Source organism: Lentzea sokolovensis (assembly GCF_033949975.1).
Classification (GTDB): Bacteria; Actinomycetota; Actinomycetes; order Mycobacteriales; family Pseudonocardiaceae; genus Lentzea; species Lentzea sokolovensis.
In genome coordinates this window covers 230686-286981 of sequence record NZ_JAXAVU010000004.1, presented here as the reverse complement: position 1 = coordinate 286981, position 56296 = coordinate 230686, and the positions used below count along the sequence as shown (strand labels likewise).

Annotated in this window: 50 protein-coding genes, 3 tRNA genes and 1 pseudogene (1 of these 54 cut by a window edge); 30 read left to right on the top strand and 24 right to left on the bottom strand. The window is 71.0% G+C overall.

Annotated elements, in window-relative coordinates:
• Positions 1–38 precede the first annotated feature (38 nt).
• Positions 39–665 carry a TetR/AcrR family transcriptional regulator gene (locus tag SK854_RS06805; RefSeq protein ID WP_319974127.1) on the top strand — a complete coding sequence of 209 codons (627 nt, stop codon included), beginning with the start codon at positions 39–41 and terminating at the stop codon, positions 663–665.
• Here the strand turns inward: SK854_RS06805 and SK854_RS06800 are convergent.
• Positions 654–1568 carry an alpha/beta hydrolase gene (locus tag SK854_RS06800; RefSeq protein WP_319974126.1) on the bottom strand — a complete coding sequence of 305 codons (915 nt, stop codon included), beginning with the start codon at positions 1566–1568 and terminating at the stop codon, positions 654–656. The two genes, SK854_RS06805 and SK854_RS06800, sit on opposite strands and share 12 nt — an antisense overlap.
• A 79-nt stretch (positions 1569–1647) precedes the next feature.
• On the opposite strand from SK854_RS06800, the gene SK854_RS06795 reads away from it, so the two are divergent.
• Complete coding sequence (locus SK854_RS06795; RefSeq protein WP_319974125.1) at positions 1648–2187, top strand: helix-turn-helix domain-containing protein; 540 nt, start codon at positions 1648–1650, stop codon at positions 2185–2187.
• Here SK854_RS06795 and SK854_RS06790 read toward each other — a convergent pair.
• The gene (locus SK854_RS06790; RefSeq protein ID WP_319974124.1) at positions 2144–2641 is read right to left on the bottom strand and encodes an SRPBCC family protein; all 498 of its coding nucleotides are present in this window, start codon (positions 2639–2641) and stop codon (positions 2144–2146) included. The two genes, SK854_RS06795 and SK854_RS06790, sit on opposite strands and share 44 nt — an antisense overlap.
• 102 nt (positions 2642–2743) lie before the next feature.
• Here SK854_RS06790 and SK854_RS06785 point away from each other — a divergent pair, with 102 nt between their 5' ends.
• The 3 genes from SK854_RS06785 (at position 2744) to SK854_RS06775 (ending at position 5523) form a co-directional block, all read left to right on the top strand.
• Entirely contained in the window at positions 2744–3592 is an 849-nt protein-coding gene (locus SK854_RS06785; protein ID WP_319974123.1) for a helix-turn-helix transcriptional regulator, read from the top strand.
• A gap of 69 nt (positions 3593–3661) precedes the next feature.
• A complete protein-coding gene (locus tag SK854_RS06780) occupies positions 3662–4603 on the top strand; it encodes an SMP-30/gluconolactonase/LRE family protein (RefSeq protein ID WP_319974122.1) in 942 nt (313 codons plus the stop codon).
• A 122-nt stretch (positions 4604–4725) separates the two neighbouring features.
• Positions 4726–5523 (top strand): CPBP family intramembrane glutamic endopeptidase, encoded by a 798-nt coding sequence (locus tag SK854_RS06775; RefSeq protein WP_319974121.1) that lies wholly within the window; start codon positions 4726–4728, stop codon positions 5521–5523.
• Here the strand turns inward: SK854_RS06775 and SK854_RS06770 are convergent.
• A complete protein-coding gene (locus SK854_RS06770) occupies positions 5480–6199 on the bottom strand; it encodes a TetR/AcrR family transcriptional regulator (protein WP_319974120.1) in 720 nt (239 codons plus the stop codon). The two genes, SK854_RS06775 and SK854_RS06770, sit on opposite strands and share 44 nt — an antisense overlap.
• A gap of 86 nt (positions 6200–6285) precedes the next feature.
• On the opposite strand from SK854_RS06770, the gene SK854_RS06765 reads away from it, so the two are divergent.
• A complete protein-coding gene (locus SK854_RS06765) occupies positions 6286–7146 on the top strand; it encodes an NAD(P)H-binding protein (protein WP_319974119.1) in 861 nt (286 codons plus the stop codon).
• Positions 7147–7149: 3 nt separating this feature from the next.
• Here SK854_RS06765 and SK854_RS06760 read toward each other — a convergent pair whose 3' ends face one another.
• A complete protein-coding gene (locus SK854_RS06760; protein WP_319974118.1) occupies positions 7150–7737 on the bottom strand; it encodes a TetR/AcrR family transcriptional regulator in 588 nt (195 codons plus the stop codon).
• Positions 7738–7797: 60 nt separating this feature from the next.
• Here SK854_RS06760 and SK854_RS06755 point away from each other — a divergent pair, with 60 nt between their 5' ends.
• Positions 7798–8058, top strand: a complete 261-nt coding sequence (locus tag SK854_RS06755; RefSeq protein WP_319974117.1) for a hypothetical protein — start codon at positions 7798–7800, stop codon at positions 8056–8058.
• A gap of 28 nt (positions 8059–8086) precedes the next feature.
• Here the strand turns inward: SK854_RS06755 and SK854_RS06750 are convergent, their stop codons facing one another.
• The 3 genes from SK854_RS06750 to SK854_RS06740 all read right to left on the bottom strand — a co-directional run bounded on the left by SK854_RS06750 (position 8087) and on the right by SK854_RS06740 (position 15854).
• Complete coding sequence (locus SK854_RS06750) at positions 8087–9100, bottom strand: S1 family peptidase (protein ID WP_319974116.1); 1014 nt, start codon at positions 9098–9100, stop codon at positions 8087–8089.
• A 197-nt stretch (positions 9101–9297) separates the two neighbouring features.
• On the bottom strand, positions 9298–12915 hold the full coding sequence (locus SK854_RS06745) for a family 78 glycoside hydrolase catalytic domain (protein ID WP_319974115.1): 3618 nt from the start codon (positions 12913–12915) through the stop codon (positions 9298–9300).
• Positions 12916–13094: 179 nt separating this feature from the next.
• Positions 13095–15854, bottom strand: coding sequence for a sensor domain-containing protein (locus SK854_RS06740; RefSeq protein WP_406601737.1), 2760 nt, complete (start codon positions 15852–15854; stop codon positions 13095–13097).
• A 202-nt stretch (positions 15855–16056) separates the two neighbouring features.
• On the opposite strand from SK854_RS06740, the gene SK854_RS06735 reads away from it, so the two are divergent.
• The 3 genes from SK854_RS06735 to SK854_RS06725 all read left to right on the top strand — a co-directional run bounded on the left by SK854_RS06735 (position 16057) and on the right by SK854_RS06725 (position 21129).
• Positions 16057–17217: a beta-ketoacyl synthase N-terminal-like domain-containing protein gene (locus SK854_RS06735; RefSeq protein ID WP_319974885.1), complete on the top strand. Its 1161-nt coding sequence runs from the start codon at positions 16057–16059 to the stop codon at positions 17215–17217.
• Between the two features lie 74 nt (positions 17218–17291).
• The gene (locus tag SK854_RS06730) at positions 17292–20408 is read left to right on the top strand and encodes a GH92 family glycosyl hydrolase (RefSeq protein WP_319974113.1); all 3117 of its coding nucleotides are present in this window, start codon (positions 17292–17294) and stop codon (positions 20406–20408) included.
• A 37-nt stretch (positions 20409–20445) separates the two neighbouring features.
• Positions 20446–21129, top strand: a complete 684-nt coding sequence (locus tag SK854_RS06725) for a DUF899 domain-containing protein (protein WP_319974112.1) — start codon at positions 20446–20448, stop codon at positions 21127–21129.
• Between the two features lie 2 nt (positions 21130–21131).
• Here SK854_RS06725 and SK854_RS06720 read toward each other — a convergent pair whose 3' ends face one another.
• A complete protein-coding gene (locus SK854_RS06720; RefSeq protein ID WP_319974111.1) occupies positions 21132–21443 on the bottom strand; it encodes a transcriptional regulator in 312 nt (103 codons plus the stop codon).
• On the bottom strand, positions 21440–22276 hold the full coding sequence (locus SK854_RS06715; protein ID WP_319974110.1) for a hypothetical protein: 837 nt from the start codon (positions 22274–22276) through the stop codon (positions 21440–21442). Before SK854_RS06715 ends, SK854_RS06720 begins: the two co-directional genes overlap by 4 nt.
• Positions 22277–22638: 362 nt before the next feature.
• On the opposite strand from SK854_RS06715, the gene SK854_RS06710 reads away from it, so the two are divergent.
• The 5 genes from SK854_RS06710 (at position 22639) to SK854_RS06690 (ending at position 26031) form a co-directional block, all read left to right on the top strand.
• Entirely contained in the window at positions 22639–23406 is a 768-nt protein-coding gene (locus tag SK854_RS06710; protein ID WP_319974109.1) for a methyltransferase, read from the top strand.
• A gap of 35 nt (positions 23407–23441) precedes the next feature.
• A tRNA-Trp gene (locus SK854_RS06705) sits at positions 23442–23515 on the top strand.
• A gap of 7 nt (positions 23516–23522) precedes the next feature.
• Positions 23523–23595: transfer RNA gene (locus SK854_RS06700), tRNA-Ala, on the top strand.
• A 4-nt stretch (positions 23596–23599) separates the two neighbouring features.
• Positions 23600–24928, top strand: coding sequence for an SDR family NAD(P)-dependent oxidoreductase (locus SK854_RS06695; protein WP_319974108.1), 1329 nt, complete (start codon positions 23600–23602; stop codon positions 24926–24928).
• The gene (locus SK854_RS06690) at positions 24922–26031 is read left to right on the top strand and encodes a leucine-rich repeat domain-containing protein (RefSeq protein ID WP_319974107.1); all 1110 of its coding nucleotides are present in this window, start codon (positions 24922–24924) and stop codon (positions 26029–26031) included. The genes SK854_RS06695 and SK854_RS06690 overlap by 7 nt, the downstream gene beginning before the upstream one ends.
• Here SK854_RS06690 and SK854_RS06685 read toward each other — a convergent pair.
• Together SK854_RS06685 and SK854_RS06680 are read right to left on the bottom strand one after the other, a co-directional pair.
• Positions 26028–27803, bottom strand: coding sequence for an AAA family ATPase (locus SK854_RS06685; RefSeq protein WP_319974106.1), 1776 nt, complete (start codon positions 27801–27803; stop codon positions 26028–26030). The genes SK854_RS06690 and SK854_RS06685 overlap by 4 nt on opposite strands.
• Positions 27800–29185, bottom strand: coding sequence for a vWA domain-containing protein (locus tag SK854_RS06680; RefSeq protein ID WP_319974105.1), 1386 nt, complete (start codon positions 29183–29185; stop codon positions 27800–27802). Before SK854_RS06680 ends, SK854_RS06685 begins: the two co-directional genes overlap by 4 nt.
• 25 nt (positions 29186–29210) lie before the next feature.
• Here SK854_RS06680 and SK854_RS06675 point away from each other — a divergent pair.
• Positions 29211–29286, top strand: a tRNA-Cys gene (locus tag SK854_RS06675).
• A gap of 2 nt (positions 29287–29288) precedes the next feature.
• Here SK854_RS06675 and SK854_RS06670 read toward each other — a convergent pair.
• Both SK854_RS06670 and SK854_RS06665 read right to left on the bottom strand, forming a co-directional pair.
• A complete protein-coding gene (locus tag SK854_RS06670; RefSeq protein ID WP_319974104.1) occupies positions 29289–30095 on the bottom strand; it encodes a hypothetical protein in 807 nt (268 codons plus the stop codon).
• 110 nt (positions 30096–30205) lie between these two features.
• On the bottom strand, positions 30206–30508 hold the full coding sequence (locus tag SK854_RS06665) for a hypothetical protein (protein WP_319974103.1): 303 nt from the start codon (positions 30506–30508) through the stop codon (positions 30206–30208).
• Positions 30509–30783: 275 nt separating this feature from the next.
• Here SK854_RS06665 and SK854_RS06660 point away from each other — a divergent pair, with 275 nt between their 5' ends.
• From SK854_RS06660 to SK854_RS06630, 7 genes are all read left to right on the top strand, one after another.
• Complete coding sequence (locus tag SK854_RS06660; protein ID WP_319974102.1) at positions 30784–32292, top strand: sugar ABC transporter ATP-binding protein; 1509 nt, start codon at positions 30784–30786, stop codon at positions 32290–32292.
• Entirely contained in the window at positions 32289–33314 is a 1026-nt protein-coding gene (locus tag SK854_RS06655) for an ABC transporter permease (RefSeq protein WP_319974101.1), read from the top strand. Before SK854_RS06660 ends, SK854_RS06655 begins: the two co-directional genes overlap by 4 nt.
• 45 nt (positions 33315–33359) lie before the next feature.
• Positions 33360–34388: a substrate-binding domain-containing protein gene (locus SK854_RS06650; RefSeq protein WP_319974100.1), complete on the top strand. Its 1029-nt coding sequence runs from the start codon at positions 33360–33362 to the stop codon at positions 34386–34388.
• A 41-nt stretch (positions 34389–34429) separates the two neighbouring features.
• Positions 34430–35569 (top strand): Gfo/Idh/MocA family protein, encoded by a 1140-nt coding sequence (locus tag SK854_RS06645; RefSeq protein ID WP_319974884.1) that lies wholly within the window; start codon positions 34430–34432, stop codon positions 35567–35569.
• Between the two features lie 15 nt (positions 35570–35584).
• On the top strand, positions 35585–36592 hold the full coding sequence (locus SK854_RS06640; protein WP_319974099.1) for a sugar phosphate isomerase/epimerase family protein: 1008 nt from the start codon (positions 35585–35587) through the stop codon (positions 36590–36592).
• A 42-nt stretch (positions 36593–36634) separates the two neighbouring features.
• Positions 36635–37837, top strand: a complete 1203-nt coding sequence (locus SK854_RS06635) for an ROK family transcriptional regulator (RefSeq protein WP_319974098.1) — start codon at positions 36635–36637, stop codon at positions 37835–37837.
• A gap of 92 nt (positions 37838–37929) precedes the next feature.
• Complete coding sequence (locus SK854_RS06630; protein WP_319974097.1) at positions 37930–38232, top strand: LuxR C-terminal-related transcriptional regulator; 303 nt, start codon at positions 37930–37932, stop codon at positions 38230–38232.
• Positions 38233–38274: 42 nt separating this feature from the next.
• Here the strand turns inward: SK854_RS06630 and SK854_RS06625 are convergent, their stop codons facing one another.
• Entirely contained in the window at positions 38275–39012 is a 738-nt protein-coding gene (locus tag SK854_RS06625) for a D-Ala-D-Ala carboxypeptidase family metallohydrolase (protein WP_319974096.1), read from the bottom strand.
• A gap of 198 nt (positions 39013–39210) precedes the next feature.
• On the opposite strand from SK854_RS06625, the pseudogene SK854_RS06620 reads away from it, so the two are divergent.
• Positions 39211–39714, top strand: a pseudogene (locus SK854_RS06620) (response regulator transcription factor); the annotation flags it as partial.
• On the opposite strand, the gene SK854_RS06615 reads toward SK854_RS06620, so the two are convergent.
• The gene (locus tag SK854_RS06615; protein WP_319974095.1) at positions 39711–40271 is read right to left on the bottom strand and encodes a TetR/AcrR family transcriptional regulator; all 561 of its coding nucleotides are present in this window, start codon (positions 40269–40271) and stop codon (positions 39711–39713) included. The pseudogene SK854_RS06620 and the gene SK854_RS06615 overlap by 4 nt on opposite strands.
• Before the next feature lie 106 nt (positions 40272–40377).
• Between SK854_RS06615 and SK854_RS06610 the strand changes: the two genes are divergently transcribed.
• Positions 40378–40806: a DUF6069 family protein gene (locus SK854_RS06610; protein ID WP_319974094.1), complete on the top strand. Its 429-nt coding sequence runs from the start codon at positions 40378–40380 to the stop codon at positions 40804–40806.
• 3 nt (positions 40807–40809) lie between these two features.
• Here the strand turns inward: SK854_RS06610 and SK854_RS06605 are convergent, their stop codons facing one another.
• Positions 40810–41622, bottom strand: coding sequence for a hypothetical protein (locus SK854_RS06605; protein WP_319974093.1), 813 nt, complete (start codon positions 41620–41622; stop codon positions 40810–40812).
• Positions 41623–41786: 164 nt separating this feature from the next.
• Between SK854_RS06605 and SK854_RS06600 the strand changes: the two genes are divergently transcribed.
• Positions 41787–43556 (top strand): serine/threonine-protein kinase, encoded by a 1770-nt coding sequence (locus SK854_RS06600; RefSeq protein WP_319974092.1) that lies wholly within the window; start codon positions 41787–41789, stop codon positions 43554–43556.
• Positions 43557–43562: 6 nt separating this feature from the next.
• Here the strand turns inward: SK854_RS06600 and SK854_RS06595 are convergent, their stop codons facing one another.
• From SK854_RS06595 to SK854_RS06575, 5 genes are all read right to left on the bottom strand, one after another.
• Positions 43563–43886 carry a hypothetical protein gene (locus SK854_RS06595; protein ID WP_319974091.1) on the bottom strand — a complete coding sequence of 108 codons (324 nt, stop codon included), beginning with the start codon at positions 43884–43886 and terminating at the stop codon, positions 43563–43565.
• On the bottom strand, positions 43886–44452 hold the full coding sequence (locus SK854_RS06590; protein WP_319974090.1) for a SigE family RNA polymerase sigma factor: 567 nt from the start codon (positions 44450–44452) through the stop codon (positions 43886–43888). Before SK854_RS06590 ends, SK854_RS06595 begins: the two co-directional genes overlap by 1 nt.
• A gap of 183 nt (positions 44453–44635) precedes the next feature.
• Positions 44636–46798 carry an ATP-binding protein gene (locus SK854_RS06585; protein ID WP_319974089.1) on the bottom strand — a complete coding sequence of 721 codons (2163 nt, stop codon included), beginning with the start codon at positions 46796–46798 and terminating at the stop codon, positions 44636–44638.
• 372 nt (positions 46799–47170) lie between these two features.
• Complete coding sequence (locus SK854_RS06580; protein ID WP_319974088.1) at positions 47171–49789, bottom strand: LuxR C-terminal-related transcriptional regulator; 2619 nt, start codon at positions 49787–49789, stop codon at positions 47171–47173.
• Between the two features lie 54 nt (positions 49790–49843).
• Complete coding sequence (locus tag SK854_RS06575; protein ID WP_319974087.1) at positions 49844–50083, bottom strand: hypothetical protein; 240 nt, start codon at positions 50081–50083, stop codon at positions 49844–49846.
• Between the two features lie 181 nt (positions 50084–50264).
• Between SK854_RS06575 and SK854_RS06570 the strand changes: the two genes are divergently transcribed.
• Together SK854_RS06570 and SK854_RS06565 are read left to right on the top strand one after the other, a co-directional pair.
• Positions 50265–51281, top strand: coding sequence for a hypothetical protein (locus SK854_RS06570; RefSeq protein ID WP_319974086.1), 1017 nt, complete (start codon positions 50265–50267; stop codon positions 51279–51281).
• On the top strand, positions 51278–51985 hold the full coding sequence (locus SK854_RS06565; protein ID WP_319974085.1) for a coiled-coil domain-containing protein: 708 nt from the start codon (positions 51278–51280) through the stop codon (positions 51983–51985). Before SK854_RS06570 ends, SK854_RS06565 begins: the two co-directional genes overlap by 4 nt.
• A gap of 123 nt (positions 51986–52108) precedes the next feature.
• On the opposite strand, the gene SK854_RS06560 is transcribed toward SK854_RS06565, so the two are convergent.
• Both SK854_RS06560 and SK854_RS06555 read right to left on the bottom strand, forming a co-directional pair.
• Positions 52109–52594, bottom strand: a complete 486-nt coding sequence (locus SK854_RS06560; RefSeq protein ID WP_319974084.1) for a DUF1269 domain-containing protein — start codon at positions 52592–52594, stop codon at positions 52109–52111.
• 35 nt (positions 52595–52629) lie between these two features.
• On the bottom strand, positions 52630–54453 hold the full coding sequence (locus SK854_RS06555; protein WP_319974083.1) for a glycoside hydrolase family 15 protein: 1824 nt from the start codon (positions 54451–54453) through the stop codon (positions 52630–52632).
• Positions 54454–54603: 150 nt separating this feature from the next.
• Between SK854_RS06555 and SK854_RS06550 the strand changes: the two genes are divergently transcribed.
• Both SK854_RS06550 and SK854_RS06545 read left to right on the top strand, forming a co-directional pair.
• The gene (locus SK854_RS06550; RefSeq protein ID WP_319974082.1) at positions 54604–55008 is read left to right on the top strand and encodes a DUF7144 family membrane protein; all 405 of its coding nucleotides are present in this window, start codon (positions 54604–54606) and stop codon (positions 55006–55008) included.
• Entirely contained in the window at positions 55008–56018 is a 1011-nt protein-coding gene (locus tag SK854_RS06545; RefSeq protein ID WP_319974081.1) for an AI-2E family transporter, read from the top strand. Before SK854_RS06550 ends, SK854_RS06545 begins: the two co-directional genes overlap by 1 nt.
• Here the strand turns inward: SK854_RS06545 and SK854_RS06540 are convergent.
• Positions 55977–56296, bottom strand: the 3' portion of a protein-coding gene (locus SK854_RS06540) for an alpha-amylase family glycosyl hydrolase (RefSeq protein ID WP_319974080.1). The gene runs 1129 nt beyond the window's last position; only the last 320 of its 1449 coding nucleotides appear in the window; its start codon lies beyond the right edge, outside the window; its stop codon occupies positions 55977–55979. The two genes, SK854_RS06545 and SK854_RS06540, sit on opposite strands and share 42 nt — an antisense overlap.

The following is a 56296-nucleotide window of genomic DNA, read 5'->3' as shown; positions in this document are numbered from 1 at the left end:
CAAAAAGTAGGATGTGGAGCACACAGGACGGAGGTGGCATGACCGGCCATCAGCAGACCCGCGCGGCGGAGCGGACCGGACGCCCGCCGCTGACCGAACGGCGCAAGGCGGAGACCAGGCTGGAGGTCGCCCGCGCGGCCGTCCGCCTCTTCCTGGCCCAGGGGGTCGCGGACACGTCCGTCGAGGAGATCGCGGCGCAGGCGGGCATCTCCGCGCGCACGCTGTGGCGTTACTTCCCGAGCAAGGAGAGCTGCGTGATGCCGCTGCTGGTCAGCGGGATCGAGCACACGGCGGCGCGGCTGCGGTCGTGGCGCGGCGACCAGGGCGTGTCGGACTTGCTCAGCACGCTCGCGCACGGCCACTCCGGGTCCCCGGAGGGCATGGCCGAGATGCTGAACCTGGTCCGGCTGACCAGGACCGACCCCGGCCTGCGCGCGGTCTGGCTGGAGGCGCACCGGGAGGCGGAACCGGCGTTCGCCGAGGCGCTCGCCCACCGCGCGGGGCTGACCGAGCCCGACCTGGCCACCGCGATCCAGGCGGCGATGATCAACGGGGCGTTGCGGGTGGCCGTGGAGCACCACGCGTTCAACGCCGAGACGCCCGCGTCCCTGGCGGCGGCGACCGCCGAGGCGTTGACGATCGCCGCGCGGGGACTACCGGCGTAGTTCGGTTTCCTCGGAGGCGAGGGTGCGGACGAGCCACGACGTCGTCGTCTCGACGAGGTCCTCGTCCACCGGCCGGCGCAACTGCCTGGGGTAGAAGAGGATCGACGGACGGCCGGGGTCGCGGCGGAGCAGATGCGTCAGATCGGGAACCCGCCGCACCTCCGCCGCGCCCTGGACGAGGGCGTCGATCCGGTGCAGGTCATCGGGATCGACCTGGATGTCCTTCTCGCCGGTCACGGCCAGCACCGGAACCTGGATGCGTGCGAGATCGGCCCTCGTGTCGTGACTCAGCATCTCGCGCGTCCAGCGGGCGTTCATCGGCTTCCCGGCGACGCGGACGACGTCCGGGCCGGGCGTCTTGAGCCGGATCACCCGCCGGACGGCCAGCCGGGCCAGAGGCCGCAGCGGTGCGGGAAGTCCACGGGCGACGGCGTCGGTCTGCCAGCGCAGGGCGTCCTCGCCGGAACGAGCGAACCCCGCCAGCAGCACCACGGCCGCGACGCCAGGGCGGGAGCCGAGCGCCATGGCGTGCAGCGCGCCTTCGCTGTGGCCGACGACGCCTATGCCGTCGCGCCGGATGTCCGGCCGCGCCGCGAGAGCGTCGAGCGCCGCGGCGGCGTCGTCCCGGTTGTCGGCGAACCCGGTCGTCAGCCAGTCGCCGGCGGAGGCCCCGACGCCGCGCCGGTCGTAGCGCAGGGTCGCGATGCCCTGCCGGGCAAGCGATTCGGCCAGCACCGGGCCCAGGTTCTGCTTCAGTCGCCCGGCGTTGCCGTCGCGGTCCAGCCGCCCGGAGCCGTGCAGCAGCAGAACGGCCGGGTGGGGGCCGGCGCCGTCGGGCACGGACAGCGTGCCCGCCAGCGGTGTGCCGTCACTCGCGATGATCGTCAGGTCCAGGTTCCGCAAAGTCCCAGCTCCGCACGTCTCTCAGGGTCACGAATATTCTCGACCCTGATAACATTACCGTATGTGAGAAGATGGGGTCATGGCGACCGCGGACCTCCTCCTGCATCCCGTGCGGATGCGCATCCTGCAGGCGTTGTTCGAGACTGATCCGCTGACCACGGCCCAGTTGAGGGAACGCCTGCCCGACATCGCGCCGGCGACCATGTACCGGCACATCGCGGTTCTGGCCGAGAGCGGCGTGCTCGAAGTGGCGGACGAACGCCGGGTGCGCGGCACGGTCGAGCGCAGTTACCGGGTGCGCAAGGAGGAGGCCACGGTCGACCCGGACGCGCGCGCCGCGATGACCCGGGAGGACCACCTGCGGTCGTACTCGACGTTCGCCGCCTCGCTGATGGGCGACTTCGACCGTTATCTCGCTCATCCCGACGCGGATCCGCACGCGGACGGTGTGGTCTACCAGCAGGCCGCGGTCTGGCTGACCGACGAGGAGTTCGCCGTGATGCTCAAGGAGATCCAGCACGCGGTCCTGTCGCGGACGGGCGGGGAGCGGGACGGCGGACGTCGGCGCAGGGTCGTCAGTCTTGTCGTGGTGCCCGACGAGCCAACGGGTTCCGCGTGACCCAGTCGGCGAGCGCGGTGAGCGTGGTCTCGGCGCTGGCCGCCATGTAGTCGCGCAGCGCTTCCACGTCCGCGCGAGTGCCGCCGAGCACCGGATCCATGCGCAGCAATCGCCACGACTGCTCTGCCGCGGTGCCGCGGTCGTGCGCCTGGAACGTCCAGCTCCACTCGACGATTCCGTCGACCACAAAGGCGAAAACGGCTCCCGGCTCGGCTTTCACCACCTGTGACCGGGTGGTCCACTCCTTGCCGTCCCTGCGGTTGCGACCGCTGAACCACGCGCCGGCCTCGGGCCCGGAACCCTCGTCGAACGCGACGTCGCTCGCGTTGGGACTCCAGCGGCTGATCCCGGCCACGTCGCTGACGAGGCCGTAGACGTCGACGGGATCGGCATCGATCCACGTACGGCGAGTGAAGGTGAAATCGGACGGGTCCAGCTCGGTGACAGTGCTCATGCGACTCACTTCAGCGGGTGCCGCGCGGGCGGACCACTCCCGGCTCTGCGTATCCCTGGCTGGGAGAGGTAACGGGCGCCGCCCCGGCCCATACTCGAATCCATGAGCGGAACGGCACAGTTCGGGGACTTCCTCCAGACGCGGCGCTCGCAGCTTCGCCCGGAGGACGTCGGCGTCCCGACCTACGGCGAACGGCGACGCGTGCGAGGTCTGCGACGGGAAGAACTCGCGCAGCTGGCCGGCGTGAGCGTGTCCTACTACACGAGGCTCGAACAGGGACACTCCCTCAGCGCCTCACCCGAGGTGCTGGACGCGCTCGCCACCGCTCTGCAGCTCGACGAGGCCGAACGCCAGCACCTGCACACGTTGGCCACGCCCGCGAAGCAGGCCCGCCGAGCGCGCCGGCCGGCTCCCGAACGCGTGCCGGAGGCGACCGTCCAGTTGCTCCACGCGCTGACGGACGTTCCCGCGATCGTGCTCGGCCGTCGCAGCGAGGTGCTGGCCTGGAACAGGCTGGGACACGCGTTGTTCGCGGGACACCTGGACTTCACCGCCGTCGACCGGGTGGCGGAACGCCCGAACATGGCCCAGCTCGTGTTCCTCGACGCGCACACCCGTGAGCTCTACGCGGACTGGCACGGCAAGGCCAAGGCGGTGGTGGGGAACCTGCGCCTGATGACGGGGCAGCATCCCGACGACGCCGCGCTGCACGAACTGGTGGGCCAGCTGAGCGCGAAGAGCACGGACTTCGCCTCGATGTGGGCCGACCACCGCGTGAAAGCGTGCGCCACGGCCGTGTACGAGATGAGGCATCCCCTCGTCGGTCCGCTGGTCGTGACACAGCAGACCCTGAGCAACGGACCGGGCCCGAGCGTCGTGGTCGCGACCGTGCCGCCCGGCTCGCCGTCGGACGCCGGGTTGTCCCTGCTCGCTCACCTGATCCGGGCGTAGAAACCCCCGCACAGCAATCACATCAGAAGGGCGCGGCGCTGCCGCATGCCCGAAAACAGTGAGGAAACCATGTCCGCGAAGCATGTCCGCAAGGCGTTCGTCGCCGCGATCCTGGCCGCGAGCACCTTCGCCGCCACGCCGGCGTACGCCGCGTTGTGCGCCCCGCACGTCGTCCAGCACTTCGACCTGGCCAAGGGGCAGACGCCCGAGAGCATCGTGCTGGCTCCCAACGGAACCGCGTACGTGACCTTCGCCAAGGCCCGGCAGATCGCCGAGATCTCGCCCGGTGGCAAGATCCGGATCCTGGCCACGCTGCCCGCGCCCGCGGACGGCGGAGCCGGCACCCCCGCGCTGGGCTTCCCGCTGACGGTCGGCATCGACCGGGCGTCCGACGGCACGCTGTACTTCCTGTACGCCACCGGCACCGCGGACCTCACCGGCGTGTGGAGCCTGCGGCCAGGAGGGACACCGCGCCGCATCGCGCCGTTGCCCGCCGGGAGCCTGCCCAACGGCCTCGCGCTGGACCAGCGCACCCGCACCCTCTACGTCGCCGATTCCACTGGTGCCGTGTGGAAGGTGCCGACGTCCGGTGGCGCGGCGGTCTGGGCGTCCGGCGAGGAGCTCAAGCCTGCGGGCTTCCTCGGCGCGAACGGTCTCAAGCTGCACGACGGGGCGGTGTGGGTGACCAACCTCGACCTGGGGACGATCCTGCGCATCCCGTTGCGCGCCAACGGAAGCGCCGGTCCTGTGCAGGTCGCCGCCACCGGGCTGACCGGCATCGACGACTTCGCGTTCACCGGCAGGGGCGACGAGATCATCGCCGCGCTGGACACCGTGAACGAGGTCGCGCTCGTCAAGTCCGACGGCACGCACGAGGTCGTCCTGACCGCCGCCGACGGTCTGCAGGGCCCGACCTCGATCGCGGTGCGCGGCCGGACCGTGTACGTGCCGAGCGCCGCCTACCTCACCGCGAAGGACCCCAACCTGCTGCTGGCCCGCCTCGGGCACTGAGGGCTCGACATCACTATCAGTTCTGATAATGTTCTCGAAACTGATAGCGATCGCATCCCGAGGAGCAGAGATGGACGACAACGCGCGGGCCGGCCGGGGGGAGTGGCCTCGTCACGTTCTTCGTGGTCACCTTCACCACCACGTGGGGGTGCTGGCTCGTCGCCATCGTGCTCGGCGAACCGCCGACGACGTTCCCGACGGTCATCCCGTTCCTGCTCGGCGGTTTCGGCCCGGTCTTCGGCGCGATCGCGGTCAGGACGCGCCGGAACCGGCTCGGCGAGCCGGTTCCCGTCCACGCCGTCCGGTTCCGGCTGAACGCCCGGCTGCTCTGGGCGTTGCCCCTGCTGGTGCTGGCGGTCGCGACGGTGGCCGGTGGCACGGTGCTCGCGCAGGCGCTCGGCGGTCCGGTGCTCAGCCTGGACGCGGGGCGGGCGCTGATCGCGACCGCCGGCGGCGCTGCGCCGTTCTTCGTCAGCATGCTCGTCGGCGGCCCGCTCGCTGAGGAGCCAGGCTGGCGCGGCACGGCTCATCCACGACTGCTGGCGCGCATGGGGCGCTTCCGCGTCGGGTTGGTTCTCGGTGCGGCGTGGGCGGTCTGGCACCTGCCGTTGTTCTTCATGACCGGAACCGTGCAGGCGGGTTTCGGGCTGGTGAGCTGGAGCGGGTTGCTGTTCACGCTCAGCGTCTTCCCGATGGCGCTGCTGACCGGCTACGCCTACGAACTCGGCGGGGTGCCCGCGGCCATCGCCGTCCACTTCGGAGTCAACGCGACGACGGCCGTGCTGAACGCCTTCTCGCCGATGACGCAGGCGGTGGTCCTCGTGGTGCAGCTTCTCGTCGCGGTGACGGCGATCGCGCTGCGCCGGACCGCGTCGGTCACCGTTGTGGACGGTCCTGGAGTTCGGCTACGGCACGGGTGAGCCACTCCGCCAGCAGGGTGCGCTCGGCCTCGCTGAGCGCCGGGAGCTCGGGCAACGCGGCCTGCAGCGCCACGGCGAGAGCGATGGGCCCGGAGTCGGGCCGGACGGACGTCGAGGTCAGGATCTCGCCGAGAACCGCGTCCAGCAGCGCGGTGGCGAGGTCCGGATCGCGACGGTCCTCGGGTTGCCCCAGCAGCGCGAACACGGCGCCGGTGCCGGCGGCGTGGATCATGTCGACCGCCCGTGCCTCGGAGACCTTCAGCAACCTCGCGGCCGCCACCCGTGCGACTCGGGCTCGCAGCACCTCGGCGCCGTCGCTGGTGGCGGAGGAGTTCCGCTGCCGCCCCGGCGCGACGAGGAGCAGGAACACGTCGGGGTTGGCCAGGTTGAACGCGATGTGGGCGCGCCAGGCGGCCCGCAGGTCCTCGACCGGGTCGCCGTTCTCCTCGGCGGCCCTGGCCGCCTTGGTGGCGACGTAGTCGGCCAGCACGTGCTCCGCGACCGCCTCCAGGAGGCCGTCCTTGTCGCCGAACAGCCGGAAGATCGTCGGCGGCGGCACGCCCGCCTCCTGGGCGACCGCGCGGGTGGTGACCGCTTTGGCGCCGCTCGTGCGGAGCAGGTGGGCCGCGGCGGCGACGATCCCGGACCGGGTGTCAGTGGTGGTCGGCTCCAACATGGATCGATGGTATCAGGAAGTTGATACCATCGATCCGGATCAGTGATATCGTGAAAACGAATCACTGGTTCACGCAGGAGGAAGCCATGATCATCGTTACCGGAGCCACCGGCAGGCTCGGTGCCCAGATCGTCGAGAAGCTGCTGGACCACGTTCCCGCCGACACCGTCGGCGCCAGCGTGCGCGATCCGGACAAGGCGGCGGCACTCGCCGCTCGCGGCGTTCGCGTGCGCGCCGGCGACTTCACCGATCCGTCCACGCTGGACCACGCCTTCGAGGGTGCGGATCAGGTGCTCGTCGTCTCGGCCTCGATCAGGGGCCCGCAGGCGGCCGGTGCGAACGTGGCCGCCATCGACGCCGCCGTGCGGGCGGGCGCGTCGCGCGTGCACTACACCAGTCATCAGGCGGCCTCGCCCGACTCGTTGTTCGACCCGGGACGGCAGCACGCGTCGACCGAGCGGCACCTCGCCGGCCAGGGCGTCGCGTTCACGGCCCTGCGCCACGGCTTCTACACGAGCACCCTGGAGCACTACGTGCCCGCCGCGCTGCAGACCGGTGAGTTCCGGCTGCCGGAGGACGGGCCGTTCTCGTGGACCGCGCACGCCGACCTCGTCGAAGCGGACGTCGTGTCGTTGACGCGCCCTGGTGCGCTCGACGGTCTGACGCCGCCGCTCACCGCGCCCGACCTGCTCGACTTCGCCGACGTGGCGCGCGTTCTCGGTGAGCTGACCGGGCGCGACGTCAAGCGGGTCGTCGTGGACGACGAGGAGTGGAAGGAGACGGTGGTCGCCCAGGGCATGCCGGCCGCGGCGGCCGAGTTCACGCTCGGCATGTTCCGCGCGGCGCGGGCCGGTCAGTTCGCGGTCACCGACCCGGCTCTGGAAGACCTGCTCGGACGTCCGGCGATCTCCGTGCGCGCTGTGCTGGAGGACGTCGCGCGCCTCTGACGGTCACCGGAAGATCGTGGCCAGGACGTGGGCGAGGATGGCGCCGGGATCGGAGGCGGGGGCGACCGTCTGCCGCAGGGCGAGTCCGATGCCCAGGGCACCCAGCATGACCACGGCCTGGTCCAGCGGCAGCGCTGGTTCGAGGTCCAGGCGGCGGGAGTGCTCGGTGAGCAGGGAGATCACCTCGTCGTCGTGCCGCCGCTGGATGGCGGCGACCAGGGTGGCGGTCTCGGGTTGCTGCGCTGTCGCGGCGAGCACCTCCGCGGCCGCCGCGCTCCACTTCGCGGCGTCCTCGTCGCTCGGGTCGGCGGGGGCGAGGGCCGCGAGCACCTGCTCACGACTGGTGGCGCGGCCGAGAGCGTCCCGCAGTCCCTGCAGGTGGGCGTCCGCGCCGGCCTCGACGATCGCCAGCCACAGCCCTTCCTTGCCGCCGAAGTGCTTGTAGACGGCGCCACGGGTGTAGCCGGCGTCGGCGGCGATCTCCTCGACCGTCGCCGCCAGGAAACCGCGCCGCAGGAACACCTGTTGCCCGGCGACGAGCAGGTGTTCGTGGGTGCGTCGCTGCTGCTCAGCCCGCGTCAGCCTGGTCATCGCCCGCCATTCAGTAACAGACCGTTTCTGGAAACACGACGTTACTGTACCGTCGGGCGCATGGAGCTTCTGGGGCCTTTGGCGGCGTTTCTCACCGTGCCGCTCGGCCTGGCCGGGTTCGTGCTGTACGCCCTGCGGGCCCGCCGCAGCGGAGGTGGCGGGTCGATGCTGTCGCCGATCGAGGAGATCTGGGACCCGATCTCGCACCGGACGAACATCGAGATCCAGGTCGAGGGCGAACGGAGCCCGGAGACCCCGTCGCCCGGCGACCCGCTTCGGTTGCGCAAGCGGCCCCGCGGTGATCAGGGCGCGACGCGGTAGGTGTCGATCTTGCCGACCGGCGTGTCGGCTAGTAGACCGTCACCCCGTAGGCGTTGAGCGCCTCGGTGACGGGCTGGTAGAAGGATCGCCCGCCGCTGGTGCAGTCACCACTGCCGCCGGAAGTGAGGCCGAGAGCGGTGTTGTTCGCGAACAACGGCCCTCCGCTGTCGCCGCCCTGCACGCACACCGTCGTCGCGATCATGCCGGTGACCGTCGTGCCGTCCACGTAGTTCACGGTGACGTTGAGACCGGTGACCTTGCCGCGGTGGAACCCGGTGGTGCTGCCGCTGCGCCCGACGGTCTGGCCCACCACGGGGTTGCCCGCGCTGTCGATGGAACGCCGGGTGCCGTTGTAGAGGTTGACCTCGCCGGGCCTGCTGATGTCGCTGGTGTACTGGAAGAGCGCGTAGTCGTTGCCGGGGAAGCTGGTTCCGGTCCTGGACGCGATGACCTGGCCGCCGGAGGTGGACCAGGTGGACGTGAGGTTGCCGCAGTGACCGGCGGTCAGCAGGTAGGCGGTGCTGGTGCCGGGCCTCTTCACGTTGAACCCGAGCGAGCAGCGCACGCCGCCGCCGAGAATGGCGTCACCGCCCGCGATGGTGGTCGTGAACGAGCCGGGGACCTGCTCCAGTCGCGCGGTGCTGCCCAGACCGGCGACCACGGCCTTCAACCGGGCGAGCGACGCGCCGGTCACGGTCGTGTCGGCGGAGACGACCACCTGGTTGGCGACCGGGTCGGTGCCCCAGGAGGTGCCGGGGATCTTCGCCGTGCGGGCCAGAACGGCGGCGCTGGCGTCGAGGGTGGCCGCGCTGTGCTGGACGAGCCGGGCCCGTGCGCCGGATGCGGTGACGGTGGCGAGCGCGGCCTGGTCGGTCACGGTGACGACGAGCCGGCCGGAATCGTCCACATAGGATCCGGCGGCGGACGAACCGAGCCGCGTTTCCAGAGTGGAGACATCGGCCTGTGCGGCGGGCGCGGTGACGAAACCGGCCGCCAGCGCGGCTATCGACACCAACTTGAGTGCGGCAGGGAAACTGCGCATCGAAAACTCCCGACTGTGCAACGAGAATCGCCCCCGGCAGGGTTGCGGGCGCACAGCCAGACTGCTGCGTTTCGCGAAAACGGTCCAGATGCCTAATAAAAATTTGGGCGGCGAACGGCCGATAATAGTATTAAAGGAATTCGGGGTGGTGCTGAACGGTTCGGCGCGGACGACATCCGCGCCGAACCGTTCAACCGTCAGACCGTGAAGCTGTAGTCACCGGCGGGAACGTGGAACGACGCGACACCTGAACCGGAACCGAGCGGAACGGCCCCGGCCGGAGCCGTCACCGCGGTGGTCGCCGGCACGCGCACGACCGCCGAGGTCCCGGTGGGTACGACCACGTGGAGGGTGAACCGCCCACCGGTCGTGTTCCACTCGCTGACCGCCTCCCCGTACGGCGTCCGGTGCGACGACCTGGCCGAGGTCAGCCCGCCGCCCGGTTTCGGGGCGATGAGCAACGACCGGTAGCCGGGCGAGGCCGGGCTCAGGCCACCGACGGTGCGGTAGAGGAAGTCGCCGACCGAGCCCATCGCGTAGTGGTTGAAGGAGTTCATCCCCGGATCCTGGAACGACCCGTCCGGGCGGATGCTGTCCCACCGCTCCCACACCGTCGTGCCTCCCTTGTTCACCATGTAGCCCCAGCCGGGGTAGTCCGGCTGCGTCAGCACCTGGTACGCGACGTCGGCCCGGCCGTGGTCGGCCAGCACCGGCAGGAGGTGCGACACCCCGACGAACCCGACGGTGAGGTGGTTGCCGGCGGCACGGATCCTGGCCACGAGCTTGTCCACCAGGGACTGGACCCGGTTCGCCGGCACCAGGCCGAACGCCAGCGCCAGCGCGTACCCCGTCTGGGTGTTGCCGGAGACGGTGCCGTCCGCGGCCACGAGCCGGCTGGTGAACGCGGCCGAGACCTGGTCGGCGAGCGAACCGTAGGTCGCCGCCTCTGAGGACCTGCCGATGGCCTGCGCCATCCGGGACACCAGCCGCGCGGACCACGCGAAGTACGCCGTCGAGATGACGTTGCGAGGCGTGTCGTCGTTGACGTTGAGCCAGTCGCCGAACCCGCCGCGATCGCGGATGAGATCGGCCTCCGCGGTCGAACGCAGGTAGTCGACCCACTTCGTCATGGCGGCGAAGTTGTCCTGAACCACGCGCAGATCGCCGTAGCGCTGCCAGAGCGTGAACGGCACGATCACGCCCGCGTCACCCCACGCCGCGGTGCCGCCGCCCATGCCGCCGACGTTCGGGGCGACGTCCGTGAACGCGCCGTCGGAGCGCTGGGCGTCGACCATGTCGTCGGTGAACTTGTCGAGGAACGCGGACACGTCCATGTTGTGCGTGGAGGTGGGAGCGAACGACGCGATGTCCCCGGTCCACCCCAGCCGCTCGTCGCGTTGGGGACAGTCGGTGGGCACGTAGAGCATGTTCGACCGCTGTCCCCACACGATGGCGTTCTGGAGCTTGTCGAGCATCGGGTCGGAGGTGTCGAACCCGCCGATCTCCTCGCCGTTCGTCCACGCCGCCCGGCCGGTGATCGTGTCGAGCGTCGGCGCGGTGGGCAGACCGGTCAGTTCGACGTAGCGGTAGCCGTGGACCGTGAACCTCGGTTCGAAGGTCTCGGTCTGGCCGGTGCCCGCCAGCACGAACTGGTCGGTGACCTGCGCGGCCCGCAGGTTGGTGGTGTAGAGCGTGCCGTCGGGGTTGAGGACCTCCGCGTGCCGCAACGTGATGGTGGTGCCCGCGGGGCCTTGGACCCGGAGCCGGTTCCAGCCGGAGAAGTTCTGGCCGAGGTCGAAGACCCACACGCCGGGCTTGGGCTGGGTCAGCGCGACCGGCCGCAGATCCCGCTGCACCTTCGTGCCGGCGTCCACCTGGGCCACCAGGTTCGGCAACGCGCCCTGGCGGACCTGGGCGGAACGCCAGCCGCTGTCGTCGAACCCGGCGCCGTCCCATCCCGGGACCGCGAGCCGGGCGTCCTGGTGCTCGCCGTGGTAGAGGTCGTCGGCGATGATCGGACTGGCTCGGTACTTCCAGGAGCCGTCCGTCGCCACGGTCTGCGTCGTACCGTCCACATAGGTCAGAACGAGCTGCGCCGAGTACCACGGCTGGGTGCCGTAGAACCTGTTGCCGCCGATGCCGAGGCTGCCGGAGTACCAGCCGTTGCCCAGCCACGCGCCGAGAGCGTTGGTGCCCTGGCGAATTCGGCTGGTGACGTCGTGCACCTTGTACTGGACGCGCTTGTTGTAGTCGGTCCACGCCGGGGCCAGCACGTCCTCACCGACCTTGGCGCCGTTGAGCTGCGTTTCGTGGATGCCGAGCGCGGTCGTGAGCAACCGGGCGCTGCGCACGGGCTTGGTCACGGTGAAACCCTTGCGCAGCAACGGGGCGGGCTGCGGAACGACGACCTCGTTGCCCCACGGAGCCCCGCCGATGCCGACCAGAGCCCTGGCCTGAACCCAGGTACTGTCGTCGAACCCCGGCTGTTCCCAGCCGGCAGGGGACTGCGTCGACGCCTTCCAGGTCCCGTCGGACTGCACCACGAGGGCGTCCGCGGTCAGCTTGGCCACGAGCCCCGCGGGGGAGTCCGACGTGTTGGCGCTCGACACCGCGATGGTGTTGGCGCCGGACCGCAGCCGGCCGGTCAGGTCGATCACGCCCGCTCGTCGCCAGGCGTGCTCCACATGCGGGCTGGAGTAGATCTTCACGCCGTTGACCCACACGGTCGCAGTGTCGTCGGCGGTGACCGCGAGCGTGGCGGCGGCCGGCACCGAGGCGAGCGTGAACGTCTTGCGGAAGTACCTCGTCATCGGCGGCAGACCGGCCGTCGGCGACCCCTCCGGATACCAGATCCAGGTGGCGCCGTCCAAGCCCTGGCCGACCGGCCCGCCGACGAACGCTCCGCGCCACTCCGAGGCGGCGTTGTAGAGGCCGGTCTCGAACGTCGAGACCGCGCTCCAGCCACCTGCCCTGCCCTGCGTGTCCCAGACGCGGACCCGCCAGTGGTAGGCGGTCAGCGAGGTCAGCGCGGCACCGCCGTAGATGACGTCCACGGACTGTTCGTCGTGCACCCGGCCGCTGTCCCAGAGATCGCCGGTCCCGGCCTCGGCCAGGGCCTTCGTGCTGGCGACGATCACCTGGTACGAGCCCTGCCGTTGAGCGGAGGCCGTGGAGGCGAGCGTCCAGCCCAGCCTCGGTCGCCTCGCGTCCACGCCGAGCGGGGCGACCCGTCGTTCGGTCGTCGTGGCGGTGACCGTCAACGGCGTCGCCTCGCCCGGATCGGTCGTGGTCACACCGCTGCCCCACGGCTCGATCCCGTACGAGCCGAGGTCCGCCGCCTGGGGCCAGGCGCTGTCGGCGAAACCAGGCTTCTCCCAGCCTTCGCCCGCGCCCCGGCCCGCCTTCCACGTCCTGTCGGTGACCAGGTCGACGGCCGTGCCGCCGGTGACGATCCGCGCGCGGGCGACGAGGCCCGCCGGACCGGCGGTGGTGTTGCGCACCGCGATCGCCAGCGTGTTGGTGCCGGTGACGAGGGCGGAGCGCAGGTCGACGGTGACCGCGCGCTGCCAGGAACTGGTGTAGCGGGCGGACGCGGCGAGAGGTTCGCCGTTGAGCCACACGTCGACCGTGTCGTCGCCGGTGACGATCAGCCGGGCTTCACCGACCTGTCCGGCGGGCTGGGTGAAGGTGCGGCGGAAGTAGCGGTGCTCGGCGGGGGCGGAGACGGCGGGGTTCCCCTCGGGGTACCAGATCCAGTGCGCTCCCGAGAGATCGGCGGGTGCTGCGGCAGCAGGGACCACGATGATCACGGACATGGCGAGGAGTGCCGACAATATTACGCAGAGTAACCGAGTTGGAGCGTGCGGCAGGGATCGACTTCGCATCGCGTTTCTCCTGGGCTAGGGGAGTGCTGGTAACGCAGGCGGCCGATTGAAACGTTTCAATTTGGTGCTGCACCGACCCTAGGACCTGCCCGGTCACACCGTCAACAGAGTCAGAGCTCGGCCAGTGGCGCCGGCCGCCCGAGGTGGTACCCCTGTGCCTGGTCGCACCCGAGGGTGCGAAGGATCTCCAGCTGTTCGGGATGTTCGACGCCCTCGGCGACCACGGTCAGGTCGACCGCGTGGGCCATGGCGATGATGCTGGTGACGATCGCGGTCGCCTCGTCGGAACGACCCAGGCCCGCGGTGAAGGAACGGTCGATCTTGAGCGTGTCCAGCGGCAGGGTGAGGAGCTGGGCGAGCGAGGAGTGGCCGGTGCCGAAGTCGTCGATCGCGAGCCGCACTCCCAGATCGCGCAACGAGGAGAGGGTGCGGGCGGCCAGTGCCGGGTCGCGCATGAGAGCGCTCTCGGTGATTTCCAGGCACAGCGAGCCAGGAGTCAGGCCTGCCTTGTGCGTGGCGTTGCGGATGGCCGACACGAGCCACGGGTCGTCGAGCTCGCGGGCTGACAGGTTCACCGTCAGCTGGAGATCCGGTGCCTGCTCGGCGATCTCACGGGCGGCGGTGTGCAGCATGTGCGCCCCGACGATGTTGATGAGATCGCTCTCCTCGGCGAGCGTGATGAACTCGCCGGGGAAGATCAGGCCGTAGCGGGGATGCGTCCAGCGCAGCAGGCCCTCGACGGCGGTGCGCCGGTCCGTGCGGAGGTCGACGATCGGCTGGTAGGCGAGCCACAGCTCGTCGTTGAGCGGCGCCATCCGCAGGTCCTGCTCCAGCTGCAGGCGGCGCTGGATGCGGTCGCGCAGTTCGACGTCGAAGAACGCGATCCGCCCGCGTCCCCTGGTCTTGGCCTGGTACATCGCGAGGTCGGCGTCGCGGAGCAGGTCGGCGCCGTCGCGGGGGTCGCCGGGTTCGGCGAGCACGATGCCCACGCTCGCGTCGACGTGCAGTTGCCGGCCGTCCACCATGATCGGCCGGTTCATCTCGGCGCGGATGTGGTCCGCGAGGGCGGTCGCCTCGTCCTGGCCGGTCACGCCGTACGCGATGACGGTGAACTCGTCGCCGCCGAGCCTGCCCACCACGTCGCCGCGGCGGGCGCTCAGGCTCAGCCGCGAGCCGACGACCCGCAGCACCTCGTCGCCCGCGCTGTGACCGAGGGAGTCGTTGATGACCTTGAACTTGTCCAGGTCGATGAACAGCACCGCGGTGAGCCCAGACCGGTGGGCCCTGGCGGGCTGGCTGAGCCGGTTGATGGTCACCGTGCGGTTGCTCAGGCCCGTCAGCGCGTCGTGCGTCGCCTCGTGCTCCAGCCTGGTGTCGATCATGCGCCGTTCGGTGATGTCGGTGAAGGACAACACCGTCGCCGTCGGCAGGGTGCCGTCCTGGCTGAGCGGGCGGGCGCTCAGCGACAGCCAGACGTGGCTGCCGTCCGGCCGGGGCGCCCGGACGATCCGCCCGTGCTGCGCTCTGCCGGTCGCACGGGTGATGGCCGAGGGGAAGCGTTCGAGCGGGATGGGCCTGCCCGCCTCGTCGTGCAGTCCGACCGACGACGCGAGCTCGCCGGTCGCCTCGCGCGCGCTCACGCCGAGGATCCGTTCGGCAGCCGGGTTGACGGACTCGACGAGGCCCGTGGCGCCGACGACGAGCACGCCCTCCTCGATGGCGTCGACCACCGCGGTGAAGCGCTGCTCGGCCCGTCTGCGCGCGGTCTCGTCCGCGCAGATCAGCACGTACCCGTCGTCCATCCTGGCGACCGAGACGCGCACCGTCAGCGCCTCGCCGCTGGATCTGCGGTGCTCCGCCTGGACCACGCCGCCCGCGTCCAGGATCGCCGCCGGGTCGAGCGCGGCCCCGACCACCAGGGCGATGGGCCGCCCGATCGCGTCGGCGGCGCGGTGGCCGTAGACGTTCTCCGCGCTGGGGTTCCAGCTGGTCACGATGCCGCGGGCGGTGGTCGCGACGAGCGCGTCGCTCACGTGCGCGGCGAGTGCGGCCTGGTAGCGCAACGCCGCCGCGGCCGCCTTCTGCTCGGTGACGTCCCGCATGATCACCTGGAACGCGGGCCTGCCCTCCCAGGTGGTGCGCACCGACACCGACTCGATGTCGGTCGTGCCCCCGTCGAACCGGACCAGCACCGCGTCCGCCGGGTCGCTGGCGGCGCCGGGCTCGGACAGCTTCGCGATCCGGCGCAGCATCTCCTGCTGCGAGGCGGGGTGGACGAAGTCGGTGATCAGCCTGCCGACGATCTCGCCGTCGGACAGCGCCCGCACGAACCGGACCGCCGCCGGGTTCGCGTACACGATCCGGCCGGACTCGTGCACCACGATCGCGTCGGGGGAGAGGTCGACCAGGAGCCGGTAGCGGTCCGCGAGGTCGGTGAGCTGCTGTTGCTGGGTGTGCCGCCAGGTCACGTCCGCGACGACGCCGACCAGCGCCGGTAGGGAGCCGCGGGTCGACACGCGGGCGCGGAACTGGAGCCGGCGCGTGCCGGCCGGGGTCTCCACGGGCTGTTCCAGCTCGAAGTCCTGCCAGGCGGGGGCCGATCTCGCGGCCACCGTCAGCGGTGCCACCAGGTCGGCCAGCGCGGCGCGCACGGTGCCGGAGTCCGCGCCGGGCACCCCGATCACCACGTCGAGGCCCGGCATCCAGCCGAGCCGGTCGTCGTCGAGGTCGAGCCACCACACCACCGAGGCGCCGATCGAGAGCGCGAGGCCGGCCAGCAGCTCGTGGTCGAACTCCGCGTCACCGATCAGGCCGCTCACGTCATGGCTCCCAGGTCCTGCACTCCCTCGGATTCGCGGTGGCGTGGCCATCGTGAAGTCCTACCGCACAGGCGGCCGGAGGCGCATCCGTCTGGCGTAAACATGGTGTGCCGTTATATCGGTAGCCGGACACCGTCCGATGGTCAGGGGGTCGACTTCACTGTCCATTGTGGATGAATAGATCGCTCACCCGCCAGGTGTGCTGGGCAGTTACCCTGGTAGGAGGTGTCGGCCCTCGGTGGTGGAGCTGGATATGGTCGCGCGAGGTGTGAGCATCTGCGGAATCGGCGTGGTCAGCGCGTACGGCTGGAGCCGCCGGTCTCTGTGGGACGGTCTGGCGAGCGGGAAACCCGCCGCCACCGTGGTTCCCGAGCTGGGCAGGAACCCCGGCGAGACGGTCTGGGCGGCGCGAGTCGGCGACGGCGGTGATCCGCTCGACGGACCGAGCCGGTTCGCGCAGGCCATGCGAGCCGCCGCCAGAGAGGCCATCGAGGACGCGGGTACCCGCGGCTGGCGTCCCGGTCGCCGGGTCGGGCTCCTGCACGCGGTGGTGCTGGGCGAGGTGGACCTGTGGCGCGATTTCTACGTCACGCGCGGAGGGTCGTTGCCGGTGCACGACTATCTGGCGCTGATGCCGTCCACGCCGATGTCGATGCTCATGCAGGAATACGGTTTCCACGGGCCGGCCATGAACGTCTCGGCGATGTGCGCGTCGGGCAACGCCGGCCTGATCACGGCGAAAGCGTGGCTGGACGCGGGAATCGTCGACGACGTCGTGTTCGTCGCGACGGATCTGTCCCTCACGCCGGAGAACGTGGCCCACTTCGTCCGGCTGGGAGTGGCCATCGTGGACGCCGAGCCGCTCGACGCGTGCCGTCCGTTCCAGCAGGGCAGCAGGGGATTCGTGATGGGTGAGGCGTCGGTGGCGTTCGTCCTTTCCCGGCACGCGTCCCGGCCGTACGCCATGACGCTGGGCGGCGCGATGTCGCACGACGCGTACCACGTGACGTCGATCGATCCGCAGCTCGACCAGATCACCGCGTGCTTCACCGACGCGCTGGACAACGCCGGGGTGAGCGCCGCGGACGTGCGCTACCTCAACGCGCACGGTCCCGGCACCGCGCAGTGCGACGCGGCCGAGGCGGCCGTCCTGGAGCAGCTGTTCGGGCCGGAGACCGAGGTCTACTCGGTGAAGCCGCTGACGGGACATTGCCAGGGCGCGGCGTCGGCGATCGAGGCCGCGGTGACGGCGATGGCGTACGACACCGGCGTGATCCCGGCACCGCCCGTGGTCGCGCCGGGACATCCGGCCCTGCTGGACGGGCTCACACCGCTCGCCGACGGTCTCACGATCAAGTCGTCGCTCGGCATGGGCGGGCACAACTCGGCGATCGTGCTGGCGCCACCCGCGTGACGCGGTGTCCGGAACCGGCCAGATCGATGTCGACAACGTTGACAGCGTGGTAGGTCTGCGGAAAGTTCCGATCTATGGGCTTCAGGGGACTGGTAGTGATGGCGGCCGCGCTGGTGCTCGCGGCTCCGGTGGTCGCCGCCGCGGACCCGGTGCCCCCGCTGGTCTCCGACCCCACGGCGTACGTGGACCCGTTCATCGGCACCGGTTTGGCCAACGCCGCCGCCGGTGAGATCAACAACTTTCCCGGTCCGGCGGTGCCGTTCGGCATGATGCAGTTCTCGCCGGACACCCTGGGCTCCTACGCCGGCTACCAGTACCACAACGAAAAGATCCGAGGTTTCAGCCTCACGCACGCGAGCGTCGGGTGTACCGCGTTCGGCGACGTGCCGATCCTGCCGATCACCGGTGACCTGGGGGAGAAGCCCTGGGACCGGGTCGAGCGCTACCAGCACACCAGTGAGCAGGGCGAGCCCGGCTACTACGCGGTGACGTTGGAGGACTCGAAGGTCCGGGCCGAGCTCACCGCCACCACCCGCACCGGCCTGGCCACGTTCACACTGCCCGCCGACGGCCACGTCCTGGTCAAGGGCGGCGCGAGTCTGTCGGGCAACTCGGCGGCCGAGGTGAGGATCGAGAACGACACCACGGTCACCGGTTCGGCCAGCACCGGCGGTTTCTGCGGCAAGGCCAACAAGTACACCGTCTACTACGCCATCACCTTCGACCGGCCGTTCACCGCCAAGGGCACGTGGGACGGCAACGCGATCAGTCCCGGCAGCGGTGGGGTCGAAGCCCCGAAGGCGGGCGCGTACCTGAGTTTCCCCGCGGGTCAGGTCAAGGCCAAGGTGGCGCTGTCGTTCGTCGGTGTGGACGGTGCGAAGCGGAACATGGCGCAGGAGATCCCGCACTGGGACGCGGGCCAGGTCCGCGCGGACACCAGGGCGAAGTGGCGCACCGAGCTGAGCAAGATCCGGGTCGCGGGCACGGACACCGGTGAGCTGAAGACCTTCTACACCGCTCTGTACCACTCGTTGATGCACCCCAACACGTTCAACGACGTGGACGGCCGCTACATCGGCTTCGACGACCAGATCCACACGCTGCCGGCCGGACGCACCCAGTACGCGAACTTCTCCGACTGGGACACCTATCGCAGCCTGGCCCCGCTGCATGCCATGTTGTGGCCGCGCGAAGCCAGTGACATGGCGCAGTCGCTCGTGAACGATGCCGTGCAGGGCGGCTGGTGGCCGCGCTGGCCGCTCGCCAACGACTACACCGCGCAGATGACCGGCGACAGCTCCGTCCCGCTGATCGCCAACCTGTACGCGTACGGCGCGCGCGACTTCGACCTCAAGACCGCGCTCCAGTACCTGGTCAAGGGCGCGACCAGCGTGGACACCACGCCCGGCGCCTACCAGGAACGGCCGGGCATCGCCGAGTACGTGAAGCGCGGCTACCTGCCCAACACCGACGCCGCGCGCGGCGACCACAACCGGGTCGGTGCCTCGATCACGCTGGAGTGGTCGATCGACGACTTCGCCATCGCCCAGCTCGCGAAGGCCGCCGGTGACCGCAAGACCGCCGCGGAGTTCACCCGGCGCGGCCAGAACTGGCAGAACCTGTTCAACCCCGCCACCTCCCACGTCCAGCCGCGCGACGGCGACGGGCGGTTCCCGGACGGTCCGGCCTTCTCGCCCGGCGGCGGGTTCGGCCAGGACGGGTTCGACGAGGGCAACTCGGTGCAGTACAGCTGGATGGTGCCGCACAACCCGGCGGGCCTGATCACCGCGATGGGCGGCCGGGACGCCGTGGCGGCGCGGCTGGACACGTTCACCACCAAGCTCAACGCCGGTCCGCTGGAGCCGTACATGTGGGCGGGCAACGAACCGGCGTTCGGCATTCCCTGGCTGTACAACCACACCGGACGGCCGTGGCGCACCCAGCAGGTGGTCCGCCAGATCATGACCACGCTGTTCAACGCCACTCCGGACGGCGAGCCCGGCAACGACGACCTCGGCGCCCAGTCCTCCTGGTACGTCTGGGCCGCACTCGGCCTCTATCCCGCCACACCCGGCACGTCCGACCTGGCGCTGCACAGCCCGTTGTTCCCCCGAATCGTGCTCGACCTGCCCGGCCGCGACCTGACCATCAACGCGCCCAAGGCCTCCGCCACCGCGATGTACGTGCAGGACCTGAACCTCAACGGCCGCGACCACGAGCGCACCGGCCTGCCCCGTGACATCGTCGGCACCGGCGGCAGGCTCGACTTCGAGCTCGGCACCACACCGGACCGCGGCTGGGCGACGGACGCCGACGAGGCGCCACCGTCCTATCGCGACGGTGAGCACGACTTCCTGGCCAGTGCCAACAGCATGATCACGGTGAGGCCCGGTGGTACCGCGGAGTTCACGGTGTCCGCGCGCAAACTGGCGGGCAAGGACCGCACTCTCACGGTGTCGAGTGCCCCGCCCGCCGGGATCACCGTCACCGGTCCGCAGCGGTTCCGCCTGGAGGACGGCCAGGCGAAGTTCCAGGTCAGCGCGACCGCGCCCGAGGGCTACTACGACATCCCGGTGACCATCAAGGGCGACCGCCGCACGGTCACGACCACGGTGACCGTTCTGGTGGCACCGGAAGGCAGCCTGGCCACCCGGTACAACAACACCGGCATCTCGGACGACGACGCCAAGTCGCAGGCCAACCTGGACGGTGCCGGCAACAGCTACTCCCGCCAGGCCCTGGCCGAAGCGGGCCTGACCGGCGGCAAGCGGGTCGAGGTAGCGGGCACCGCGTTCACCTGGCCCGCCGCTCCTGCCGGGCGCCCGGACAACGTCGCCGCCGAAGGCCAGACCATCGCCGTGGCAGGTCAGCCTCGGCGCCTGGTGTTCGTCGGTGCGGCGAGCAACGGCGACCACCGCGGTACCGCGACCGTCACCTTCACGGACGGCGGGACCGCCCAGGCCGACCTGTCGTTCGGCGACTGGGTGCTGCCCGGCGGCAGCGCGAACGACCCCGTCTTCGGCAACACCGTGGTCGCGCATCCCCGCTACCGCAACGTGAACCAGGGCGGCACCGGCCCCGCGTTCGTCTTCGCCACCGCGCCGTTCGACGCGCCGGAGGGCAGGACGATCGCCGCCGTGACCCTGCCGTCCGACAAGCAGATCCACCTGTTCGCCCTCGGCACCGGCTGAGGTTTGCCGGACGGCCGGCACGGGGTACGGACGAGGCGTGAGGACGCCACCTGTCGTGTCGGCCGAGGAGTGGACCGCGGCCCGTGAGGACCTTCTGCGCAAGGAGAAGGAGCACACGCGGGCGAAAGACGCGCTGTCAGCGCAGCGCCGCCGGTTGCCGTGGGTCCGGGTCGAGAAGCAGTACGCCTTCGAGGGTCCGGACGGGACGGTGGACCTGCCCGCCCTGTTCGACGGGCGGCGCCAGCTGATCGTCTACCGGCACTTCTTCGAGCCCGGCGTCGCCGACTTCCCGCAGGGCGGCTGCAGCGGCTGCGCGATGTTCACCGACAACCTCGGCCACCTCGCCCACCTCAACGCCCGCGACGTCACGTTCGTGCTGGTCTCCGCCGCTCCGCAGGACGACATCAGGCGCTACCGGCACCGGATGGGCTGGGACCAGGTGCCCTGGTACACGACGCGGGACGAGTTCTCGAAGGACTTCGGCGTCGAGGAGTACTTCGGCCTCAACGTCTTCATCCGCGAGGGCGACGAGGTCTACCGCACCTACTTCACCAACGCGCGTTCGGCGGAGCAGACCGGCAACGTCTGGAGCCTGCTCGACCTCACCCCGCTCGGCCGTCAGGAGGAGTGGGAGGACTCGCCGGAGGGCTGTCCGCAGGAGGCGCCGTACCAGTGGTGGCGTCGCCACGACGAGTACGGCACCCCAGTGGACGCGGGCTGACCTCAGTCGGATTTGCCGTGGCGCTCCAGCAGAGCGCGCAGTGCCGACATCTCGACGGCGAGTGCGTGGCGTCCCGCGGCGGTGATGCTGACCCAGGTCTTCGGGCGCTTGCCGTCGTACCCCTTCTCGACCACCACGAGCCCGGCGTCCTCCAGCACGGTGATGTGCCGCGACAGGTTGCCCGCGGTGAGGTTCAGGGTGGACTTCAGGTAACCGAACTCCACCCTCTTCACCTCCGCCGCGACGGTCAGGACGCCGAGCCGGTGACGCTGGTGAACGACGTCGTCCAGCGCCGCTGTGGGGTGCTCGCTCATGACGAGGACCGGCGGGCGGCGAGCGCGCCCAGCCCACCGAGCACGAGGACGGTCGCGGGCAGGAAGACGTCCTGGGCGCTGCCCAACGCGTCGATCTTCATGGGCGAATTGTTGACGATCAGCACCGCAACCGCGAACACGGCCGCGATCACCGAGCACACCACGCTGCGTTCGATCCACGCGAGGGCGAACAGGCCGAGCGCGATCACCATGAACTGGGCCATGCCGCCCATGCCCAGGTCGACGCCGATGCCGGGCAGTTGCAGCAACGACAACGCGATCGACACCAGCACCAGACCCACCGAAACGAACAGCGGCCTGGCCCGCCGCACCCGGAAGGCCAGCAGAGCCAGCCCCAGGAGCACCAGCATGATGGCGACGGCCACGGGCAGCGACGGGTAGAAGAGCCTGTACTCGAAGAAGAGGCTGGTGCTCAGCGGGATCCCGAGCAGCACGGCGACCGAGCCGAACAGCGCGACCTGGGCGTACGTGCCGGTCGAGGTCTCCACACCGACGCGCTGGGCCCGCCACCGGTACCACCAGACCGTGGTGACGAGCCCCGCGACCAGCGCGCCGAGCCAGTACAGCTCGAGTGCGAGCGGGTGCGTCACCTCGTACGTCGTCCCGAGGTGCATCAGCGGGTTGAGCCACCAGCCAGGCCCGCCGTCGACCAGGTGGTCGGTCGGGTGCGGATCGGGCTGGGAGAGCGGGATCGAGCCGAACGACAGGATCCCGAAGAGCAGCAACGGGAACCAGTAGCCGTGCCGGTCGTCGCGCGCCCGCTTGCGCAGGCCGGCCAGTTCGTCGAGCAGTTCCGCCGGATCGTTCGTCATCTCGTCCCCCAAGTTGACTGTGATGCCATTAGGTTTGCATCACAAACCAAACTCGTCAACCGGTGAGCCGTCCGGCAGCCTCGTGTGCAGGTGCTCGCTGTCGGGTACGAGGCCGATGACCACTCTGGACACCTGACCCGTGCAATCGAAGGCGTGGAACTCGCCGGGATGCCGGTGTGGGTGTGAGCCGCGCGAGGTGCTGGACCGCGTGCCTGATCCGCCCCGAGCGAAAGACCTCGCCCGCGCGGAGGCGTATCCGGCGCTGCGCGCACGCCTGGAGCCCGACCGCACGCCGCCGGGCCGGTCGGCATCGTTCCGAAACAAGATGCGCCCGCGGACACCCGCTCTTACGCTCCGCCACGATGAATCCCGAAGAAATCGCCCGCCTCATGGCGGCGCACTCCGTCAGCCCGGACGTTCAGGTCACGCAGACCCGATACCGCCTGGAGCTGGCGCGAACCTGGCAGATTCCCGACGGCGCGCGAGTGCTGGAGATCGGCTGCGGCCAGGGAGACATGACCGCCGTGCTCGCGGACCTCGTCGGTCCACACGGGAGGGTCGTCGGCACCGACGTCGCGCCACCCGCGTACGGCGCTCCGGTCACGGTCGGCGACTCCGCGCGGCACCTGCTCGACGGTCCGCTCGGCGACCGCATCGAGATGCGCTACGAGACCGACGCGCTCACCGACGACGTCGGCACCGGCTACGACCTCGTCGTGCTCGCCCACTGCTCCTGGTACTTCGCGTCGGCCGACCAGCTCGGACGCACCCTGGCGAAGGCCCGCGAGCTCGGTGCGCGGCTCTGCTTCGCCGAGTGGGACCCGGAACCCCAGCGCGCCGACCAGGTGCCGCACCTGCTGGCCGTGCTCGCCCAGGACCGCATGGGCGAGACCGACGGCAACGTCCGTGCGCCGCTGACCCGCGCCACCCTGCTCGCCGCGCTCGGCAGCGCCGGGTGGCAGGTCGAGCAGATCGGTGACGTCGACACGAGCGCGTTGCAGGACGCGGACTGGGAGATCTCCATCGCGCTGAAGGAGGCGCCGGACGGTCTGGCCAAGGAGTTGCTCCGCCAGACCGCGCGGGAGAGCGGCAACGTGCCGTTGCCCGCCTACGCCCTCACCGCGTGCTAGGACGGGAAGCGCGCTGGATACGATGGCGCCAATGCCGGGGTCGTAGCGCAGAGGCAGTCGCACCGGACTCCAGATCCAGCACACGCCGGTTCGAATCCGGCCGCCCCGGCAGGCCAGGTCCCGTAGCGCAGAGGCAGTCGCACCACCTTTGCAGGGTGGACCACGCCGGTTCGAATCCGGCCGGGACCGCACGATGAGAGACAGCACGATCACCGAGGCCGACCTCGCGACGTTCCACGAGACCGTCGCGCGATTGCGGGCGCTGCCTGCCGACGACCCGATGCGGCTGAAGGCCGAGCGGGTCGCGGAGTCGTTCGCCCGCGAGGGCCGGAAGAACCGCAGGAAGGTGCGCGGCGAGGAGCACGCTCGCGCCGACGCGGCCGTTGACGCGGCGACGGCCACGGGTGCGCTGGACCGTCGTGAGGACGCCCCGCTCCCGCCCGTGGAGGACGCCGTCGCACGCGAGCTGTCGCGGGCTCGGCGTTGCTACGTGTGCAAGGACTTCTATCAGCGCGCCGACGCGTTCTACCACCGGCTCTGCCCGTCGTGCGCGCGGGAGAACACCGAGCGCCGCGGTGCGCGCGCCGACCTGACCGGGCGCAGGGCGCTGCTCACCGGCGGGCGGGTGAAGATCGGCTTCCAGGTGGCGCTGATGCTGCTGCGGGACGGGGCCGAGCTGCTGGTCACGACCAGGTTCCCGCGCGACGCCCGGCGCCGGTTCGAGGAGGCTCCCGGCAGCGAGGAGTGGTTGGACCGGCTGACGCTCGTCGGCATCGACCTGCGTGACCCGCGTCAGGTGCTCGGTCTCACCGAGTCGCTGCGCGAGGACGGCAGGCCGCTCGACGTCCTGGTCAACAACGCCGCCCAGACCGTGCGCCGCCCGCCGGAGTCCTATGCGGCGCTGATCGCCGGTGAGACCGGGGTGCCGTCGAACGTGTTGCTGGCGCCGGGTTTCAGCCCGATGCTCGCGCTGGAGCAGAGCCACGGCGCGCTGGCGCTCGCGGAGATCGACGAGGCCGGGCTGCTGCCCGACACCGCACCGGTCAACTCCTGGTCGGCACGGGTCGGCGAGCTCGACGCGGCCGAGGTGCTGGAGACGCAACTCGTCAACGCGCTCGCGCCGACGCTGTTGTGCGACCGGTTGCTGCCGTTGCTGCTGGCGTCGCCGCACCCGCGCCGGTACGTCGTCAACGTGACCGCCGTCGAGGGCCGGTTCGCCGTGCGGAACAAGACCTCCGGCCATCCGCACACGAACATGGCCAAGGCCGCCCTCAACATGCTGACCCGCACCAGCGGGCCCGACCTCGCGGACCAGGGTGTCTACATGTGCTCCGTCGACACCGGCTGGATCACCGACGAGAACCCGGCGCCGAAGAAGGCACGGCTGGCGGAGCACGGGTTCCGCACGCCGCTGGACGTCGTGGACGGTGCGGCGCGGGTCTACGACCCGATCGTGCGAGGCGAGGCCGGTGCACCGGTCGCCGGGGTGTTCCTCAAGGACTACCGGGAGGCGGCGTGGTGAGCCCGCTGGAGCCGCTGCTGGCCTGGCTGCGCACCGGCACGACCGCGGGGGAGCGGCTGGACTTCCCGACCGGCACCGCACTTCCCGACGGCAGGCTGGACCTGTGCAAGCAGGACCTCGGGCCCGGCGGCGCGGCGCAGGTGGCGGAGGCGTTGCGGCCGGGCGTGGTCAAGCACCTGCTGCTGGGCACCGACGGTCTCGGCGACGGCGCGGCCGAGGTGGCGGGGGCAGCGGTCGAACGCGAGGTCGAGACGCTGTACCTGGGGTGCAACGGAATCACGGCCGGCGGTGCCTGTCGCATCGCGGACAACCTGCGGATGTCGCCGCAGGCGAGCAGGGTGACCGGCGTCTGGCTCAAGCGCAACCCGATCGGCGACGGCGACGCGGCGGCCGCGCTCGTCGAGTCCGCCCGGTCGCTGCGCACGCTCGATCTCGTCCAGACCGACCTCGACGCCACGGCCGTGCAACGACTGGCAGCCGCCATGATCACCGCTGCCGCCGCGGGCCGTCCCGTGGAACGGCTCTACGTCGGCGGCAACCCGCTCGGCCCGGCCGGCGCGACCCACCTGGCGGCGCTGCTGGCCGCCGACGCGGTGAGCGAGCTGTACGTCTCCGCGGCCGGGTTGGGCGACAACGGCGCGCACACCATCGCCGACGTGCTCGTCCCCGGCAGGCTGCGGCGAATCTCCTTGGCCAGCAACGGAATCGGCCCACAGACCGCGGCCCGCCTGGTCGCCGCCGCCGCACAGGCCGGCGTCGAAGTGTGCGATCTCGGACGGGTCAAGGCCGCCGGAGTCCTGGGCGCGCAGGACAACCGCCTGGACTCCGCGGCGACGACGGCCATCGCGGATGCGTTGGCACAACGGCCACATCGGTTGCGGCACCTGGTGCTGAGCAACACCGGACTCGGTAGCCAAGCCGCTCACCGGCTGCTCGACGGCGCCCAGCGCGCGGCCACCCCCACCCGTTTCGTGCTGGGCAAGGGAGTCGCGGGCAGCATCAGGCGCAGGCTCGACGCGTTGAGTGCCGCGATACCGCAGCGGCCGCCGGTGTCCGCGGACGTCGCGGCGGTGCGCAGCGTGCACCGCCAGCCACTCGACTAACGCGGCATCTTCGCGAAGACCTCCACCCAGAACCGCTGCCGGTCCTCCACCACCCCGACGAGATAGGTGGCCCGCAGCTTGGGCGGCAGCAGCGCGACCAGCCGCGTGACGACCTTGCGATGGCGACGCAACTGGGACAGCTCGGCGTTGGCCAGCACCTGGTGCACGACGTCGCCGTCGTTGCCGCCCTCAGCCGACGCCGACTCGGCCCGCAGGCGTTCCTCCCACAGGTGCACCTGCCGGGCGAGCTCACCGAGGCCGGTGACGGGCCGGTTGGTCAGCCGGTCCATCAACGCGGTCAGCGGGACGGGCGCGTACTCGCCCTCGCCGAGGTAGATCGTCGCCAGCTCCAGCGGCAGTCCGCGCTCGTGCAGCTTGACGAGCCGCTCGATGGTGCGCTTGGTGATCCACTCCCGGCCCTCGTCGTCGATGTCGTGCTTCCACCACTCCAGCACGGTCTCCGCCACCCCGCCGTACTTGCGGATCAGCCACTCGTTCGCCGGGATGTCGGACGGCTCGACCACGAGCGACGCGGTGAAGCGGGTCGCCTGCGCGATGTTGTTGCGTGCCACGAGGAGCTTGCGGCCCAGGTGGTACGGCGGGTTCTGGATCGCCACCTGGGCGCGCAGGTTCTCGATCGGCTGCCCGGCCAGTGACCACTCCTGGGTGATCTCCATCAGCCGGGCGAACGCGGCCTTGTCCTTGGGCCGGTTGTACTCGTCCCACACGATGGCCTTGGGGTCGCGGCCGGTGAACGCCCGCGCCATGAGGTTCACCAGGGTGCCGTCGGAGGTCGGCAGCGGCGCGCAGAGGTCTTCGACGTTCGTCACGGGCAACGAGAAGTACAGCGGGTCGCGGCCCAGTTCGGCCCGGATCGTCTCGCGCACCAGCTCGGTCTTGCCACAGCCGGGAGGTCCCTGGAGCAGCACGCTCCAGCGGTTGCGCAGCGCGGCTTTGAGGACCTGCCGCACCGGATCCGGGACGGTGGCGGGATTGCGCACACCGAGTGCGGCCGCGAGCCTGTCCAGGATCTCCGGCGTGCGGTCGGCGCTCTTGCGGCCGCGCGTCTCCTCCAGGCGCAGCCGCTCACCGTTGACGAGCGGAAGTGCCCAGCGCAACGGGAAACCTTCGCGGGCGTTGGCCAGGACGTGCTCCATCGTTCGTGGTGACAACAACTCCCGCAGCTCTGGGCCGAGCGAGCTCCACACGCCGAAGAACGGGCCCAGGTCCCACTCGCGGTACCGCCCCGCGAGCTTGGTGCGCCACGCGGTGTCGTTCGCGGTCATCCGCACGGTCACCATGCGGTCGAGGATCGCGAGGTCGCTGCGCCTCGCCGAGGTCTCGGCGAGCGACTCGTTGTCGGTCAGGAACACGCCGACGCAGCCCAGTTCGCGCAGGTCGAACTCGCCCAGCGTCCAGTTGCACGCGACCTGCATGAGCTGCGACTGGATCGTCTCGCCCGCCTGGAGCGAGTCGTCGATCAGCAGCACGAACTTCTTGCCCGGCCGCAGCTGGCTCATCACCAGCTGGCGCAGCACGAGCTCTCCGTCGTCCTCCCGCACCGGCGCGTTGATCAGCAGGTCGTCCGGGGTGAGGTTCGCCGCCGGCACGAACACCAGCTCGGTGTCCGGGTGCGCTTCGGCGAGGTGGGAGAAGAAGGTCGCGGTCTTGCCGATGCCGTGCGAGCCGAAGATCTGCCCGGTCTGGCCGATGTCGATCATCGCGTCGATGAACGCGGCCAGCTTCGACCGCGTGGTGGTCTTCGGGGTCATCGGCTTCTTCCGGTCACGGGCCGCACGCGGTGGCAGGCCATGGGTGGTGTGTGGTGGTCGGGCCAGTCGTCGCCGCCCTCGGTGATCAGCCAGATCCACTTGTCCGGCTCGGCGGGCGTGACGTGCGGTGCGAAGCCGTCGGTGAGCATGATGACCGCGTCCGGCCGCTCCTCGAAGTGTCTTCCGGCCACCGCGGAGCGTCCCTCGACGTGGTCCACCACGGCCTGGAAGCTGGTCCCGCCACCGCCGAGCACGGGCTCACCCGGCCGGAACGGCATCACCACGCCGTCGAAGGCCAGCCAGTGCGCCTGCACACCGTCGATCCCGCCGACCAGGTCGGTCATCCACTTCACGACGCTCGACGGCATGGACCCAGACGTGTCGTAGGCGATGACCAGCACCTTGTCCCGCACCGGTCCGCGCCGCGACAGCATCGGGTCGTGCCCGAGCACGGCCAGCAGCGCGCCGCGCTTCTTCGGGTACACCAGACGTTCGCCCTCGCGCAGCTTCGACCCGAGCACGTCGACGAGCCACCGCTGCCACCAGTCGACCTTGCCGGTCCGCGACGTCGTGCCCCGCAACGCGCCCGCGCCGAGGTTCCCCCACACCTTGCCCGCCACGTCCTCGGTGCGGCCCATCAGGTCGAGCAGTTCGGACTCGGCGTTGCCGTTGCCCCGCCGCGCCGCCAGCAGCGAGTTCAGCAGTGCCGACGACACGACGGCGTCGACCGTCTCCTGGTCCAGCTGGATCTCGTGGGTCAGATGGACGCACACCGGTGCCGGTACGGGCGGGTTCCTCATCCGCTTGAGTTCGGTGTAGACGGTCATGTCGGTGTCGACGAAGTCCTGGTACTCCAACGGAACGAGACCATGCGTGGTCAGGTCCTCGACGTACTTCGCGTGAACCGCCGCCGGATCGATGCCGATCGGCTTCCCGTCCAGAGCGGGAAGTCCCCGACCCAGCCGCACCGTCGCGACGTGGTTGATCACCACCTCGGCCGCGAGCGTGAACACGGGGTCGTCCCGCAGGTCCTGCTCGACGAACAGGTGCCGGTGCACCAGGTGCCGGGCCTCGTGGAACAGCACGAACTTGACGCCGTCCAGTCCGATGCCGGCGAAGAAGTCCGGGTTGAACAGCAGCAGGCACGTGCCGTCGCCGGACGCCACGACCGCGGCGGTGTCGACCGCCGTCGTGGCGATCTGGTGGCGGCACTTGGAGAACAGCCAAGAGCCGACCGCGGACTCGGTGAGTCCGAAGTCGAGCAGAGCGGCCTCCTTGAGCCGCTCCGCCTCGGCGATCACCGAGTCCGCGGCAGGACGCCAGCGCACCAGTGCCCGCCGATCGGTCAGGTCGACGACCGGCAACCGCTTCCGGTAACCCATTTCTCCCACCAGTAGGATTCGTGCCGACGGGCCGTAGCGCAGAGGCAGACGCACCACCCTGCACAGGTGGGGCACGCTGGTTCGAATCCAGCCGCCCGTCACCTCACACGTGCGCGACGGCCCCGCTGGTCCTCACCAGCTCCGGCACCGTTCCCGCGAACGTCGGCAGCAATCGCGCCAGCACCGCCCACGCGTCCGGGTTCGCACGCAACTCGGCGTGCACCAACGGCGCCAGCAGCGCGGCGGCTTCCCGCGCGCGGCGCGGGAACAGCAGACGACCGAAGTGCAGCACCCCCAGCACCTCGTGTGGCGGCCTGGTCAGTTCGACGTACTCCGCCGGCTCGACGATGCCCGCCTGCCGCAGCCGATGGGCGAACTTGGGATGCGACCCGAACTGCGCGCGCAAGTCCGGCGGACAGTCGATCCGCTCGGTCAGCGCCCAGCGCGCGTAGCCGGGCAGCGGCTCCACCCGGTCCGCATCGGCGACGGCGGCCCAGTCACCGCGGCCCACCGCCCGTGCCGCGGCCCTGGCCACCCCCAACGTCCGAGCCGCCCGCAGCCCGCCGACCACACCGTGCGGGCCGACCTGGATCTCCGGCGCCTTGTGGGAACAGAACGGATCCCGGCAGTGCGCGGCCATCGTCAGCCACCCCTCCGCGTCCCCGAACGGCACACCGTGCAGGATGTCGCGCTTGACCGAGTCCGGCGTACCGGAGTGGTGGAACACCACGCGGTTCGTCCAGGGATCGTCCTCCTCGAGCATCCACAGCAGCACCGACCGCGGCGCCCGCAGCCGCTCCAGCTCCTGCGCCGCGCGGTCGACAGCGTGCTGTTCCGGCTCGCCGATGCCGAGCCGCCCCCGGACCGCACCCGCGTCCCGCGGTTCGATCAGCGAGAGCAGGAAATGCATTCCCGGCAGGTTGTTCCCCCTGTTCACAGCCGGAAGTATCGCAGAGTGCGCGGTGCGGTCGCGCCGGATTTACGCCGCCGGAGGTCAGGCGGAAGGGCAGGCGCCCGGCTCTACTTGGGGAACTTGTCGAGCTCCTGCAGGACGATCTTCATCTGGTCCGGCTTGAGGCGGTCCGGGCCTTTCCAGACGGTGATCAGACCGGCGGGTTTCACGGTGTTCAGCCGGCCGATCAGCACCCAGCGCCTGCCGTAGCCGGTCTTCACCTCGACCCCGCGAGTGGTGGCGGGCGGCTTGGCCGCGATGAGCGGGGCGATCAGCACGGCGTCCTCGTCGCCGATGTTCAAGCCCGTCGTCAGGATCACGACCTTCTTGTGCGCGTACGTCCGGACGAACCCAGGTTGCAGTGCCGCCATTGGTGTCTCCTCCCGTGACGGACGCACGGTGCACTGCGGCGGTCGACCGTTTGTCGACGGGATGTGGATGGGAGGGTCCGCCGGGTCAAGGAAAAAGTTGGCCGATATGTGCCACTGCCACCTTCTTGCCGGGACAAAACCGGCGAATTAGCTTGAGAGTCCGCTAGACCGAATTCCCCTGATGGCACAACGGTTGCCGGGGCCCCGGAGGACTCAATGGTGAGCTCGCCCGCGCGTTGCCGCGCGCCTTTTCGGCTGTGGACCGGAGTGACCGGATGACGGCCGCGGCACTGTTGTCGGTCCAGGGTCTGGTGAAGCGCTTTCCCGGCGTGATGGCCCTGCAGGGGGTGGACTTCGACGTCCGCGCGGGTGAGGTGCACTGCCTGCTCGGGCAGAACGGCGCCGGCAAGTCGACGCTGATCAAGGTGCTGTCCGGCGCGCACCGTCCCGACGAGGGCGAGATCCGCTGGCGGGGCGAGGTCGTGTCGTTCGGCAACCCGACCGCCGCGATGCGCAGCGGGGTGGCCGCCATCTACCAGGAGCTCGACCTCGTGAGCGGCCTGTCGGTGGCCGACAACGTGTTCCTCGGCCACGAACTGTCCACCGCGGGCTTCACGCGGCGGGCGGACGCACGGCGCCGGACCCGCGCGCTGCTCGCCCGGCTGGGGCACCCGGAGATCTCGCCCGACCGCGACGTCGGCCGCTTGTCCGTGGCGCACCAGCAGGTCGTGAGCATGGCGCGGGCGCTGTCGCTGGACGGGCAGCTGCTGATCATGGACGAGCCGTCGGCCGTGCTGGACCCGGACGAGGTGCGGGTCCTGTTCGGGGTCATCAGGGAGCTCACCGCGCAGGGCGTGGCCGTCGTCTACATCTCGCACCGCCTGGCGGAGATCAGGGAGATCGGCGACCGGGTCACCGTGCTCAAGGACGGCCGCACCGTCGCCACCGGTCTGCCCGCACGCGAGGTGAAGACCTCCGAGCTGATCGGGCTGATGACCGGGCGCGTGCTGGACAACGTGTTCCCGCAACGGAAACCCGTCGACCCGGCCGCACCGGAAGTGCTGAAGGTGAGCGGGCTGGCCGACAAGAGCCGCTTCCGCGACGTCGACCTCACGGTCCGCGCGGGGGAGGTGGTCGGGCTCGCGGGGCTCGTCGGGTCGGGCCGCTCGGAGATCCTGGAGACGATCTACGGGGCGCGCAAGGCGGCCGAAGGCACCGTCGAGGTCGACGGAAAACGGCTGCGGAGGGGGAGTGTCGGCGTGGCCGTGCGCGCGGGCATGGGGTTGTGTCCCGAGGAGCGCAAGAGCCAGGGATTGCTGCTGGACCAGGCCGTGTACCGCAACATCACCGTCTCGTCGATGTCGTCGTTCGCCCGCTTCGGGTTCCTGGACGACCGGGCTGAACGCGTCCGCTCGGCCCAGCTCACCGAGACGCTGGACGTCCGGCCGGCCGGCGTCGACCGCGTGGTGCGCGGACTGTCCGGTGGCAACCAGCAGAAGGTCGTGCTCGCGCGGTGGCTGCTGCGGGAGTGCCGGGTGCTGCTGCTGGACGAACCCACCCGCGGCGTGGACGTGGGCGCGCGCAGCGAGATCTACGAGCTCATCCGCGCGCTGGCGGACTCCGGCGTGGCCGTCGTCGTCGTGTCCAGCGACGTCGAGGAGGTCCTGGGCCTGGCCGACCGGGTCCTGGTGGTGCGCGAGGGCCGGGTGGTCCACGACGGCCCCGCCGACGAGATCGACGAGTCCCGGGTCCTCGACCTGGTCATGGAAGGACACGCAGCATGAGCGAGGACACCGCCGCAGTGGCCGCGCCCCAGCACACCCCGGTCGCCAAGGAGTCGAGCGTCTCGGCGCTGCTCGCCTCCCCGGCCGGACGCAACACCGGTCTCGTGGTCGCACTGGTCCTGCTGTGCCTGGGCGGGGTGATCACCGCGGGCGACCGGTTCGCCGACGTCGACAACGTGCTGACCATCCTGCGGCTCGCCGCGGTGATCGGTGTCGTGAGCATCGGCATGACGTTCGTGATCACCGGCGGCGGGATCGACCTGTCCGTCGGCGCGATCGTCGCGCTGTCCTCGGTGTGGGCGACGACCCTTGCCACCCAAGGCATCGCCAACGACACGCACTGGATCGTCATCGTGTTCACCGCGCTGCTGGTGGGCGGGGCGTGCGGGCTGGTCAACGGCATGCTCATCGCCTACGGCAGGGTCGTGGCGTTCATCGCGACCCTGGCGAGCCTGGCCGCCGCCCGCGGTCTCGCCGAGATCATCTCCAACCGCAAGACGCAGATCGTGAACGTGCCGGGCTTCGCCGCGTTCTTCGACGCATCGGTGCTGGGGGTACCGGTGCTCGTGGTGATCTTCGCGGTGGTCGCGGTGGCCGGATGGGTGCTGCTCAACCGCACCACGTTCGGCCGCCGCACGTTCGCGGTGGGCGGCAACCCGGAGGCGGCCCGGCTGGCGGGCATCGACGTGCGGCGGCACACCGTCCTGCTCTACGCGCTGCTCGGTCTGTGCTGCGGGCTGGCCGCCGCCATGCTCATCGCCCGCACCACGACCGGCAGTGCGACCCACGGCGGCCTGTACGAACTCGACGCGATCGCCGCGGTCGTGATCGGCGGCACGCTGCTGTCCGGCGGTCGCGGCACGATCGCGGGCACCGTCTTCGGCGTCCTGATCTTCACCACGCTGTCGAACGTGTTCACCCTCAACAACCTCTCCATCTCCGCCCAGGCCGTCGCGAAGGGCGCGATCATCGTGGTCGCCGTCCTCCTCCAGCAGCGGCTGGCCCGACGCAGCGGCGCTTGACGCGCCGCATCCACGACCGCCGCCACCCGAGGAGACCAGAAACCCATGCAGTTCAAGAGAATCACTCTTCTCGCCGCCGCCTCAGCACTCGCGCTCACCGCCTGCACGGGCAACACGCCCGAGCCCCAGGGCGGCGGGAACCAGAGCGGCGGTGTGAAGGTCGCCAACGACGAGCCGGGCAACAAGGTCGTCATCGGCTTCTCCGCGCCGGCCGCCGACCACGGCTGGATGGCCGCGATCACCAACGCCGCCAAGGCCGAGGCGACCAAGTACTCCGACGTGGAGCTGCGCGTCGTCGAGGGCACCAACGACGTCAACCTCCAGATCAGCCAGGTCGAGACGTTCATCAACGACAAGGTGAACGCGATCGTCCTGCTGCCGTTCGACGGCGCCGCGCTGACCCCGGTCGCGTTGAAGGCCATGAAGGCCGGCATCACCGTGATCAACGTGGACCGGCAGTTCGACAGCCCGTTCGCCGCGCGGTCCACGGTGCTGGGTGACAACTACGGCATGGGCGTGTCCGCGGGCACGTACGTCTGCGAACGCTTGAAGGGCAAGGCGGACGCCGTCGTCGCGGAGATCGCCGGCATCGACTCGCTGCCGCTGACCCAGGACCGCAGCAAGGGCTTCGCGGAGGCGCTCGCGGGGTGCGGGCTGAAGGTGAACAACCGCGTGGCGGCCGAGTTCACCGTGGAGAGCGGTGAGAGGGCCGCCGCGAACCTGTTGCAGGCCGCGCCGAAGCTCGACGCCATCTGGAACCACGACGACGACCAGGGCGTCGGCGTCGCGGCCGCGATCAAGAACTCCGGCCGCGGTGAGTTCTTCATGGTCGGCGGCGCGGGATCGGCCAACGTGATGCGGGAGATCAAGGCGGACAACGGCCCGCACAAGGCGACCGTCATCTACCCGTCCACCCAGGGCGCCGACGGCATCCGGCTGGCGCGGCTCGCGGTGCAGAACAAGAGCCTCGGCGACCTGGTCGAGGTGGAGGTGCCCCGGCAGGTCCAGCTGTACGCCCCGGTCGTCACCAAGGACAACGTCGACCGCTACCTGCCGACCGCCTTCGAGTCCTGAGAACACGAGAGGACCGCACGGTGACTGAACTTGGCATCGCGATGATCGGCCACGCCTTCATGGGAGCCGCGCACTCCCAGGCGTGGCGGGTCGCGCCGCACTTCTTCGACCTGCCGGTGCGGCCGGTGATGTCCGTGCTGGCCGGGCGGAACGCCGACCGCACCAGGGCCGCGGCCGAGCGCCTGGGCTGGGCGGAGGCGACGAGCGACTGGAAGTCCGTGCTGGAGCGCGACGACGTGCACGTGGTGGACATCTGCACACCGGGGGACACGCACGCGGAGATCGCGGTCGCCGCCCTGGACGCGGGCAAGCACGTGCTGTGCGAGAAGCCGATGGCCAACACCGTCGCCGAAGCCGTCGCCATGGCGGAGGCAGCCGAACGCGCCGCGCGGCGAGGGGTCCGCGCGATGGTCGGGTTCAGCTACCGGCGAGTGCCTGCCCTGGGCCTGGCCCGTGATCTGGTCGCCCAGGGCAGGCTGGGACGCATCCACCACGTGCGGGCCCAGTACCTGCAGGACTGGATCGTCGATCCCGCCGCGCCGCTGTCCTGGCGGCTCGACAAGGAGAAGGCCGGTTCGGGTGCGCTGGGCGACATCGGCGCGCACATCGTCGACGCCACCCAGTTCATCCTCGGCGACACCATCAGCGAGGTGATGGGGACGCTGGTGACGTTCGTGCCGGAGCGTCCGCTCGCCTCCGCCCACTCCGGTCTGTCCGGTACCGCCGCGACCGGACAGACCGGGCCCGTCACGGTGGACGACGCCGCGCTGTTCCTGGCGCGCTTCGGCAGTGGCGCGCTCGGCTCGTTCGAGGCCACGAGGTTCGCCAACGGCCGCAAGAACGCGCTGCGCATCGAGATCAACGGCTCGGCGGGCAGCCTGGCCTTCGACTTCGAGGACATGAACGTGCTGCAGTTCTTCGACGGCACCGAGGACGCCGCCGTCGCGGGGTTCCGCCGGATCATGGTCACCGAGCCGCAACACCCGTACGTGGCCGCCTGGTGGCCCGCCGGGCACGGCCTGGGCTACGAGCACGCGTTCACCCACCAGGCCGTCGACTTCGTGCGGGCGGTGGCGGAGGGAACCGATCCCGCGCCGTCGTTCGCCGACGGGCTGCAGGTGCAGCGCGTCCTCGCCGCCGTCGAGGACAGCGCGGCGTCCGGTTCGTGGCAACAGGTCTGAGGGAGGATTCCGGAGATGGCACGTCCGATCACGTTGTTCACCGGTCAGTGGGCCGACCTGCCGTTCGAGGAGGTCTGCCGGCTGGCCTCCGGCTGGGGCTACGACGGCCTGGAGATCGCCTGCTGGGGCGACCACCTCGACCCGTGGCGGGCCGCGGAGGACGACGACTACGTCGCGGACCGGCTCGCGATCCTCGCCAAGCACGACCTCAAGGTGTGGGCGATCTCCAACCACCTCACCGGTCAGGCCGTCTGCGACGACCCGATCGACGAGCGGCACCAGGGCATCCTGTCCGCCCGCAACTGGGGTGACGGGGACCCCGAGGGGGTGCGACAGCGGGCGGCGGAGGAGATGAAGATGACCGCGCGGGCCGCGGCCAGGCTCGGCGTCGACACCGTCGTGGGGTTCACCGGCTCGTCGATCTGGAAGACCGTCGCGATGTTCCCGCCGGCGCCCGCGTCGATGATCGACGCCGGCTACCAGGACTTCGCGGACCGCTGGAACCCGATCCTGGACGTGTTCGACGAGGTCGGCGTCCGGTTCGCGCACGAGGTCCACCCGTCCGAGATCGCCTACGACTACTGGACGTGCGTCCGCGCGCTGGAGGCGATCGGGCACCGGCCCGCGTTCGGCCTGAACTGGGACCCGTCGCACTTCGTCTGGCAGGACCTCGACCCGGTCGGGTTCCTGTGGGACTTCCGCGACCGGATCTACCACGTCGACTGCAAGGACGCCCGGCGTCAGGTCGGCAACGGCCGCAACGGCCGGATGGGCTCGCACCTGGCGTGGGGGGACCCGCGACGTGGCTGGGACTTCGTCTCCACCGGACGCGGTGACGTGCCGTGGGAGCAGTCGTTCCGGATGCTCAACACCATCGGGTACTCCGGCCCGATCAGCGTCGAGTGGGAGGACGCGGGGATGGACCGGCTGGTCGGCGCACCCGAGGCGCTGGAGTTCATCCGCCGCAACGCCTTCGACCCGCCGTCGGCCTCGTTCGACGCCGCGTTCAGCTCGGGCGGCTGACGGTGGCGCTCTGTCTTTTGTAGCCGATGTGACAATTGTTCGATGGAGAGCACCTTGGGTGTAGAGGCGGGTTCGCCGGCCGCTGTGCTGCGCATGCTGATGGACGGCAGCCCGCGCACCCGAGCGGAGATCGTGGCCGCGACCGGCCTCGCCCGGTCCACGGTGCGCGCCAGGCTGGACCTGCTCGTGGCGGCCGGTCTGGTGAGCGACAGCGGCACGGGGGAGTCCACCGGCGGCCGTCCGGCGGGCCGGTTCGGGTTCAACCCCGGCGCCTGCCACGTGCTCGCGGCCGAGGTGGGCGCCACCCACGCCACCGTCGCCGTCTCCGACCTGGCGTGCCGGTTGCTCGCCGTCGAACAGGTGGACCTCGACGTGGCGGACGGCCCGGAGGCGATCCTGCCGCTCCTCGTCACGACCTGGCGTTCGATGCTGAAGACCGTGGACGACGCGCAGATCGCCGGCGTGGGCATCGGCCTGCCGGGGCCGGTCGAGCACTCCACCGGCCGCCCGAACAACCCGCCGATCATGCCGGGCTGGGACGGGTTCGACGTGCCGGCGGCGATCGCGGCGGAGTTCGGCGTGCCGGTGCTGGTCGACAACGAGGTCAACCTGATGGCGCTGGGCGAGCACACCGCCTCGCACCCGGACGTGCGGCACATGATCGTGGTGAAGGCGGCGACCGGCATCGGCGCAGGGTTGATCAGCAACGGCGTGCTGCACCGCGGCGCGGCGGGCGCGGCAGGGGACCTCGGGCACATCCGCGTGCCCCAGGGCGGTGAGGCGTTGTGCCGGTGCGGCAACACGGACTGCCTCGAAGCCGTGGCCGCCGGTCCCGCGCTCGCGGTGAAGCTTCGCGAGCTGGGGCATCCCGCGCACTCGACGGCCGACGTGGTGAACCTGGTCCGCTCCGGCAACCTCGAGGCGGGCCGGGTCGTGCGGCAGGCGGGCAGGGACATCGGGGAGGTGCTCGCCGGGTGCGTGAGCATGTTCAACCCGTCGCTCGTCGTCATCGGCGGCCTGCTGGCGGAGGCGGGCGAGATGCTGCTGGCCGGCGTGCGCGAGTCGATCTACCGGCGTTCGCTGCCGCTGGCCACGGAGAACCTGCGGATCGTCGCGTCGGGTGCCGGTGTCACCGCCGGAGCGCTGGGCGCGGCGGCGATGGTGGTGCGGCACGTGCTGTCGCCCGAGGTGCTGGACGCGCGCCTGGACGAGGTCTCCGCCGGTGAGGTGCAACTGGCGGAGTAATGGCGGCGTTCAGCCTGAAGATAGGTGCGATTTGACAGCAAAGCGCCGACTTTTGATTGACAGCCGCCAATAGTCCGGCCTACCGTCGCCTCATGACGGTGACCCACGTAACACCGGGGGTGGTCGCACACCCCATTGGGCGGACGCGCGCGCTCGTGGGGTCCGTGGGCAAAGAACCCACGACGGCGACCCAGCACCTGTTGCGGCTCATGCGGACCGGCGCGACCGACCGGGCGATCGCCCGCGAACTGGACGTCAGCCTCCGCACGCTGAACCGGCGCATCGCGCGCCTGCAGTCGTTGCTGGGCGTGCAGTCGCGGTTCCAGCTCGGCGTGCTCGCCGCCGAACTCGAGTGGCTCGCGGTGCCCCTGCCGGAGCAGGCCTCAGGGGAGTGAGCGACGGCTCCCGTTCGGAAGCCGTCGCTCTGATTCACGCCACTAGATGCCGCAGCTCGGTGCGGACCAGAAGCGGCTCGACTTGTGGGCGACGTGCACGTGGTCGTTGTGGCCGGTGTAGCCCGGGCCGAGGATCTCGTTGAAGCCGTGGTTGCGGGCCTGCTTCGCCAGTGCGCAGAAGCCCTGCGCCCCTGCGCCCAGGTCGACGGCGTCGCCGTAGAGGTGCCGGCTTCCTGCCGCGCCGCCGACGGCGTTGTTGCACGAGACGCTGCGGAAGCCGCCGTTGACGTCGATCGGCCGATCTCCCATGGCGTGCCGCATCGCCTGCAGCTTCCACATGGACACCAACGCGTTGGCGCGCGCGGTCGCCGCCGAGACGTTGCCGCCCGACCAGTCGGAGTTGCAGTTGTTCAGCTCGTCGTAGGTGAAGTTGACCGGCGTGCAGTCGTTGTCCTGCAACGCGTAGATCTTCGAGAACGTCGCGGACCCGGCGATGCCGTCGGCGCCGAGGCCGTAGGCCTGCTGGAACCGGGTCACGGCAGCCTTCGTGCCGGCCCCGAACTGCCCGTCGATGGCGAGCACGGCGCCGTAGCCGGGATAGCCGGCCACGCGGATCTGCAACTGCCGGACGTCCTCGCCCGACGCTCCCTGCTGCAGGGTGCGTCCCCAGGTGTAGCAGGCGTCGGCGGCCTGCACGGGATCCGCCTCCGCCGCCGCGGCAGGGGTGACGACGACAGCGGAGAGCAGGGCGAGGACCGGTAAGACGAAACGGAGTTTCATGACAAGCGGCACCTTTCGATCACAGGGAAGGTGCAGAGTGTCGAGTCCGCGCCGGGTCTGTCAATGAGCAACCAAATGAACTTCGAGTGTGGCGAGGAGAAACCACCCGAACAGCCGCCACGCTCATGCCCATGACATCTGTCATGGCGAGGTCGTGACGCTTGAGCCCCTCGCCGTCCTGCTCCGGCGCCGAGCATCGCAGGCGACGAGGTCGTGGCCGCCGCCCGCCGCACCACGCCCGACGTCGCGTTGCTCGACGTGCAGATGCCGGGCCAGGACGGTCTCAGCGCCGCCGCGGACCTGCGCCGGGCCCTGCCGAGCTGCCGGGTGATCGTCTGCACGACGTTCGGCCGCCCCGGCTACCTCGCGCGGGCGATGGCGGCGGGCGCGGCGGGGTTCGTGGTCAAGGACGCCTCCCCGGAGCAGCTGGTCGACGCGGTCCGCCGGGTGCACGCGGGACTGCGCGTCGTGGACCCCGCCCTCGCGGCCGAGTCGCTGGCCACGGGACACAGCCCGCTGACCGACCGGGAACGCGACGTGCTCGCCGTTGCGCGGGACGGTGGCACAGTGGCGGACCTGGCGAGGGCGCTGCACCTGTCCGAAGGCACCGTGCGCAACCACCTGAGCGCGGCGATCGGCAAGACCGGGGCCCGCACGCGGGCGGAAGCCGTGAAGGTGGCGGAGGACAGCGGCTGGCTTTAGGGCCTGTGCCCGTCGAGGAACCGCTGCACCACGGCCTCGGGATCGGCGGGTGCCTGGGTGGCGCGCTGGTCCACCCGCCGGGCGATGGCCCGCATCATCACCGGCCCCACCAGTGCGAAGAACGTGTGCCGTGGCGGCTCGACGACGAGAGCGCCGCGCCGTTGGTGGTGCAGGATGACCGCGTCCACCCGCTCCAGCAGCGTCTCCGGTTCGGCGAGCACCGCCGCCACCTCCGGGCTGAACTTCGCTTCCCTCATCAGGGTGAGCACCACGCCGCCGCGCGTTTCGTAGAGCCGCGAGTAGTAGCCCACGATCGTGAGCAGGTCGGCGGCCACGTCGTCGCCCGGTGCGTCGAGGTCGAGCGCGAACCCCGCGAAGTTGGCGCGGACGGCCTGGCGCAGCAGGTTCTGCTTGGAGGTGAACCGGCGGAACAGCGTCGCCTCGTTGATCCCGGCGGCGTCGGCGATCCCGCGGGTGGTCGCCCGTTCGTACCCCTGCTCGGCGATCACCGCCAAGGCCGCGGCGAACACCGTCTCGTCGGTGACCCTGCCAGCCACACACCCTCCTCAATCGATGCAAGTGGACACTTGCATCAGCGTGACCGGATGGCTACCTTGTTTGCAAGTGACCGCTTGCAATTCAGCCTACCGAAGGACACGGCACATGGCCGACACCAGCCTCCCCGCTCGCTCCTCAGTGCTCGCCCCCAGCGTCGGAGAGGTCGTCGTCGGCCTTCTCGGCGCCGCGGTGATCTCGGTCGTGGTCAACGCGCTGGTCGCCCTGGTCGCGGGCAAGTTCGTCCCCGCAGGCGCGGAACGCATCGGCCTGGCCTTCGCGGAGTACGCGCCCGCCACGGTGCTCGGCATCGCGCTGGGCACGCTCGGCTGGTACCTCGTGCGCCGCTTCGCCGGCAACCCGCGCCGCGTCCTGCGGGTCCTCGTTCCCGTCGTCGTCGTGCTCTCGTGGATCCCGGACCTGGGCATTCTCGCGGGCGGCGCCACCGTGGTGAACTCGCTCGCGCTGATCCTGATGCACACCGTCGTCGCTGCGGCCACCGTGCCCGTGCTGTCGCGGGTCATGCCGCTCAAGTGACGATCAGCCGGTGACCCGTTTGGCGCCGGCCCGGTGCAGCCAGCTGTCGAACAGGTCCCGGTAGTGCCCCGCGCGGGGTGAGCGGTCGTCGGCGCCGATCCGGTCGTAGAACTCGAACGGCCGGATGCGCCCGTTCTCCGTCCACTGCAGGTAGGACAGGAACACCGTGCCGTCGCCGAAGCGAAAGCCGTGCACGACGGGCACGCACGCGTAGGCCCGGAGTTCCACGCTGATCCGGTGCCGGGACAGGTAGTCGGCCTCCTCGGCGAGGAACGACCGGATGCGGTCCTGGCTGCGCCGCGCCTCACCGGCCCACTCGGCGGGGAACTCGCCGGAGCGCGCGATGAAGTCCGGATCCAGGCAGTGCAGCGTGACCTTCCAGCCGTGCGGCCGGGCCTGCGACGTGAGCCACGTCGCCAGCGCGGGCCAGGTGGTGTTCAACGTCAGCCCCAGCACCTCGACCTGCCGCGCCCGCCGCCCCGCCCCGGTCTGCGCCGTCGCCGCCAGCACGTCGGTGATGGAGTGCGTGACGTCCCGCTGTTCCCGCTCGGTCACGAGGGCCTTCAACGCCCGGACGTCCCTGCCGTGCTGGTAGATCGCGATCGTGACGATCTCCAGCATCACCGCGACCAGCGCGACGAGTCCCTGCAGGTCGAGCTTGCCGACGTAACGCTCCAGCACGATCCGGGTGGGCTCGATGGTGATCAGGATCAGGTAGACACCGGTCAGCAGCGCCAGCGAGGTGGTGACCACCTCCCACCCCCGCCGGACCCTGGCCGAGATCCCACCGCGGGCCCGTCGCTTCTTGATCGCCACCGCCGAACCCTCACCCACCCCCGCCGCCGGGCACAACGTCCGAACGGATGACCGCGTCCTCAGCGAACCGGCCGCCTCGCGCGTTTGTAGGCTGCTGTGCGCGGAACCCGCGGCGGTCGGCGCGCGTCGACACGGACGGACAAGACGCTCGGGACACGAGGACGATGACGGAAGAGACGTTCGGGCCGTACCGGATCGAGCAACTGCTCGGTCGCGGCGGTATGGGCGAGGTGCACCGCGCGTACGACACGGCGCACGACCGGTTCGTGGCGCTCAAAAGGCTGTCGCCCGGCTACCACGACGACGAGGACTACCGCGCCCGCTTCCGCCGCGAGGCGCGGATCGTCGCACGGCTGCGCGAACCGCACGTCATCCCCATCCACGCCTACGGCGAGATCGACGACCGCCTCTACCTGGACATGCGGCTGGTCGAGGGCGCCGACCTGTCGGACCTGATCCGCGAGCAGACCCTCGACCCGGCGCGGGCCGTGCGCATCGTCGACCAGGTGGCGAGCGCCCTCGACGCCGCCCACGCCGACGGCCTCGTGCACCGCGACGTGAAGCCGTCGAACATCCTCGTGACCTCCGGCGACTTCGTGTACCTGGTGGACTTCGGCATCGCCCGCAGCGTCTCGCCGTCCGCGACGGGCCTGACGGCGTCCGGCTCTGTCGTCGGCACCCTCGACTACATGGCACCGGAACGCTTCGAGAGCGGCCCGGTGGACGGCCGCGCCGACGTCTACGCCCTGGCCTGCGTCCTGTTCGCCTGCGTCGCGGGCCGCTGCCCGTTCACCGCGGGCAGCACCGCCGCCCAGATCTGGGCGCACATGAACGAGGCGCCGCCCAAGGCGTCCCCGCTGAACCCGGCGGTCCCGGCGGCGCTGGACGACGTCATCGCGAAGGGCATGGCCAAGAACCCGGCCGACCGATACGCGACGGCGGGCGAGTTCGCCCAGGCGGCGGCCCAGGCCCTGACAACGCCGCCACCCAGGGCCGTGCCCGTTCCCACGACGCCCGTCACGCCCGCTCGTGGCACGCAAGGGCCTACGGCCACGGCCGGCCCCGCCACCCCACCAGGCGGGCACGTCGCACCTGCGGCTGGTGGGCCGCCACCGGCGAGCCCTCCGCACGGCCTGCCACGGCCCGTCGCGACGGGTCCGCAGTTCTCCCGGCCGACGCCGCCTCCCTTCCAGCACACCGCGACCGGCCCCCAGCCCGTCGTCGCACAGCCGTACCCGCCGGCCCGCGCCCAGACCGGCGCCGTGTCACCGGCCAAGCGTGCCGCCCTCGCCGTCGGTGCGCTCGCGGTCGTGGTGGGGATCGTCGTGACGTCGCTGATCGTCGCGAACAAGGACAAGGTGCTCGGCACGGGCACGACGTCCAGCAGCACCCCGAGCAGCACTCCGTCCAGCACGCCCACCACCACCACCACCACCACGCCGACCAGGACGCGAACGCCTCAGGACAACGCGCTGCTGGACGCGTTGCCGGCGATCTACCGGACCGTCACCACAACGTGCGCGCCGATCACACCGGACACCGGCACGGTCGCCACCGTTCGCTGCGGCGCCGTGAAGTCCGACGACCCCTACGCCCCGCCACCCGCGGAGGCCGAGTTCCGGCTGTTCGCCGACCGCGCCAAGCAGGACGGGTTCTTCCAGGCGGTGGTGACGAGCCGGGGCATTCCGCGGATGGACGAGCGCGGCGGGTGCCGTCCCAAGTCGGACCCCATCCACTACGCGCTCTTCTACCGGGACACCTCCGGGCCGCTCGAGGGTGAGTTCACCACGTGCTTCCTCGCTGACGGCAACGCTCAGGTCTGGTGGGTCGACACCAGGAACCTCACCATCGGCACGCTGAAGAAGCCGGGCGACGTCGACACCCTCGACAAGCTCGACCTGTGGTGGAACCACAACGTCCTGTCGCAGTTCTAGGACGGATCATCTGGTCGTGGTCGGCGAACCCACCGGCGACTCGGGCACTCCGGTGGGCGTGGTGCGCGCGTCGCCGGTCGTCGTCGGGCTCGGCGTGTGCAGGGACGGGCCCGGCACCACCGGCGTGCTCGGAGGGCCGGGCAGGAACGCCAGTGCCAGAGCGGCGACCGCGGCCGTGGCGACGGCGCTGCCGATCACGGCGGCGGTGCGGCGACGGGACCGCACGGCCCGGCCGCGCCTGATCACACCGGCGGCCGAGTGGGAGTTCGGCGGTGCGACTTCTCTTCCCAGCGTGGAAAAGGTCGCTCGCAGGGTGTCCTCGTGCTCCATCACGCCTCCAGCCTCGACCGGTCGAACTCCGGTCCTAGCTTGCGCCGCAACGTCTCCAGGCCCTTGCTGCTCTGCGACTTCACGGTGCCGGTCGAGCAACCGAGTGCGGCGGCGACGTCCTCCACGCTCATGTCGTTCCAGTAGCGCAGCACCAGAACCGCGCGCTGACGTGCGGGCATGGACGACAGCGCCTCCCACACCACGAGCCCGTCCTCCGCGCCGGGGGAGACGACCAGGCTCTCGGGTGGCGCGTCGGTCAGCTTCTCCCTGCGCCAGCGCACGCGCCTGCGTTCGGCGATGAAGGTCCGGACGACGATCTGGTGCAGGTAGGCCTCGATCCCGTTCCGGTCCGCCAGATCCGGCTCCGCCAGGTAGAGCTTGAGGAACGCCGACTGCAGCACGTCCTCTGCCTCGTGCCAGTTGCCGCACATCAGAAACGCGGTGAAGCGCATCGAGTCGACGCACCGGTCGTAGAGGTGGGTGAACTCGTTCTCCCAGTCCGGCGCCATCACTGGCCCGGCGCGCGTGGCTGCGAGGACGATTCTGATGAAGGCGTGCTCCGCCATGTCATGTCGTCGGTCCGCACCACCGTCGGTCGTTGCTCGGGAGGCCGCTCCACGTCGACGAGCGTGAGCACGGGGACCAAGATTCCCGCGACAGCCAGTGCGAACACCACTGCCACGATCACCTGTCCACTGCGCACTGCGACTCTCCGCCGGGTCAGGGGCACTCGTCAGGTGCCCTCACCCCTACCCATGCGATCGGGCACCGTTTTGGTTGCCCTCGTGTCGCGGATCACGCGGGGAGCGTCTGCAGCAGCTTCTCCACTCGTTCCGCCTCGACGAGCCGGAGTTGTTCGCGCAGCAACCGGACCGTGTGCGTCCACGCCGCACGGGCGGCCTCGACGTCGCCGAGTTCGGCGTGCACCTCGCCCAGCGTCTCGGTGGCCGCCGCCTCGCGGCGCGCACTTCCGACCTGCCGGCCAGCACGCACTCCCTCTCGTGGAGCTGACGGGCATCGGTGAGACGCCCGGTCGAGCGTGCGATGACCGCGAGCTGGTGGGTCACCACGGCCTGGCTGTCCTTGTCGTCGTGGGCCTCGAACACCCTGAGCGCCGCCGTGCACGCCTCCAGGGCCTTGTCGTACTGGCCGGTGCGCGCGGTCTGCCAGCCGAACTGGGACAGGGACTGCGCCTCGAAGACCTCGTTGCCGAGTTCCCGGAAGAGTTCGTAGGACCGCTTCGCGTGCCTGATCGCCGAAGGGACGTCGTCCTGCAGGGAGGAGTTGATCGACATCGCGTTGTGGACGATCGCCTCCTGCATCACGTCACCCCGGTCGACGGCGCGCGCGAGCGACGCGTCGAGATGGCGTTGTGCCTCCTCGTGCAGGCCGATCTGGCTGCAGTGGTGGCCGAGCGCGAGGAACGGGCTCAGCTGCCGGGCCAGTTGCCAGACCTCCGCGTGCATCCCGTGGTCGGCCGCCGCCTGCACGGTCGCGCGCAGGCACACCCGCTCGGCGTGGAACCACGACCACGCTTCCTCAGCGGTCGCGGGCACGTGGGTGTGCGCGCCGGGCTTCACCGGTCCGAGCAGGCTCGGCCTCCGGTGGGGCCAGAACATCCCGGCGATCGACTCCGCGGTGTGCGCGTGCATCGTCACCAGCCGGGCCACCGAGGCCTCCCGCTCGCCGGGCGCGACGACGAGCTCGGCGGCGTGCAGGCGCACCAGGTCGTACATGCGGTAGCGGCCGGGCTGATGTTCCTGAAGCAGCGAGACCCGTTCCAGCGTCCGGAGAATCGTCTTCGCCTGCTGCGTCGTGAGATCGGCCAGACAGGCCGCCGACGCCACGCCGACGTCCGGTCCCGGTGCGGTGCCGAGCAGTGCGAACATCCGCGCCTGCTCGTCGGTGAGGGCACTGGTGGACCACGACAGGACAGTTCGCACGCTGGCGGAATCGTCGTCGTCGAGCTCGCCCAGCCGGGTGGCGGCGTCGGCGAGCTGAGCCGCGAACGAGGCGAGGGCGAAGGCCGGGCGGGCCCGTGCGCGCCCGGCGACGACGCTGAGGGCGAGCGGCAGCCCCGCGCAGTGCGCGACGAGGTCCTCGGTGGCGCCGGGTTCGGCCGCGACGCGGTCGGCGCCGACCCGTTCGCCGAGAAGCGCGCGAGCCTCGTCGTCCGGCAGCGCGTCGACGAGCACCGGCTCGGCCCCGTGCGTGGCGACCAGTGCGGTGAGGCGGTGCCGGCTGGTGACGATCGTCGTGCACCCACCGCCGGGCAGCAGTGGCGTGATCTGTGCGGCGTCGGCGGCGTTGTCGAGCACGACGAGCATCCGGCGATCGGCCGTGAGACTGCGGAACAACGAGGACTGCGCGTCGAGATGCGGCGGGAAGGCCTCCTGGTCCACCCCGAGCGCGTGCAGGAAGCTCTGCAACGCGGTGGTCGGCGCGGCCGGGCTCCCGGACGGGTCGAAGCCGCGCAGGTTCACGAACAGCTGACCGTCCGGGAAGCGGTCCGCGTTGCGGTGCGCCCACCGCACGGCGAGCGTGCTCTTCCCGATGCCACCGCCACCGGACAGCACGGCCGTTCCCGGCCGGCACAGCGCCACGTCCAGCGCGGCGAGCGCGGCCGAGCGCCCGGTGAACCAGCGCGGCGGAGCGGGCAGCTGGCGCGGGACCGGTGCGGGCGACGCGGTGACGCCGACCGCGGAGGCCATCAGCTCGTCGTGGCCGGCGGGGGACAGGCCGAGCGCGTCCGCGAGTTGTCTGACCGTGCCGAGCTGCGGGTTGCCGCGGCGGCCCGTCTCGAAGCCGCGGATCGTGCTGACGGACACGCCCGACCGCTCCGCCAGCGCTTCCTGGGTGAGCGCGGCGTGCGCGCGGAACCGGCGCAGGACCGAGGCGAAGTGATCAGCCACACGGACCTTCCTACCAGCAGACCGTCCTCTCGCCGCGGGAATCCCGAAGTTGACCGGGCCGGGCATCCGCCAGATCCCCCGGCGCGGGCGAGTGCCACCGCCCGCCGCCTTCGACCATCCACAGTGGACGGCCGTGAGTGGCTCCTGCGACCCCGAAAGCGCGCCCACGGGAACGGGAACCACCCACGACCCGGACACCCCACCCGGCCGTGCGCAGGCCGAACTGAGCACCGTCGGGGGTGCCCGCTGGGGACTTCACGACCGAGCCCTGGGCGATCGTGTCGCCGGCTCGGGGTGCGGGCCGCGCGCGGCGAGCCCGTGCGGATCAAGTGTGGCAAGGGCCGGGTCCGGGGCCCAAGGGGCCAGTCGAGGTCAGATCAGACCGAGTCGCCTGGCCACGAGCACGGCGTCACGCCGCTGGTTGACGCCCAGCTTGCGGTAGATGCCGCGCAGATGCGTCTTCACGGTGTTGACGGAGACGAACAGGGAGTTGGCTATCTCTTCGGTGGTGCGCATGGACGGCAGCTCGACCAGCAGATCGCGCTCACGACTGGTGAGCACACCCGCCGAAGTCGTCGCCGCCGTGGGCAAAGCCGTCATCGTCGTCGTGGCGAACCGGTCGAGCCTGCCGAACCGGCCGGCGCCGCGGGCGAGGAGTTCGCGCACCGGCTTGCCCGCGTGGACGAACGGCCGGATCGTGCCGACGGGCTCCGCGGCCGCCAGCGCCCTGGTGACGGCTTCGTGCGAGCGCCGCTGGTCGCCGGATCGTTCCACCAGCACGGCTTCCAGCAACCAGGCGTCGACGACGGTCGGCGCGGCGACCGCGGGCAGGTCGCCCGACAGCAGTGGTTCCACCAGTTTGCGGGCCTGGTTGACGCGGGAGTGGTGGGAGTGCAGCACGGCCTGGAGCACCGCCTGTTCTCCGCAGGGTCCGAACATCGCCTCGACCTGGCCTGGCATCGCCGCGGCCCACTGCTCGTCACCGGTCCGCAGCGCCATCCGCTGCATCGCCGGAGCTATGTGCGCGACCACCGGCGGCGTCACCTCGCGCCCGGCGACGTCCTGCCACTGGCTGCGCAGGCGGCCGGCGACGGCACGCGGGTCGCCGGCCGTCGCGAACGACACCGCGGCGTCCAGCGTGCGGACCGCGATCCCGACCCCGAGGTCGGGCCGGTCGCCCAGGGCCGTGGTCGCGCGCTCGGCCAGGTCGGTCGCGTTCGCGTCCTCCATGCGCAGGTAGGCGTGCACCCCCATCAACGAGTAGGCGAGCGCGCAGGTGAAGTGCGTCTGCCACCCTCGTCGCTCGGCGAACTCCACCGCGGCCTGTGCCTGCCGCGCCCCCTCCGCGATGTCGCCCATCGCGCTCGCCAGCGCCGCCAGGTGCACCCGGCAGTCCAGTTCCGCGTGGGTGAACCCCTCCTTCCTGGCGAGCGCCGCCGCGCGGACCAGGTCGGTCTCGGCGGCGCGGTGCTCGCCGCGCGACAACGCCGCGACGCCGCGGTCGAGCAGGGCGGCGACGTCCGCGTCCGGTGTGCCGCTCAGACCGGCTGCCGTCCTGGCCATGATGTCGAGCGCCTCGCCGACGTGCGCGTCGAACCGGCCGCGGCGCAGCAACGCGGTGCCGTGCAGCACCCTGACCCGTTCCGGTCGTAGCGCGGGGGAACCGCCGCCGATTCCCGCGAGCACCCGGTCGGCGGCGGCGAGGTCACCCGCGTCGAGCGCGACTAGCGCCGCGACCACGCCGACCGCGGGCCGGGCCAGCACGTGGGCGGGCACCGAGGTCAGCACGGGGTGCACCTTCGCGCCGCCCGCGTGGAGCATCTCCCGCAGCACCGAGTGCTCGACGATCTCCGCGGTGAGCTGGTCCTCGCCCGCCGCGACGGCGTGCCGCAACGCCGTCAGGGGCAGGCTGTGGTCGTGGTGCCAGCGCGCCGCGGACCGGTGCAGCGCGCTCTCGTCGGCCGGACGCGTGCGGCGCAGCTCGGCGAGGAGATGCGCTCGCAGCACCGGATGACATCGGTACCACTCGGGTGTCTCGCTCAGCCTGCCCACGAACGCGTTGGTGCGTTCCAGCTGATCGAGCACCACGCCGGGGCTCGGGTGCTCCGGTGCCAGCGCGCTCGCGAGGCCCGTGCTCACCGCCTCGCAGACACTGGTCGCGACCAGCAGGTCGCGCGTGCTCGGTGAGAGGGGTGCGAGCACCTCCTCGGTCAGATAGCCGTTCACGATCTCGTCCTGCCCGGTGAACATGAGCAGGTCGGCCGGCCGGGCGCCGGTCGTGTTCATCCGCATCGCCGCGAACGTCAGCCCGCCCGCCCAGCCCTCGGTGCCGGCGAGCAGCGGGGTGATCTCCTCGGGTGGGACCGGCACGTCGTACGCGGCGAGCAACGCCTCGGTCTCCGCCCGGTCGAACGCGAGCTCGTCGGGCAGCACCTCGCGCAGCCGTCCCTCCAGGTGCAGCCGGGCGAGGTGCAGCGGTGGCGGGAACCGGCCGAGCAGCACGAGCCGCAACCGGTCTGGTGGCTGCCGGGTGAGCAGGTCGATGGTGGCGAGAGCCTCCGGGTCACGGAGTTCGTGCACGTTGTCCAGCACCAGGCAGGCGGACGCGGGCAGGTGGTCGAACGCGGCCACGATCGCCGAGGAGAAACCCGGTTCGGACCAGGAGATCGCGTCGAGATGGCTCTGGTCCGGCCAGACGCCGGTGAGCGCGTCCCTGATCGCGATGCGCAGCCGGGCGGGCATGCTGTCGTGCTCGTTCAGGGTCAGCCACGCGACCCGCCCGGCGCGGCGTCTGGCCCACTCCGCGAGCAACGTGGTCTTGCCGCTCCCCGCTGGCCCGGTGACGAGGGTGACCGGCGCCGCCGCGACGTGACCGTCCACAACGGACAGAAGCTGATCTCGTGCGACGAGCGGAACGGCCGAGACGGGCACCCGGAATCTGGGCGGGCTGGTGTCGTGCGCTGGTCGTTCGCACTCCGAACTGTCGGACATGAAGATGACTCTCCCCGATGGAGTTACCGTGAATGATCTTGCGATCGAACCGCATCAGTTCGCCGGGCAGGGGGGCCGGAAAGCCTTGCCCGGCTGGGCCAACAGCACGAGCGCGCGTCCGGCCACCCCGACCAGCCTGGGCAGCAGGCCGGCGGCCGCGAGGACACCGGTGACCGCGACCGGAGAGGTCTCCCCGCATTCGTCGTCGTCACCGGGGGCGGCGACGATGAACGCGAACAGCACGACGGCGAGCACGATGCGACGGGAGCGGGAACGATCAGGTTGACGGCTCATGGAAGTCCGCACCTCCTTAGAGGTCCGACGCTGCTCGTCGCGCACGGGCCGGACTTCCCCCGCACGGGGCGAGCGCCGCACCCGTGCGGTCAGGCGGGTTCATCCGCGCCGGGTGAAGAAGCGGATCACCACCTCCCCGGACTCTGTGGCCAGTCCACGACGGGGAAGAGGAGTCGCTGCTGTGCCCAAGACCTGCCTGCCCGCGCTGCGGGATCTGATCGACGTCGTCCGGCCAGCCCGGCCGGTCGCGTCCGTCTACATGGGATCGAGTCCGTTGCGTTCGTGGCGGTCGCGCTGGATCCGCCTCGCCGACCAGCTGCGCAGTGACGGAGCGGGAGACGACGTCGTCGGTGCGATCGGTGGCGCGCTGCACCGGGCGCACGACGCTGATCCGTCCGCCGGAACGCTGGTGGCGTTCGCGGGCGGCGAGGTGCCCCCGCGCGTCTTCCAGGCGCCCGGACTGCGCCATCTGGACCTCGCGTGGTTCAGCTCGCCCGCGCACGTGCTGCCGTTGCTCGCGTGGGTGCAGGACCGGCCGCCGTGCGTGATCGCCGCCGCCACCCGCGAGACCGCCGAACTGGGCACGCCTGACGCGGAGTGGATGTCGCTGCACTACGAGGATCGGCACTGGCACGAGGGTGTGCGATCGGTGGCGTCGGCGGTCGCGGCGATGCTGGTGCGGCAGGACGCCAGGCTGCTGGTCGTGGCGGGACAGGACGAGGTGGTGGCCGCGCTGTGGGCCGCGCTGCCGGCACCCGTGCGGCGCGAGACGACGGTGCGCTGGGTCGGAACCGACCTGAGCCCGAGCCGGATCGAGGAGGAGGTGCGCGGGGCCGCCCGCACGTGGACCGCGGGGGTGCTGGCGGACTTCCACGAACGCGGCCGCGCCCGGCGGCTGGGGGTCGAGGGTGTCGACGAGACCCTCGGCGCGCTGGCCGACGGCCGGGTCGACGACCTGTTCGTCGGACAGCCGGAGGACGTCACCGCCACCGCCTGGTACGGCCTCGCGCCGACCGACGTGGCTCCAGGACAGCCGGTGGGGTCGCACCGCCGCTGCGGGCTGCTCGCGGACGTGGCCGTGCGAGCCGCGTTGCTGACCGGCACACGGGTGCACGTGATCGCCTCAGACACCCGGCAGGCTCCCGAGGACGGCATCGGGGCGCTGTGCCGCGTGCCGCTGACCCTGGTGCGGCCGTGACCGCCGAGCTGGTGCCGCTGCGCACCGCGTTCGACGTGGCGTGGATGGGCCTCCGGCGCGATCAGGTGTGGCACTACGTCCACGAGGCCGAACGGGACATCGAGACGCTCACCGCGGACCGCGACGCGGCGGAGGCCAGGGCGGAGGCGCTCGCCCGGCACCTGGAATCCGAACGGGAGGACAACCGCGCGTTGCGGGAGCGGCTCGACCGGCTGCGCGCCGTGCCGCAGTCCCCGTACGCGGTCGGTGAACGCCTCCGGTACGTCGTGGAGCGCACGCTCGCACAGGCGGCCGAGATCACCGACCGGGCCACCGCGCTGGAGGACCACGCGTGGGAGTCCGCGCGCCGGACGCACGCCGAGCACCGGGAGCTGCTGGCGGAGACGCGGGTGCGGATGGCGCGGATCCTGCGGGAGGGGGAGGCGGGCCGCCGCGCGCTGGACGAGGCGGCGGCCCGTCACCGGGCGAAGGTCACCGAGGACTTCGAGCTGGCGCTGGCGTTGCGGCGCAAGCAGACCTGCCACGACGTGCGGCTGATGGAGGAGACCGCGCGCCGCCGGGCGGAGAGCGTGGTGCGGGAGGCGACCCGCCGGGCCGAGGTGATCAGCGAGCACCGCGACCACGTGGCGGACGTGCTGCGGGTCGTGCACTCGCTGCTGGGCGAGGCGGCCGCGCGCGTGCGGGTGGCGGGTCCGGCGCGGTGAACGCAGGAACCGGCCGGAGCACGGTCCTCCGTGCTCCGGCCGGTTCATCGGCAGACGGTGTCGGGCCGGCATCGGCACCCCGGCAGTCGTCACCGGACCGTCACCGCCGTGATCGTCGAGACGTCAGGACGAGAACGTCTCGCGCAGCAGCTCCTCCTGTTCCTTGGTGAGGTTGGTGGTCAGCAGGGTGGCGCCGGTCTGCTTGAACCTCTCGGCCACCCGGTCGACGACGGCGCCCTCGGACATCACGAACAGCGCGGACGTGCCGGGCGTGACGGTGTCCCGGATCTCCTTCACGAAGTCGTCGTCGATGCCCGCACGGGACATCGATCCCGCCAGCGCGCCGACTCCGGCCCCGATCGCCGCGCCCAGCACGGGCACGAAGAAGATCAGGCCGAACAACAGCCCCCAGAAGCCGCCGCCGAGCGCTCCCGCACCGGTGAGCTTGCCGAGCTCCCTGGTCTTCGGCCGTTTCGCGTCCGGGTCCCAGTACACGTAGGCCGCGTCGCGAACGATGATCAGCTGCTGGTCCTGCAGCTTCGTCAGCTCCTGCAGCGCGCTGTGCGCCCCGTCGGTCGAGTCGAACTTCCACACGGTCAAAGTCGCCATGCCGATGACTGTGCGAGCCCGGAGCCGCCGCGTCCTCACCCGTCGCGAGTGAGCTGGTCGTCGAGGGTGACGGCGGCGTCGATGAGGGCCAGGTGGGTGAACGCCTGCGGGAAGTTGCCCAGCTGCTCCCCGGTCACCGCGATCTCCTCGGCGTAGAGACCGACGTGGTTGCCGTAGGTCAGCATCTTCTCGAACACCAGCCGCGCCTCGCGGGCCCGTCCGGACAACGCCAGCGCGGTCACGTAGTTGAAGGTGCACAACGAGAACGAGCCCTCCGAGCCGCGCAGCCCGTCGGGTGCCGCGTCCGTGTCGTAGCGCCGCACGAGACTGTCGCTGACCAGCGACTCCATCGCGGCGAGAGCGTCCAGCCAGACCGGGTCCCGCGGCGCGACGAACCCCACCTGCGCCATCCGCAGCAACGAGGCGTCGAGGACCTGCGAGCCGTACCGCTGCACGAACGCCCCGGTGCGGTGATCCCAGCCCTGGTCCCACACCTGGCCGTAGATCCGGTCGCGCTGCGAGCGCCACCTCGCCACCGGCGCGGGTTTCCCTTCGCTCTCGGCGACGCGGATCGCCCGGTCGAACGCGACCCAGCTCATCACCCGCCCGTAGGTGAAGTCCGCGCGGCCGGCGCGCGTCTCCCAGATCCCCTCCTCCGGCTGGTTCCAGTTCTCCGCCAGCCAGTCCAGCAGCTCGACCACCGCGTGCCAGCCGCGGTGCCCGATGCGCACGCCGTGCAGGTGGGCGGCGTGCACGCTGTCCAGCAGTTCGCCGTAGATGTCGAGCTGCAGCTGTCCGGCCGCGTCGTTGCCGACCCGCACGGGCGACGACCCCCGATGTCCCTCCCAGTGGTCGAGCACGTGCTCGGTGAGGTCGGCCGACCCGTCGACCGCGTACATCACCCGCAACGGCTCACCCTCCACGAATCGCTCGTTGAGCCACCCGCCGAACGCCGCCGCCTCCTCGGTGTGTCCCAGCCGCAGCAACGCTCCGACCGCGAACGAGGCGTCCCTGATCCAGGTGTAGCGGTAGTCCCAGTTCCGCTCGCCGCCGAGCTGTTCGGGCAGACCGGCCGTCGGGGCGGCGACGATCGCCCCGGTCGGCGCGTAGGTGAGCAGCTTCAGCGTGATGGCCGAACGGTCGACCGCCTCCCGCCAGCGGCCCCGGTAGGTGCCGCGGGCGAGCCAGTCGTGCCAGAACCGCACGGTCCGTTCGAACAGCTCCTGCGCCTCGGTCGCGGCGACGGCGCGCGGCGGACCGTCCACACCGGACTCCAGCACGATGCCCCGGGTCTGTCCCTCCTCCAGACTGATCGTCGCGCGCAGGTCACCGGTGTCGGTGATCTGCCCGGACACCAGCCGGGCGTCTCCGGGTTCGCGCACGGCGTGCAGCACCAGGCCGAACTGGCCGCACGCGAAGATCACGCCGTCGTCGGTGAGGTGCGTGCGGTGCGCCCGGCGGCCGTAGTCGAAGCGAGGCGCGACGTCGAGTTCGAACGTGATCCGGCCGCGCACGCACCGCACCAGGCGCACGAGCCGGTGCCGTTCGGACGGCCCCTCGTCCGGCAGCGGCGGCATGAAGTCGACGACCTCCCCGGTGCCGTCCTCGGTCATGAACCGGGTGATCAGCACCGCCGTGTCCGGGAAGTACAGCTGCTTTCCGGTGCCGGTGAACCCGGCGGGCCGGATCCGGCAGAACCCGCCCCGCTTGCGGTCCAGCAGGGAGGCGAACACCGAGGGCGAGTCGAACCGCGGGCAGCAGAACCAGTCCACGGTGCCGTCGGTGGACACCAGCGCGGAGGTCTGAAGGTCGCCGATCAGCCCGTGATCGGCGATCGGCGCGTACGGGGGTGTGGTCATGGTGACGAGGCTCGGCCGCCGAACGGCCCCGGTCTTCACCCGCCGGAGCGGACACGTGCCCCGGCACTCACACGCGGCGGGTGAAGATCCACGCCCCGGCGCGGGGGCACGGTGAGCCCGACCAACGCTTCGGGAGACAACGGAGGCACGATGCAGGACACAGGCTGGCTCGGCTGGATCTGGTTCGCGGGCATCATGATGATCGTCATGGGGGCGTTCAACGCCATCGAGGGGCTCGTCGGGTTGTTCCGCGGCGAGTACTACGTCGCCAACGGCGAGCAGGTGATCGTCTTCGACCTCACCACCTGGGGCTGGATCACCCTGTTGCTCGGCGTGCTGGTGGTGGTCGCGGGCGCCGCGCTGCTCTCCGGCGCGGCGTGGGCCAGAGTGCTCACGGTGATCCTCGCCGCGGTGAACGCCGTGGCACAACTCGCTTTCGTCTCGGTGCACCCGTTGTGGTCCACGATCGTCATCACGCTGTGCGTGGTGGTGATCTGGGCCGTGGTGGTGCACGGCAACGAGGCGGCGGCAACGCTCGAGTCGTCATCTCGTTGATGCCACGCGCATTGACGATTCTGCTCGGCGCCGCGTCGGCGGTGGTCGTGGTCGCCGGAGTGAAGGCGATCGCGTGGCTGGTGGCGCCCACCGTGCTGGCGGGGCTGATCGTGATCGCGATCAGCCCCGCGCACCGGTGGCTGCGAGGCCGGGGCGCACCGTCCTGGCTCGCGACCACGGCCGTCGTGGTCCTGGTGTACGCGGTGCTGGGCGCGATCGCGGTGACGGTCGTGGTGTCCGGTGTGCGGCTCGCCGGGATGCTGCCCGAGTACGCGGGCCACCACCTGGTGCAGCAGGCGGAACACGTGCTCGCCGGCCTCGACCGGGGCAAGGTGCTCGCCTCGATCACCGGACTGCTCTCCGACCTGACCGGGCTCACCACGAGCCTGGTGTTCCTGCTGGCGCTGTTGCTCTTCCTCGGCGTCGAGGTGCACTGGACCGACAGCCGGCTGGCCGAGATCGCGGACCAGCGGCCGCACCTGACGGTGGCGCTGCGGGAGTTCGCCCGCCGCACCCGGCGCTACCTGCTGGTGACGACGGTGTTCGGGGCAGTGGTCGCGGTGCTGGACACGGTGGCGCTGGCGTTGCTGGGCGTCCCGCTCGCGCTGCTGTGGGGCGTGTTGTCGTTCGTCACCAACTACGTTCCCACCGTCGGCTTCGTGCTCGGGCTGCTGCCGCCCGTCGCGCTCGCGCTGCTGCAGCACGGTCCGCGCCGCGCACTGGCGGTGCTGGCCGTGTACGGGGTGCTGAACTTCGTCGTGCAGTCGTTGGTGCAGCCGCGTTACACCGGGGACGCCGCGGGGTTGTCGACGACCACGACGTTCCTCTCGCTGGCGTTCTGGGCCTGGGTTCTCGGCCCTCTCGGCGCGCTGCTGGCGGTGCCGCTCACCGTGCTGGTGAAGGTGCTGCTGGTGGACGCGGACCCGCGTGCGGGCTGGGCCGCCGCCCTGCTCCGCACGCGGGCTCGATCACGCCACGGACAACACGTGGAAACCCCACGGGCGCAGTGACACGAAAAGTCCCTCGGCGGTGAGGTCGCGATCGAAGACCTCACCGCCGAGCAGGTCCGTGAACCGCCAGGGCCGCGGCTCCCAGTCGAGCCGAATCCGGGCCTGCGCCGGTGAATCGGAGAAGTTGACCACCACGACGTGCCGGGACCCGCCGACCTCGATCCACTCCCACGCGAGCAACGAGCGGTGCGACTGGTTGTCCGGCCATCCCTCGGTGCCGAGCAGGAACCACTCGCCGCACCGGAGGCGGTGCTCCCGCACAGTCGCGAGCAGATGCC

Excerpts from the sequence above, each read along its gene's own strand:
- SK854_RS06805 (WP_319974127.1), top strand. The coding sequence starts at position 39 with ATGACCGGCCATCAGCAGACCCGCGCGGCGGAGCGGACCGGACGCCCG.
- SK854_RS06795 (WP_319974125.1), top strand. The coding sequence starts at position 1,648 with ATGGCGACCGCGGACCTCCTCCTGCATCCCGTGCGGATGCGCATCCTG.
- SK854_RS06790 (WP_319974124.1), bottom strand. The coding sequence starts at position 2,641 with ATGAGCACTGTCACCGAGCTGGACCCGTCCGATTTCACCTTCACTCGC.
- SK854_RS06785 (WP_319974123.1), top strand. The coding sequence starts at position 2,744 with ATGAGCGGAACGGCACAGTTCGGGGACTTCCTCCAGACGCGGCGCTCG.
- SK854_RS06780 (WP_319974122.1), top strand. The coding sequence starts at position 3,662 with ATGTCCGCGAAGCATGTCCGCAAGGCGTTCGTCGCCGCGATCCTGGCC.
- SK854_RS06770 (WP_319974120.1), bottom strand. The coding sequence starts at position 6,199 with ATGTTGGAGCCGACCACCACTGACACCCGGTCCGGGATCGTCGCCGCC.
- SK854_RS06765 (WP_319974119.1), top strand. The coding sequence starts at position 6,286 with ATGATCATCGTTACCGGAGCCACCGGCAGGCTCGGTGCCCAGATCGTC.
- SK854_RS06760 (WP_319974118.1), bottom strand. The coding sequence starts at position 7,737 with ATGACCAGGCTGACGCGGGCTGAGCAGCAGCGACGCACCCACGAACAC.
- SK854_RS06755 (WP_319974117.1), top strand. The coding sequence starts at position 7,798 with ATGGAGCTTCTGGGGCCTTTGGCGGCGTTTCTCACCGTGCCGCTCGGC.
- SK854_RS06750 (WP_319974116.1), bottom strand. The coding sequence starts at position 9,100 with ATGCGCAGTTTCCCTGCCGCACTCAAGTTGGTGTCGATAGCCGCGCTG.
- SK854_RS06745 (WP_319974115.1), bottom strand. The coding sequence starts at position 12,915 with ATGTCCGTGATCATCGTGGTCCCTGCTGCCGCAGCACCCGCCGATCTC.
- SK854_RS06740 (WP_406601737.1), bottom strand. The coding sequence starts at position 15,854 with ATGGCCACGCCACCGCGAATCCGAGGGAGTGCAGGACCTGGGAGCCAT.
- SK854_RS06735 (WP_319974885.1), top strand. The coding sequence starts at position 16,057 with ATGGTCGCGCGAGGTGTGAGCATCTGCGGAATCGGCGTGGTCAGCGCG.
- SK854_RS06730 (WP_319974113.1), top strand. The coding sequence starts at position 17,292 with ATGGGCTTCAGGGGACTGGTAGTGATGGCGGCCGCGCTGGTGCTCGCG.
- SK854_RS06720 (WP_319974111.1), bottom strand. The coding sequence starts at position 21,443 with ATGAGCGAGCACCCCACAGCGGCGCTGGACGACGTCGTTCACCAGCGT.
- SK854_RS06715 (WP_319974110.1), bottom strand. The coding sequence starts at position 22,276 with ATGACGAACGATCCGGCGGAACTGCTCGACGAACTGGCCGGCCTGCGC.
- SK854_RS06710 (WP_319974109.1), top strand. The coding sequence starts at position 22,639 with ATGAATCCCGAAGAAATCGCCCGCCTCATGGCGGCGCACTCCGTCAGC.
- SK854_RS06695 (WP_319974108.1), top strand. The coding sequence starts at position 23,600 with ATGAGAGACAGCACGATCACCGAGGCCGACCTCGCGACGTTCCACGAG.
- SK854_RS06685 (WP_319974106.1), bottom strand. The coding sequence starts at position 27,803 with ATGACCCCGAAGACCACCACGCGGTCGAAGCTGGCCGCGTTCATCGAC.
- SK854_RS06680 (WP_319974105.1), bottom strand. The coding sequence starts at position 29,185 with ATGGGTTACCGGAAGCGGTTGCCGGTCGTCGACCTGACCGATCGGCGG.
- SK854_RS06670 (WP_319974104.1), bottom strand. The coding sequence starts at position 30,095 with ATGCATTTCCTGCTCTCGCTGATCGAACCGCGGGACGCGGGTGCGGTC.
- SK854_RS06665 (WP_319974103.1), bottom strand. The coding sequence starts at position 30,508 with ATGGCGGCACTGCAACCTGGGTTCGTCCGGACGTACGCGCACAAGAAG.
- SK854_RS06660 (WP_319974102.1), top strand. The coding sequence starts at position 30,784 with ATGACGGCCGCGGCACTGTTGTCGGTCCAGGGTCTGGTGAAGCGCTTT.
- SK854_RS06655 (WP_319974101.1), top strand. The coding sequence starts at position 32,289 with ATGAGCGAGGACACCGCCGCAGTGGCCGCGCCCCAGCACACCCCGGTC.
- SK854_RS06650 (WP_319974100.1), top strand. The coding sequence starts at position 33,360 with ATGCAGTTCAAGAGAATCACTCTTCTCGCCGCCGCCTCAGCACTCGCG.
- SK854_RS06645 (WP_319974884.1), top strand. The coding sequence starts at position 34,430 with ATGATCGGCCACGCCTTCATGGGAGCCGCGCACTCCCAGGCGTGGCGG.
- SK854_RS06640 (WP_319974099.1), top strand. The coding sequence starts at position 35,585 with ATGGCACGTCCGATCACGTTGTTCACCGGTCAGTGGGCCGACCTGCCG.
- SK854_RS06635 (WP_319974098.1), top strand. The coding sequence starts at position 36,635 with ATGGAGAGCACCTTGGGTGTAGAGGCGGGTTCGCCGGCCGCTGTGCTG.
- SK854_RS06630 (WP_319974097.1), top strand. The coding sequence starts at position 37,930 with ATGACGGTGACCCACGTAACACCGGGGGTGGTCGCACACCCCATTGGG.
- SK854_RS06625 (WP_319974096.1), bottom strand. The coding sequence starts at position 39,012 with ATGAAACTCCGTTTCGTCTTACCGGTCCTCGCCCTGCTCTCCGCTGTC.
- SK854_RS06610 (WP_319974094.1), top strand. The coding sequence starts at position 40,378 with ATGGCCGACACCAGCCTCCCCGCTCGCTCCTCAGTGCTCGCCCCCAGC.
- SK854_RS06600 (WP_319974092.1), top strand. The coding sequence starts at position 41,787 with ATGACGGAAGAGACGTTCGGGCCGTACCGGATCGAGCAACTGCTCGGT.
- SK854_RS06595 (WP_319974091.1), bottom strand. The coding sequence starts at position 43,886 with ATGGAGCACGAGGACACCCTGCGAGCGACCTTTTCCACGCTGGGAAGA.
- SK854_RS06590 (WP_319974090.1), bottom strand. The coding sequence starts at position 44,452 with ATGGCGGAGCACGCCTTCATCAGAATCGTCCTCGCAGCCACGCGCGCC.
- SK854_RS06580 (WP_319974088.1), bottom strand. The coding sequence starts at position 49,789 with ATGTCCGACAGTTCGGAGTGCGAACGACCAGCGCACGACACCAGCCCG.
- SK854_RS06575 (WP_319974087.1), bottom strand. The coding sequence starts at position 50,083 with ATGAGCCGTCAACCTGATCGTTCCCGCTCCCGTCGCATCGTGCTCGCC.
- SK854_RS06560 (WP_319974084.1), bottom strand. The coding sequence starts at position 52,594 with ATGGCGACTTTGACCGTGTGGAAGTTCGACTCGACCGACGGGGCGCAC.
- SK854_RS06555 (WP_319974083.1), bottom strand. The coding sequence starts at position 54,453 with ATGACCACACCCCCGTACGCGCCGATCGCCGATCACGGGCTGATCGGC.
- SK854_RS06550 (WP_319974082.1), top strand. The coding sequence starts at position 54,604 with ATGCAGGACACAGGCTGGCTCGGCTGGATCTGGTTCGCGGGCATCATG.
- SK854_RS06545 (WP_319974081.1), top strand. The coding sequence starts at position 55,008 with ATGCCACGCGCATTGACGATTCTGCTCGGCGCCGCGTCGGCGGTGGTC.